The 57,671-nt window shown below is 39.7% G+C and carries 53 protein-coding genes (2 of these 53 cut by a window edge); 39 read left to right on the forward strand and 14 right to left on the reverse strand.

Annotation, left to right across the window (positions count from 1 at the left end):
* A protein-coding gene (locus IEO70_RS18390; protein ID WP_190999832.1) for an EAL domain-containing protein crosses the window boundary here: on the forward strand, nt 1-886 show its 3' end. The gene continues 2,033 nt to the left of window position 1, outside the view; only the last 886 of its 2,919 coding nucleotides appear in the window; its start codon lies beyond the left edge, outside the window; its stop codon occupies nt 884-886.
* Between the two features lie 87 nt (nt 887-973).
* Here IEO70_RS18390 and IEO70_RS18395 read toward each other — a convergent pair whose 3' ends face one another.
* Nucleotides 974-1,543 carry a DUF2777 family protein gene (locus IEO70_RS18395; protein WP_190999833.1) on the reverse strand — a complete coding sequence of 190 codons (570 nt, stop codon included), beginning with the start codon at nt 1,541-1,543 and terminating at the stop codon, nt 974-976.
* Nucleotides 1,544-1,718: 175 nt separating this feature from the next.
* Between IEO70_RS18395 and asnB the strand changes: the two genes are divergently transcribed.
* Nucleotides 1,719-3,566, forward strand: coding sequence for an asparagine synthase (glutamine-hydrolyzing) (asnB, locus tag IEO70_RS18400; RefSeq protein WP_190999834.1), 1,848 nt, complete (start codon nt 1,719-1,721; stop codon nt 3,564-3,566).
* 397 nt (nt 3,567-3,963) lie between these two features.
* Here asnB and IEO70_RS18405 read toward each other — a convergent pair whose 3' ends face one another.
* Nucleotides 3,964-5,340 carry an MATE family efflux transporter gene (locus IEO70_RS18405; RefSeq protein WP_190999835.1) on the reverse strand — a complete coding sequence of 459 codons (1,377 nt, stop codon included), beginning with the start codon at nt 5,338-5,340 and terminating at the stop codon, nt 3,964-3,966.
* 221 nt (nt 5,341-5,561) lie between these two features.
* On the opposite strand from IEO70_RS18405, the gene IEO70_RS18410 reads away from it, so the two are divergent.
* Together IEO70_RS18410 and IEO70_RS20095 are read left to right on the forward strand one after the other, a co-directional pair.
* On the forward strand, nt 5,562-7,013 hold the full coding sequence (locus IEO70_RS18410) for an alpha-amylase family glycosyl hydrolase (protein WP_206711655.1): 1,452 nt from the start codon (nt 5,562-5,564) through the stop codon (nt 7,011-7,013).
* A gap of 109 nt (nt 7,014-7,122) precedes the next feature.
* Nucleotides 7,123-7,332, forward strand: coding sequence for a group II intron maturase-specific domain-containing protein (locus IEO70_RS20095; RefSeq protein ID WP_328820975.1), 210 nt, complete (start codon nt 7,123-7,125; stop codon nt 7,330-7,332).
* A gap of 275 nt (nt 7,333-7,607) precedes the next feature.
* Here IEO70_RS20095 and IEO70_RS18420 read toward each other — a convergent pair whose 3' ends face one another.
* The gene (locus IEO70_RS18420; RefSeq protein ID WP_190999837.1) at nt 7,608-7,736 is read right to left on the reverse strand and encodes a DUF3941 domain-containing protein; all 129 of its coding nucleotides are present in this window, start codon (nt 7,734-7,736) and stop codon (nt 7,608-7,610) included.
* A 62-nt stretch (nt 7,737-7,798) separates the two neighbouring features.
* A complete protein-coding gene (locus IEO70_RS18425; RefSeq protein ID WP_190999838.1) occupies nt 7,799-8,659 on the reverse strand; it encodes a DegV family protein in 861 nt (286 codons plus the stop codon).
* 201 nt (nt 8,660-8,860) lie between these two features.
* On the opposite strand from IEO70_RS18425, the gene IEO70_RS18430 reads away from it, so the two are divergent.
* Nucleotides 8,861-9,706 (forward strand): YitT family protein, encoded by an 846-nt coding sequence (locus tag IEO70_RS18430; RefSeq protein WP_190999839.1) that lies wholly within the window; start codon nt 8,861-8,863, stop codon nt 9,704-9,706.
* Nucleotides 9,707-9,779: 73 nt separating this feature from the next.
* Here the strand turns inward: IEO70_RS18430 and IEO70_RS18435 are convergent, their stop codons facing one another.
* The 3 genes from IEO70_RS18435 to IEO70_RS18445 all read right to left on the reverse strand — a co-directional run bounded on the left by IEO70_RS18435 (nt 9,780) and on the right by IEO70_RS18445 (nt 11,031).
* Complete coding sequence (locus IEO70_RS18435) at nt 9,780-9,965, reverse strand: DUF3813 domain-containing protein (RefSeq protein WP_190999840.1); 186 nt, start codon at nt 9,963-9,965, stop codon at nt 9,780-9,782.
* Nucleotides 9,966-9,967: 2 nt separating this feature from the next.
* Nucleotides 9,968-10,120: a hypothetical protein gene (locus tag IEO70_RS18440; RefSeq protein ID WP_190999841.1), complete on the reverse strand. Its 153-nt coding sequence runs from the start codon at nt 10,118-10,120 to the stop codon at nt 9,968-9,970.
* 83 nt (nt 10,121-10,203) lie between these two features.
* Nucleotides 10,204-11,031, reverse strand: coding sequence for a Cof-type HAD-IIB family hydrolase (locus IEO70_RS18445; protein WP_190999842.1), 828 nt, complete (start codon nt 11,029-11,031; stop codon nt 10,204-10,206).
* A gap of 128 nt (nt 11,032-11,159) precedes the next feature.
* Here IEO70_RS18445 and IEO70_RS18450 point away from each other — a divergent pair, with 128 nt between their 5' ends.
* Both IEO70_RS18450 and IEO70_RS18455 read left to right on the forward strand, forming a co-directional pair.
* Entirely contained in the window at nt 11,160-11,918 is a 759-nt protein-coding gene (locus IEO70_RS18450) for a prolyl oligopeptidase family serine peptidase (RefSeq protein ID WP_190999843.1), read from the forward strand.
* 66 nt (nt 11,919-11,984) lie between these two features.
* Nucleotides 11,985-12,293, forward strand: a complete 309-nt coding sequence (locus IEO70_RS18455; protein WP_190999844.1) for a metal-sulfur cluster assembly factor — start codon at nt 11,985-11,987, stop codon at nt 12,291-12,293.
* A gap of 341 nt (nt 12,294-12,634) precedes the next feature.
* Here IEO70_RS18455 and IEO70_RS18460 read toward each other — a convergent pair whose 3' ends face one another.
* Nucleotides 12,635-13,084, reverse strand: a complete 450-nt coding sequence (locus IEO70_RS18460) for a DUF523 domain-containing protein (protein WP_190999845.1) — start codon at nt 13,082-13,084, stop codon at nt 12,635-12,637.
* 89 nt (nt 13,085-13,173) lie between these two features.
* Nucleotides 13,174-13,869 carry a Crp/Fnr family transcriptional regulator gene (locus IEO70_RS18465; RefSeq protein ID WP_407949737.1) on the reverse strand — a complete coding sequence of 232 codons (696 nt, stop codon included), beginning with the start codon at nt 13,867-13,869 and terminating at the stop codon, nt 13,174-13,176.
* Nucleotides 13,870-14,282: 413 nt separating this feature from the next.
* Here IEO70_RS18465 and argC point away from each other — a divergent pair, with 413 nt between their 5' ends.
* The 7 genes from argC to argF all read left to right on the forward strand — a co-directional run bounded on the left by argC (nt 14,283) and on the right by argF (nt 23,727).
* Entirely contained in the window at nt 14,283-15,317 is a 1,035-nt protein-coding gene (gene argC / locus IEO70_RS18470) for an N-acetyl-gamma-glutamyl-phosphate reductase (protein ID WP_190999847.1), read from the forward strand.
* A 17-nt stretch (nt 15,318-15,334) separates the two neighbouring features.
* Nucleotides 15,335-16,564: a bifunctional ornithine acetyltransferase/N-acetylglutamate synthase gene (gene argJ, locus IEO70_RS18475; RefSeq protein WP_190999884.1), complete on the forward strand. Its 1,230-nt coding sequence runs from the start codon at nt 15,335-15,337 to the stop codon at nt 16,562-16,564.
* Between the two features lie 11 nt (nt 16,565-16,575).
* Entirely contained in the window at nt 16,576-17,346 is a 771-nt protein-coding gene (argB, locus tag IEO70_RS18480) for an acetylglutamate kinase (RefSeq protein ID WP_190999848.1), read from the forward strand.
* Nucleotides 17,343-18,506, forward strand: a complete 1,164-nt coding sequence (locus IEO70_RS18485; protein WP_206711650.1) for an acetylornithine transaminase — start codon at nt 17,343-17,345, stop codon at nt 18,504-18,506. The genes argB and IEO70_RS18485 overlap by 4 nt, the downstream gene beginning before the upstream one ends.
* Nucleotides 18,507-18,579: 73 nt before the next feature.
* On the forward strand, nt 18,580-19,662 hold the full coding sequence (locus IEO70_RS18490) for a carbamoyl phosphate synthase small subunit (RefSeq protein WP_190999849.1): 1,083 nt from the start codon (nt 18,580-18,582) through the stop codon (nt 19,660-19,662).
* Entirely contained in the window at nt 19,655-22,774 is a 3,120-nt protein-coding gene (locus IEO70_RS18495) for a carbamoyl phosphate synthase large subunit (protein ID WP_190999850.1), read from the forward strand. The genes IEO70_RS18490 and IEO70_RS18495 overlap by 8 nt, the downstream gene beginning before the upstream one ends.
* A complete protein-coding gene (gene argF / locus IEO70_RS18500) occupies nt 22,771-23,727 on the forward strand; it encodes an ornithine carbamoyltransferase (protein WP_190999851.1) in 957 nt (318 codons plus the stop codon). Before IEO70_RS18495 ends, argF begins: the two co-directional genes overlap by 4 nt.
* 411 nt (nt 23,728-24,138) lie before the next feature.
* Here argF and IEO70_RS18505 read toward each other — a convergent pair whose 3' ends face one another.
* Nucleotides 24,139-24,951, reverse strand: a complete 813-nt coding sequence (locus IEO70_RS18505) for an undecaprenyl-diphosphate phosphatase (protein ID WP_190999852.1) — start codon at nt 24,949-24,951, stop codon at nt 24,139-24,141.
* Between the two features lie 325 nt (nt 24,952-25,276).
* On the opposite strand from IEO70_RS18505, the gene IEO70_RS18510 reads away from it, so the two are divergent.
* Together IEO70_RS18510 and clpB are read left to right on the forward strand one after the other, a co-directional pair.
* Nucleotides 25,277-25,456 (forward strand): YjzC family protein, encoded by a 180-nt coding sequence (locus IEO70_RS18510; RefSeq protein WP_190999853.1) that lies wholly within the window; start codon nt 25,277-25,279, stop codon nt 25,454-25,456.
* 229 nt (nt 25,457-25,685) lie between these two features.
* Complete coding sequence (gene clpB, locus IEO70_RS18515; protein ID WP_190999854.1) at nt 25,686-28,274, forward strand: ATP-dependent chaperone ClpB; 2,589 nt, start codon at nt 25,686-25,688, stop codon at nt 28,272-28,274.
* Between the two features lie 304 nt (nt 28,275-28,578).
* Here the strand turns inward: clpB and IEO70_RS18520 are convergent, their stop codons facing one another.
* Nucleotides 28,579-28,767, reverse strand: coding sequence for a YjzD family protein (locus tag IEO70_RS18520; protein ID WP_190999855.1), 189 nt, complete (start codon nt 28,765-28,767; stop codon nt 28,579-28,581).
* A gap of 340 nt (nt 28,768-29,107) precedes the next feature.
* Here IEO70_RS18520 and IEO70_RS18525 point away from each other — a divergent pair, with 340 nt between their 5' ends.
* The 13 genes from IEO70_RS18525 (at nt 29,108) to IEO70_RS18585 (ending at nt 42,753) form a co-directional block, all read left to right on the forward strand.
* The gene (locus tag IEO70_RS18525; RefSeq protein ID WP_190999856.1) at nt 29,108-29,806 is read left to right on the forward strand and encodes an alpha/beta fold hydrolase; all 699 of its coding nucleotides are present in this window, start codon (nt 29,108-29,110) and stop codon (nt 29,804-29,806) included.
* Between the two features lie 65 nt (nt 29,807-29,871).
* Nucleotides 29,872-30,651: a hypothetical protein gene (locus IEO70_RS18530; protein ID WP_190999857.1), complete on the forward strand. Its 780-nt coding sequence runs from the start codon at nt 29,872-29,874 to the stop codon at nt 30,649-30,651.
* 19 nt (nt 30,652-30,670) lie between these two features.
* Nucleotides 30,671-31,633 carry a BMP family ABC transporter substrate-binding protein gene (locus IEO70_RS18535; RefSeq protein ID WP_190999858.1) on the forward strand — a complete coding sequence of 321 codons (963 nt, stop codon included), beginning with the start codon at nt 30,671-30,673 and terminating at the stop codon, nt 31,631-31,633.
* A 28-nt stretch (nt 31,634-31,661) separates the two neighbouring features.
* Nucleotides 31,662-31,850, forward strand: coding sequence for a ComZ family protein (locus tag IEO70_RS18540; RefSeq protein WP_190999859.1), 189 nt, complete (start codon nt 31,662-31,664; stop codon nt 31,848-31,850).
* Nucleotides 31,851-32,374: 524 nt separating this feature from the next.
* Entirely contained in the window at nt 32,375-33,313 is a 939-nt protein-coding gene (locus IEO70_RS18545) for a beta-ketoacyl-ACP synthase III (RefSeq protein ID WP_190999860.1), read from the forward strand.
* Between the two features lie 65 nt (nt 33,314-33,378).
* On the forward strand, nt 33,379-34,617 hold the full coding sequence (gene fabF / locus IEO70_RS18550) for a beta-ketoacyl-ACP synthase II (RefSeq protein ID WP_190999861.1): 1,239 nt from the start codon (nt 33,379-33,381) through the stop codon (nt 34,615-34,617).
* 420 nt (nt 34,618-35,037) lie between these two features.
* Nucleotides 35,038-35,817: a DUF2268 domain-containing protein gene (locus IEO70_RS18555; RefSeq protein WP_190999862.1), complete on the forward strand. Its 780-nt coding sequence runs from the start codon at nt 35,038-35,040 to the stop codon at nt 35,815-35,817.
* 305 nt (nt 35,818-36,122) lie between these two features.
* Nucleotides 36,123-37,130 carry an ABC transporter ATP-binding protein gene (locus IEO70_RS18560; RefSeq protein WP_190999863.1) on the forward strand — a complete coding sequence of 336 codons (1,008 nt, stop codon included), beginning with the start codon at nt 36,123-36,125 and terminating at the stop codon, nt 37,128-37,130.
* Between the two features lie 2 nt (nt 37,131-37,132).
* Nucleotides 37,133-38,074 (forward strand): ATP-binding cassette domain-containing protein, encoded by a 942-nt coding sequence (locus tag IEO70_RS18565; protein WP_190999864.1) that lies wholly within the window; start codon nt 37,133-37,135, stop codon nt 38,072-38,074.
* Nucleotide 38,075: 1 nt separating this feature from the next.
* Nucleotides 38,076-39,038, forward strand: a complete 963-nt coding sequence (gene opp4B, locus IEO70_RS18570; RefSeq protein ID WP_190999865.1) for an oligopeptide ABC transporter permease — start codon at nt 38,076-38,078, stop codon at nt 39,036-39,038.
* A 32-nt stretch (nt 39,039-39,070) separates the two neighbouring features.
* Nucleotides 39,071-39,976: an ABC transporter permease gene (locus tag IEO70_RS18575; RefSeq protein ID WP_190999866.1), complete on the forward strand. Its 906-nt coding sequence runs from the start codon at nt 39,071-39,073 to the stop codon at nt 39,974-39,976.
* Between the two features lie 18 nt (nt 39,977-39,994).
* Nucleotides 39,995-41,809, forward strand: coding sequence for an oligopeptide ABC transporter substrate-binding protein (locus IEO70_RS18580; protein WP_190999867.1), 1,815 nt, complete (start codon nt 39,995-39,997; stop codon nt 41,807-41,809).
* Between the two features lie 188 nt (nt 41,810-41,997).
* Nucleotides 41,998-42,753 carry a YjbA family protein gene (locus tag IEO70_RS18585; protein WP_190999886.1) on the forward strand — a complete coding sequence of 252 codons (756 nt, stop codon included), beginning with the start codon at nt 41,998-42,000 and terminating at the stop codon, nt 42,751-42,753.
* A 698-nt stretch (nt 42,754-43,451) separates the two neighbouring features.
* Here IEO70_RS18585 and trpS read toward each other — a convergent pair.
* Both trpS and IEO70_RS18595 read right to left on the reverse strand, forming a co-directional pair.
* Nucleotides 43,452-44,438, reverse strand: a complete 987-nt coding sequence (gene trpS / locus IEO70_RS18590; RefSeq protein ID WP_190999868.1) for a tryptophan--tRNA ligase — start codon at nt 44,436-44,438, stop codon at nt 43,452-43,454.
* Nucleotides 44,439-44,571: 133 nt separating this feature from the next.
* A complete protein-coding gene (locus IEO70_RS18595) occupies nt 44,572-44,928 on the reverse strand; it encodes a DUF3899 domain-containing protein (RefSeq protein ID WP_190999869.1) in 357 nt (118 codons plus the stop codon).
* Between the two features lie 382 nt (nt 44,929-45,310).
* Between IEO70_RS18595 and IEO70_RS18600 the strand changes: the two genes are divergently transcribed.
* From IEO70_RS18600 to IEO70_RS18620, 5 genes are all read left to right on the forward strand, one after another.
* On the forward strand, nt 45,311-46,990 hold the full coding sequence (locus IEO70_RS18600) for a peptide ABC transporter substrate-binding protein (RefSeq protein ID WP_190999870.1): 1,680 nt from the start codon (nt 45,311-45,313) through the stop codon (nt 46,988-46,990).
* Between the two features lie 126 nt (nt 46,991-47,116).
* Nucleotides 47,117-48,046 carry an oligopeptide ABC transporter permease gene (opp3b, locus tag IEO70_RS18605; RefSeq protein ID WP_190999871.1) on the forward strand — a complete coding sequence of 310 codons (930 nt, stop codon included), beginning with the start codon at nt 47,117-47,119 and terminating at the stop codon, nt 48,044-48,046.
* Entirely contained in the window at nt 48,046-49,071 is a 1,026-nt protein-coding gene (gene opp3C / locus IEO70_RS18610) for an oligopeptide ABC transporter permease (protein ID WP_190999872.1), read from the forward strand. The genes opp3b and opp3C overlap by 1 nt, the downstream gene beginning before the upstream one ends.
* 15 nt (nt 49,072-49,086) lie before the next feature.
* Nucleotides 49,087-50,130 carry an ABC transporter ATP-binding protein gene (locus tag IEO70_RS18615; protein ID WP_190999873.1) on the forward strand — a complete coding sequence of 348 codons (1,044 nt, stop codon included), beginning with the start codon at nt 49,087-49,089 and terminating at the stop codon, nt 50,128-50,130.
* A 1-nt stretch (nt 50,131) separates the two neighbouring features.
* Complete coding sequence (locus IEO70_RS18620) at nt 50,132-51,079, forward strand: ABC transporter ATP-binding protein (protein WP_190999874.1); 948 nt, start codon at nt 50,132-50,134, stop codon at nt 51,077-51,079.
* A gap of 47 nt (nt 51,080-51,126) precedes the next feature.
* On the opposite strand, the gene IEO70_RS18625 is transcribed toward IEO70_RS18620, so the two are convergent.
* On the reverse strand, nt 51,127-51,312 hold the full coding sequence (locus IEO70_RS18625; RefSeq protein WP_190999875.1) for a hypothetical protein: 186 nt from the start codon (nt 51,310-51,312) through the stop codon (nt 51,127-51,129).
* A gap of 525 nt (nt 51,313-51,837) precedes the next feature.
* Between IEO70_RS18625 and spxA the strand changes: the two genes are divergently transcribed.
* The 5 genes from spxA to pepF all read left to right on the forward strand — a co-directional run.
* A complete protein-coding gene (gene spxA, locus IEO70_RS18630; RefSeq protein ID WP_190999876.1) occupies nt 51,838-52,233 on the forward strand; it encodes a transcriptional regulator SpxA in 396 nt (131 codons plus the stop codon).
* A gap of 592 nt (nt 52,234-52,825) precedes the next feature.
* Complete coding sequence (gene mecA, locus IEO70_RS18635) at nt 52,826-53,506, forward strand: adaptor protein MecA (RefSeq protein WP_190999877.1); 681 nt, start codon at nt 52,826-52,828, stop codon at nt 53,504-53,506.
* A 283-nt stretch (nt 53,507-53,789) separates the two neighbouring features.
* On the forward strand, nt 53,790-55,301 hold the full coding sequence (gene cls / locus IEO70_RS18640) for a cardiolipin synthase (RefSeq protein ID WP_190999878.1): 1,512 nt from the start codon (nt 53,790-53,792) through the stop codon (nt 55,299-55,301).
* Between the two features lie 123 nt (nt 55,302-55,424).
* Entirely contained in the window at nt 55,425-56,624 is a 1,200-nt protein-coding gene (locus IEO70_RS18645) for a competence protein CoiA (RefSeq protein ID WP_190999879.1), read from the forward strand.
* Nucleotides 56,625-56,738: 114 nt separating this feature from the next.
* Nucleotides 56,739-57,671 carry the 5' portion of an oligoendopeptidase F gene (gene pepF / locus IEO70_RS18650; protein WP_190999880.1) on the forward strand. Its footprint extends 885 nt past the window's final position, so only the first 933 of its 1,818 coding nucleotides appear in the window; it begins with the start codon at nt 56,739-56,741; the stop codon falls past the right edge of the window.

A 57,671-nucleotide genomic window follows, 5' to 3' on the forward strand; every position in this document is an offset into this window, starting at 1 on the left:
TTCACTTTTGAAAAACGCGGACATTGCAATGAACCGAGGCAAAGCTCAGGGCGGAGGACAACTTGTCTTTTATTCAGATGAAATGAATGAGCAGGCGCTGAAACGCTTCGAGCTGGAAAGCTATTTAAGAAGAGCGCTTGAAAAAGAGGAATTTTTTATTTGTTATCAGCCATTGATTGATTTGAATACAGGGGATGTTTATGGAAGTGAAGCACTTATTCGCTGGCAACATCCTGTCAAAGGACTTGTTTCGCCTGCTGACTTTATTCCGTTAGCGGAAGAAACCAGACTAATTGATGACATTGGCTATTGGGTGCTGAACACCGCTTGTGCTCAAAATAAGAAGTGGCAGGATTTGGGGTTTGGAAACTTACTGATTTCTGTCAATGTGTCCGCCTACCAGTTTCAGCAGCCGCATTTCCTTGAACGGGTGAAAAAGGTATTGGCTGATACGGGTCTTGATCCGAAATATTTGCAGCTAGAGTTGACGGAAAGCATGATGATGAATAAAGTCAATTACAGCATTTCCATCATGCAGGAGTTAAAGAGCATCGGGGTGAAGGTTTCTATTGATGACTTTGGAACGGGCTATTCATCTTTGAGTTATTTAAAAAATTTGCCGATAGATAGCTTAAAAATTGACCGTTCCTTTATTAACAATTTGAAGCAGGAAACATCGGATATGGCCATTGTTGAAGCAATCATTATGATGGGGCATGGCTTGTCCGTGAAAGTGGTGGCCGAAGGTGTGGAAAAAGAGGAACAAATGTCATTGTTAAAAGAAATGAAATGTCATTATGTGCAAGGATATTACATTGATCGGCCTTTAAAGACTGAAGATTTCGAACGTGGAATAGCAGAGAAATTAAAAGTGAATGTGAATTGATTTTTATACTTCAAAATAATTGAAAAAAGGACCGGTGCCGGTTTTTCTCATGACAAATAGTACACCTGATGAGGGGTGTACTATTTGTTATGAGACGGGATTCAGTTTTTCGATTACGATTCTTTTGCCGGTGTTTTGCGTGAATTCGAAACGGTCATGCTCCTTAGATGAATAGACGAAATGATGTTGTACAGAGCAGACAGACTGGCCGTTATCAAAAACGAAGAAATTAACTCCGCTGCAATTTTTTTTGTCGCGCAAAAAAGTTAGCTGATTATATCCGTAAATACAGTCATATACAGAGTAGTTGAGCGAGTTTAATGTCATGATGAATTGGAAAAAAGAATCGTTATTTAGCTCCTCAAGTAAACGCTCGAACGAATATTGGAGACTTTTTTTAATCCGTACTTTTTCTTGATGCAATAAAGACAAATTTTCTTTTCTCACAGTAATTGTTCCAAGTTCGGACAGATATCCCTTACGCCAGCGATTTCCTCTGAAGATTTCCATTTCTCTTTGCAAGTAGTCCTCGAGCGGGTAGGCCTCATCATTTTCATCATTAAAAAATATCCACTGATCATTTATATATTCGACAATGCCGGGTGTAAAGGACCGCAATTGCCGTTTTAGAAGTTCTTCTCTTTGCTGTTGATTCATTTTTTACCCTCCAGTTTCAATCAATAACCGAGTTTCTTTCTTTATCATTTTTCAATAAAGGCATTAACACATTTTTTCCATTTGCATAGGCTATTAGACATAATAACTGCTTTATTTGATTAGCTGTTTAATGGAGAACCAGTGAATCAATTTACTGTTGGAAAGGATGATGTATATGTGTGGAATCACTGGTTGGGTAGATTTTTCACGCAATATGGAAAATGAGAAAGAAGTCATCTCGTTAATGTCTGATAAGCTTTCATTAAGGGGGCCGGATGACAGCAATGTATGGGCTGTAACACATGCCGGTTTCGGACATAAGCGATTAACGGTTGTTGATCCGATTGGAGGAAAACAGCCGATGACGATTTCTTCTCATAAGGGCAGGTATACAATCAGCTATAATGGTGAGTTGTACAATACAGAAGATTTACGAAAAAACCTGCTAATAAAAGGATATTCTTTTAAAGGTCATTCTGACACTGAAGTTCTGCTAACTTCTTTTATAGAATGGCAAGAAAATGTAGTTGAATACTTAAATGGCATTTTTGCTTTCGCGATTTGGGACCATGAGAAGCAGTGTTTATTTGCTGCGAGAGATCGATTAGGAGTAAAGCCTTTCTTTTATCGTGAAGAAGGAAAGGGAATCTTGTTTGCTTCTGAATTAAAGGCGATACTAGCTCATCCGAATGTGAAGGCAGAGCTTGACCGCGAAGGAATGGCTGAAATATTTGGTTTGGGACCTTCGCATACACCGGGAAGCGGCGTATTTCGCGGCATAAACGAACTGCGTCCGGCGCATGCGCTCCGTCTTTCTAAAGAAGGATTGAAAGTATGGCGCTATTGGGATGTGAAAAGCGAACAACACCACGATTCGCTGGAGGAAACAACGGAAAAAGTGCGTAATCTTGTGAAGGATGCTATTAAAAGACAGTTAGTATCCGATGTGCCGCTCTGTACGTTCTTATCAGGAGGCATTGATTCAAGCATTATCACGGCTGTGGCAGCAGAGGAATATAAGCAGGAAAATATGCCGAATTTGCACACGTATTCCATCGATTATGAAGGCAACGAGCTTTATTTTAAAGGCAATACATTTCAGCCGAGTGCTGATGAGCCATGGATTCAAATGGTTTCACAGCATAGCGAAACCGTTCATCATCGTTCGATTGTGACACAAGAAGAATTGGTCAATGGTCTGCATGCGAGCATGATTGCGAAAGATTTGCCGGGCATGGCTGATATTGACTCTTCGCTGTATTGGTTTTGTAAAGAAGTGAAAAAGGATTTTGTCGTCAGTCTTTCCGGTGAGTGTGCGGATGAGATTTTTGGCGGTTATCCTTGGTTCCATAACCCGGACAGCAATGGAGATCTGTTCCCGTGGATTCGCTCCACTAAAGAGCGTACTAACTTTTTGAAAGACTATTATCAAGATAAGCTGCAAATTGAGCAATATGTGAAGAGCAAGTATGAGGCGACATTACAGGAAACGCCGGTGTTAGAAGGAGAGAGCGCAGAAGATATGAAACGCCGTCAACTGTTTTACAGCAATCTCCATTGGTTTATGACGACGCTGCTTGAAAGGAAAGACCGCATGAGTATGGCTGCGAGCCTTGAGGTGCGTGTACCATTCGCCGATCACCGATTGGTTGAGTACGTTTGGAATATACCGTGGGAAATGAAGATGACGGGCAATCGTGAAAAAGGCATCCTTCGCAAAGCGATGGCAGGGGTTTTGCCGCATGAAGTGCTGGAGAGAAAGAAAAGTCCGTATCCAAAAACGCACCATCCATTTTATACAGACAAAGTAACAGAGCTCTTACAACGTTTACTTGAGAAGCGGAGCAGCATGCTTCATGAATTTTTCAAGAAGGATCAGCTTAATGATTTAGTATCATCGAAGGGCGCAAGCTTCCATATCCCATGGTTCGGCCAATTAATGACCGGCCCACAGTTACTCGCCCATTTGGCGCAGATGGATATGTGGTTTGAGGAGTATAATGTAAATATTGTAGAGTCGTAGAAAAGCCGTCACCGGTCCTTTTTCATCATGGATATGCTCCATAGAATCACCTCGATGAAAAAGGAGCCATGCGGTAGGACTAAGATGAATCACACGAGAAACCCGGTTTTGGTTTCACGGGGGAGGCAGCTTAGGCCCGAGCATGGCAGGTGTAAGGTTAGACAATAGAAAAACGGTCACCGGTCCTTTTTCAAGTTTCTTCTTATGCCTAATTCCAGTGCAAAACCAGTAGACCAATCTGTTGTTTATAAAGCCCTCGGGTTTAATCGGTCCACTTTTTACGATAATCAATCCAGATTGGCAAGTAAATAGGTCCAGATTTCACATTAATCGGGCTGCTTTAGTAAATATTCAGTCCATCTGGCTCTTCGTAAGCATCGAAAAGAAACCAAGCCGCTCAGCTTACGGCTTGGTTTTTTATGTCGATATTTTCTTGTTTTTGAGTGAAGCTCTTCGTCATCCACACTCTTGATTTCCATCGTTTAAGCATCAGAATGCCTCGCAGCCATTCATCAAGTGCGAAGGCGATCCAGACACCGATTAACCCGAGACCAAGCTGGATACCGAGAATATAAGAAAAGAAGACGGCTATTCCCCACATTGATATAATGCCGACGATTACAGGGAATTTCACATCGCCTGTTGCCCGCAATGAATTAATAATGACAATATTAAAAGCACGGCCTGGCTCGATGATCACCGTAATCCAAAGCAGAAGTCCCCCTAATGCAATAATGTTTTCATTCGTAGTGAAAAGCGAAAATAGCTGTTCAGAAATTAGCGAGAATACTAGTGCGCAAACAAAGGAAACGATAATGCCGAAGCGTAAACTTTTCAAGCAGCGAGAGTAGGCTTCCTCAAATTTGCCGGCACCGATCAGATGGCCAATTAAGATTTGTGAGCCTTGACCGATAGCGATAGCAAATAAGTAAATGAACATCATCAGATTGGTTGTATACACTCTCGTCGTCAACGCTTCTGTGCCGAGCATCGTAATAAAGAATGTGATTGCCATTTGCGAAGCGTTGTATGATAACTGTTCACCGGCAGATGGCACGCCGATTGCCAGTAAATTTTTGAAATGCTGAAGCGGCATCTTGAAAACGCGAAGAAAGTGAAGTTTTTCCGGAATGCGTTTCACTAAAATGTACATAATGACGAATAATCCGACGAAACGGCTGATTGTTGTAGAAAGGGCTACACCTTCCACGCCTAGAACAGGAATGCCAAACGGCCCGAAAATAAATAAATAGTTTCCCAAAATGTTAAGTAAGTTCATACCGATTGTGACGTACATAGCATCTTTCGTAAAGCCGTAGCTTCGTAAAATCGCTCCTGCCGTCATAATTATTGCTTGAATGAAGGCGAAACCACCGACTACGCTCAAATACGAATGGGCTTCCCCCATTAATTCTTCAGGCAAATCCATAAGATCCAGCAATTGTTTGCTCATTAAAAAGACAAAGATACTTAAAATGAGACCGAAAACAAAGTTCGCGACAAGTGAGATGACGGAAACTTGATTAGCGGCAACCGAATTTTTGGCGCCCAAATTTTGCGCAACCAGAATTGCTGTTCCTGTTGCGATGAAACCGAACATCACGACAACAAGCGATAATATTTGGTTAGCTACCCCAACTGCCGCGACGGAATTATCGGAATAGAGGCTAAGCATTAATGTATCAGCGTTCCCCATCAAAATATGAAGAAACAATTCAATAAATAAAGGCCAAGTAATGGCGAATAATGTCAAGGTCTTCTTTTGATCTTGCATGCCAATCCTCCGTGTTATTTCTAGTTGTACAATTGGTCACATCCATTCATCATAGTATGTTGAAAAATGATTTGCAATGCCCATATATTGTTACTTTTAGTATACAGATTCACAAAGGTTTCGGTTAAATATATGGAAAGTTCTTTCATGTTTGACTAATATAGGAAGAGAAGGATAATCTAGAAGAATGGGAGATTATGAAATAGGGGGAGCGCAAGGTGATGAAAAGAGCGATATGCTTGTTACTCATGCCATTTCTTCTGATCGGCGGTCTGCATACGAGCGCATTAGAAAAAGAAGATAGATTATGGCAGGATGAAACAATCTATTATATTTTGGTAGACAGATTTCTGAATGGCGATGAAAGCAATGACTTTGAAGTCGATTTGCAAAATACAGAAGCCTATTACGGAGGCGACTTTGCAGGAATTATTGAAAAACTGGATTATTTGAAAGATATGGGCTTCACAACAATCGCGTTATCGTCGATTTTTGATAATGGAGGCAAAAGCTATCGTGGCGATCAAGTTATCAACTTTTACGAAACGGAAAAGCATTTTGGAACAATCGCAGAGCTTCAGCAATTAGTGAAGGAAGCGCATAAGCGAAATATGAAAGTAATGCTGGAGTTTGTTGCTGATACGGTCAGTTCAGAGCATGAATGGGCTGAAAAGAGTAGTTATTTTCATGGGAATTCATTTAAGCTGAATCATATGAATGAGCAACTGTCAGAAGAGCTGATTGCCGCTGCCGGATGGTGGGTGGAGAAAGCAGATATTGACGGTTATTATATTAATCATACACAGGCGGCTCCAAGTATATTTTGGGATGCTTTTTCTGAAGAAGTGAAAGATTTGAAATCAGATTTTTACATATTGGGAAGTGTGACAGAAGGGTCGGTTTTTGAAGAGAAGAGCTTTGACGGCATGGTTGATCTGCCCTTAATGGAAGAGCTGCGGTCAGCATTTGCCGATATTGATGTCAACTTGACTAAGACAATCGACGCAACTGAGAAAGCGTTGACGCAATATTCTCACCCGGAGCTAAACGGCACAGCTTTAGATACAATTAGCACGGCCCGTTTTACACATGATATTTTAGAAACCGACCTTTACCCGGGGACACGCTGGAATTTGGCTTTAGCTTATACATATACTACACCGGGAATTCCATTTGTTTTGTATGGTTCAGAAATTGCATTGGATGGGGGCGCGCCTCCGGATAATCAGCAGCTGATGGGTTTCCGTGCAGATAAGGAATTGATTAATTATATTACAAACTTAGGGCGCTTAAGACAAGAGTTGCCGGCATTAACACGCGGAACATTTGAGGTGATGCATCAAGACAGCGGTATGGTAGTTTTCAAGAGGATGTATAAAAGTGAAGTTCTTCTTGTAGCCATTAACAATACGTCGAAAACGCAAGAAGTAACGATTCCGAAAGACCAGCTGGAGAATGATAAGGAGCTTCGGGGGTTGCTGAATGGTGAAATCGTCAGACAGTTGAGCGATGGTGACTATAAAATCGTTTTGGATCGAGAAGCTGCAGAAATTTATGCTATGGCGGATAAAACTGGCTTGAATATCGGCTTTATTGCGGCATTGGCAATGGTATGGCTTGGCTTTGCTCTATTCATTTATTTGGTGATGAAGCGGTCGAAGCAAAAGAGGTAAAAGGACAGCAGGCTCGAAGGAGTCTGCTTTTTTTAGTGTGCCAGGCATGGCAACTATCTAGGTGGTGAAAGTCCACTGTGGGGTTAGACAGGAAAACAAGAAATATCAAGTGAAACCACACCTGACATCCATACAGAAATTCCAAAGAAAGCTCCGGAAACTGACAAAGCGAAATTGGAGTATTCCATTAGATTACCGAATAGTGAAACTAAAACAAGTGATATTCGGCTGGGTGAATTACTTCAAAATCGCTAACATGAAAAAAGCTATGGGACGCATAGATGAGAAGCTTCACTCAAGAATCCGAGTAATTATCTAGAAGTAATGGAAGAGACCTAACAAACAAATCAAATTGCTCATCCAACTAGGAATTCCGGAGGAAGAAGCTAAAGGACTAACATACTGCCGGAAAGGCTATCGATATTGGTGTTATAGAGCGCGAAACGAAATTATAGGGTGCGAGAAGTCGAAGATAGAGTTCGAAACATAATGATAGAGCGTAAGACCTAAATATAGAGCGTAAACTCCACTCCCACCATCTTAACAGCAAATCCACAAAAGAACAGCGAACCACATGAGTCCGCTGTTTTCTAATTACAAATGATCCGTTTTCTTCGAATAGCTGTGTTTTCCAGCTTGTTTGTTTTTCATATAATGCTCGTTTTTTTCGGCATTTAAGGCATTATTGTCTTTTGCCTTTTTGTTGTTGTCTTTTGTGGCCATAATGTATATAATCTCCTTTGCCTTTTGTGGCTATTATGCTCAGAAGGCAGGGAGTCTATGCGTTAGTTAGGCAGTTTGTTCAAGAAGAAAATTGCGATTGTTCCCGGTCCGGAATGCGCACCAATCACGGCGCCGACCATTTCGATTTCGAATGAAGTTGTTCCGAATTCTTCGGCGATTGCTTCTTTCCATTCGTTAGCAGACGCAATGTCATCCCCATGGCTGATGCCGATCGTTTGTTTATCTAAATCTACACCGCGTTCTCTCATAAGCTCTAAAGTACGTTTGAACAATTTCTTTTTGCCGCGAAGTTTTTCAAGAGGAATAAGTTTGCCGTCCTCAACATCAAGCAATGGTCGGATGTTCAAAAGATTGCCGACAACAGCAGATGTTTTAGAAATACGTCCGCCTCTTGCCAAGTATTCAAGTTTTTCAACTGTGAATAAGTGCTCCATATGTTGACAATGGAAAGTGACACCGTCTATAATGTCATTCTTTGAAGCGCCGGCATTAGCCAATTCAACTGCTCTTTTCACAACTAGACCATAACCTAACGAAGCACATTTGCTGTCGATGATATCTAAATCTAAGTCAGGATATTCTTCAAGAACCTGTTCTCTAATCATGCATGCAGTTTGATATGTCCCTGACAAGTTAGATGAGAATGCTACATAAACAGCAGATTGTTTCTTTTGAGCTAACTCGGTGAATATCTTTTGGAAACGTTCAGGAGAAACTTGAGATGTTTTCGGTGCTGCGCCATTTCTCATAGCTTGATAGACTGTCGTTCCTTGTATGTCGACTCCATCTGCATATTCTTTTCCTTCAAGATTCAATTCTAATGGAATAAAAGTAGCTCCATTTTCCTTAAAATAAGATAGCGGCAAATCACAAGCACTATCTGCAAGTATATGTATAGTCATATTAACACCTTCTTAAATTGATATTTTCACTATAAAGAAAATTAATAAAGTTCATTTTTAGTTTAACATTGCACATAATTTATGAAAAGTGTAGAGTGCAAAACAAAAATTCTTTTAATGCGTAATGGATTGATTTATATTATTATGAGTGACATTTGGTTATAATGGACGAATATTGTCCGATTGAAGGAGGCTCCTTAATTGAACGTAGCTGAATTAAAGAAAATCTGTATAGTCATCTTAGGTGCATTATTAAATGCGATTGCCCTGAATTTATTTTTAATACCGGCTAATGTATATTCGAGCGGTTTTGCCGGTTTGGCGCAGCTGCTCTCGAGCATTATTGATTTATTGGGACTGCCATTCTCTATTTCGACAGGGATTATTTTATTTATTTTGAACGTGCCAATTGCAATCATCGCGTGGAAAAAGGTAGGGAAATCATTTACCTTTTATAGTTTCTTGAGTGTTGCTTTATTGACCTTATTTATGGAGATTGTTCCGGTTAAGCAAGTGTCTCCTGATATTATCTTGAATGCTGTATTCGGGGGTGTCATCGGGGCTCTTGGTGTTGGTATTACATTGAAGTTCGGTGCTTCGACAGGAGGTATGGATGTAGTAGCGTTGCTTCTGTCTAAATCGAAAGACCGACCAGTTGGCGTATACTTATTTATCTTAAATGGATTGATTATTGTTGCGGCCGGTATACTGTACGGTCCGGAAAAATCTTTATATACATTAGTTGCGCTTTATGCGACAACACGTGTCGTCGATGCGATTCACACTCGTCATGAGAAGCTGACTGTTTTTATTGTCACGAATAAATCGCAGCAATTGAAGGAAGCGATTCATGCCAAACTTGTGCGCGGAATTACGCTTATTCCAGCTAAAGGTGCTTTCACAAATGAGAACAAAGATATGATGATGATTGTTATTACGCGTTATGAGCTGTATGACATTCAGCACATTATCAGTGATGTCGATCCTCATGCATTCACCAATATTGTGGAAACTTCAAGTGTACTAGGCGTCTTTAGAAAAGATTGACATGCAAAAGGGCTGACGAAACTCCCGATCGGGTGCTCGTCAGCCCTTTTTACTTTGATTGCTTAGTCTGTTCCTAAGTTAAAGATTCCAATTCCGCCTGCAAGTCTCTAAGTTGATGCTTTTCTGCTTCAGACGAGTTAGCGTATGCTGAAGAAAGCGCATTTTTGGCTTTTTCAATGGCGTCCTCCCGGTTGAGAGGATCAGTTCGCTTCGCGTCTTCGACGAAGTCTCTAGCTTGTTGGAAGAGTAGATTGCCCATCTTTACAAGCTCCCTGATTCGGTACTGCCATAGTTGCTCGTCTGTTGCGCTTCAGCCTCTGAGAGAGTCATTCGGTAAGGGAACCTTTCGGCATGCTTGGAAACAGAATCTTTACTTTGCTGGAAAAAACGTTTTGACTTGTTACGTTTGCCCATTCGTAAACCCCTCGCAATCTAAGCATTTGACACAATTGCTGTGTCAATAATTATTGTCACCGGCTATCGAGAAATCATACCTCTTAATTAATTTTTGGCTTCTTCAAATTAAAACGGTCTTCAAGAAATAGGGCAACACCGTCTTCTTCATTGCTTGCTGTCGTAACATTAGCTATATTTTTGACTGCGGAGATGCCATTGCCCATCGCTACACCGATATTGGCATATTCCAGCATTTCTAAATCGTTATCTTCGTCACCGAATGCAATGATACGGCTTTGCGGTATATTTAAGTAACCGGCTACTTTTTGAATTCCGACAGCTTTATGCATTCCTGATTTCACAATCTCTATAACGTGGAAAGGGTCTCCCCAGCGGCGATGGTCTATTAGCTCGGCATGTACCTCTGCAAGATGCGAGCGAATTGTCGTAACGTCTTCCGGCTCGGCATGAATAAGCAAACTTGTCGGTGAATCGGGTAAATAGCTGCGCAGGTCACCGATTGTAATTTTCGGATTGCCCATGTTGAATATATCGAGCAGATGTCCATTTTGATTATGCAAATAAACGTCATCTTGAATTTCCGCAATGATATTGTGGAATGAATAAGAATTGCACGCGTCTACGATGTCTCTCGCGATTCCGATATCAAGCGGCGTGTGGAAGGAACCCCAGTTTACTGAATGCGGGTGATGAACGAGCGCACCATTAAAATTAACGATTGGTGTTTTTAAGGCAAGCTCTTGATAAAATTGTGCACTGGAACGATAAGGTCTTCCGGTTGCAATCATGACATGATGTCCTTGCTCCATTAAAGTCTTCAAAGTACCTTTTGTACGATCGGATATTGTTTTGTCGTTACGGAGAAGTGTACCATCCAAATCTAATACGATTAAATGTTGATCAGCCATAATTCCTCCTAATTAAACAGTGGTTGCAATAAGTTAAAAGTTGCATGATGTCACTTAGTTTTCATTATAATGGTAGTATATAGTATTCATTAATCATATACTAAATAATTGAGCTAGGGGAGATTAAAATGGTCGTTATCGCAAAAGAAACAGTAGGAAATATCCCTTTATTGCATGCTGTTGATGAACATAAACAGTATGATAAGCTGCCGTTGATCATTTTTATTCACGGATATGAGAGTATAAAAGAAAGAAATGTACAATATGCTTATATGCTGGCGGAAAAAGGATATCGCGTATTATTGCCAGAAGTGATTGAGCATGGCGAGCGTGGGTCGGGTCAAGTCAATCCCGCAAACTTTTGGAAATTTGTTTTAACAACTATTAAAGAATTGCCTCTAATTATGGATGAGTATGCTTCAAAAGGTTTAGTAGATGAAAAGCGAATCGGACTGGCCGGTACTTCGATGGGAGCGATTATTACATTAGGCGCGATGACACAGTATGATTGGATTCGTGTAGGCGTTTCGCTGATGGGTTCGCCTGCTTATATGGACTTTGCCCGCTACCAATTGAAAGCGATGGAGCAACAAGGAGTGAAGCTCTCATTCACCGAGGAACAATTGGAGAAACAGCTGGATATGCTGCGACCATTTGATGCTACTGTTAACATTGAGCAATTTGAAACACGTCCATTGCTGTTTTGGCATGGAGCGAAGGATGTCATGGTACCTTACAAGCAGGGGTATACTTTTTATGAGCAACTGCATGAGCGTTATGAACGAGAAAATGTGGCTTTATCGTTTATATTAGATGAACAAGCTGGACATAATGTTCCTAATAGTGGAGTTGTCGAAGTGGTGAATTGGTTCGAAAAATATTTATAAAGTGCGTAAATATTTATAATGTTACATATATTTGTTAATATGTATGTGAATAGGAGTTGATAATGAATGGATCAAGATTTAAAAGATTTAATGATGGGATCTTTGGAGCAAGTTATTGACCCGGAGTTGGGGATTGATATTGTCAATTTGGGTTTAGTATATGACATAGATTTAGACGAGGAAGGCAAAGCGACTGTAACGATGACTTTGACATCAATGGGTTGTCCATTGGCAGGAACAATTGTTGACCAAGTTAAAACAGCAATGTCCGACTTGCCGGAAGTAAAGGAAACAGAAGTAAACATCGTCTGGAGTCCGCCGTGGTCCAAGGATCGCTTGTCCCGTTATGCAAAAATCGCTTTAGGGATTTCTTAAGTAAAGAAAAACCGTCACCGGTCCTTTTTTATTTTTGATTTTGCTCCTTGATTTCACTTCAATGAAAAAGGAGCCATGCGGGAGGACTAAGATGAATCACATGAAAAACCCGGTTTTGGTTTCTTGGGCGGGATGGGAAAAAGGAACATCGGCTAAAAGCGCCACGTCCTGTGGCAACGCCAATATGACCTACATCCTGTAGGCCTCCGAGCATGGCAGGTGTAAGGTTAGACAGCAATCTAAGTTCAAAAATATATACTTTCTTATCTTTTGAAAAAACGCATCTTTCTATATAGAAGGGTGCGTTTTTGGTTTTATAAAGTTAAACTGAGTTTTAGTTCCTAACGGGGTAAATCATCTTCTCCTATTACGGTAAATCCGTTTTTTCTTAGAAGTGCAGCGGTCACGCCTTCGCCGACTTTTTTGGCTCCGGTGAAGCTGCCGTCATAAATAGCTTTGCTTCCGCAGGATGGGCTGTTCTGTTTGAGTATAACAGTCTCTGCATTATGCTGTTTAGCTATTTTTAATGTTTGGTAAGCACCCTTCAAAAATTGCTCCGTAACATCTTCACCGTTTACTGTGATTACTCTTGCCTGGCCGGTCAATACATCTGCGCCTGTTCCTCCGACTATTTCTGCCGGGTCCCGTGGAGTGCTTAACCCGCCCATTACCTCCGGACATACTAAAACAGCTTCACTTTCCTTAGTCAGATGTGTGATTTTTGAATGAAAGCATGCAGTAGCATCATATCGGCATGCTTTACCTGCTAAACAGGAACTAACGAGAATCATAGATGCACTTCCTTCCTATTAATGTAACTATGTGCATTTTAGCATATGACGGACCGTTAATCAGCGCAAATGTTTTAAGCATTGGATAGTCATTCCATGCAGCAAATTTCAATAGGGCAATTTTCACAATGGATAGCTGTTTTCAAGTACAAAATGTTATGGATAGTAATAATCCCTTTTTCGATTGATAGAACCTTCTTGGTCTTTAAATCGTTTAACATGCGATTGATGACTTCTCTTGACGTTCCGCTGAGATTGGCAAGTTCTTGGTTAGTTAACGGCAAAGTCACGATGATGCCCGATTCCGTTTCAACTCCGTAACTATTGGCAAGCCGAATCAATGTCGAATAAAGTGCTCCTTTTTTTCCGTTCATAAGTAAATCGCGTATTTTTGTTTGCGTCCTTCTATATTGTATCGAGATCCATTTCATATATGCTAATGCCGAATCGGAATCGGATTCAAGATGTTTTTCCAATGAGAGCTTGGAAACTGTTAAAACCTCACTATCCTCCAAAGCTTTTGCATGAAACATATAGGTCGGATTTTGCGAAAAGAGCAAAAGCTCTCCGACTATGTCGTTGCGTGAGCAAATTCTGAGCGTCAATTCTCGTCCGTCTGACAACAGTTTAGAAACAGCAACCGTCCCTTTTCGTATCAAATAGAGCTCATCAGGCTCTGTGCCTTCGTAAAAAATATACGTTCCTTTGGGAAAATGTTTCAATTGCGGAGAAATCTCAAAAATTTGCTGTAACGAATTCGGTATTATACGAGTTGTATGCGTCATCATGCAACAACCACCTTTGCAATTTGATAGTGGAATGATGATATGCAAATCTAAGAATGTTTACTTTTGATTTAAAAGGAAAAAATGGGGAACGTCAACCAGAAACAAAGGAGTACCGGTAGTTGTTTCTATACTGCTTTATGCATAAATACTCACTGATAATTATGATTTCTTAGTGCAGAGGTTAAACTGGCGCTTCAATGAATTAACATGAACGCTATACATAGTCCGTACATTCACCTGGTTGGTCCTTCTGGTGCATAAATTATTTCTTTAAAAGTATCATATATTGGCTACGTTCCTATTTTTCAAAAATTGTATACAATTTATAAAAATTCAATTGCATTTATTTTTATTCATGCTTATAATAGTGTAAATAAAAAATTTAGAAAATTCAGGTGGTGTGAAGTTCAATGAACGTTTCAATAATAGGTGCGACTGGATATAGCGGTATAGAATTAATCAGGCTGTTGGAGAATCATCCTCATTTTCAAATAGCGGGATTACATTCTTCGTCCGCAGCTGGCCGTCATATCCATGAAGAAAACCCGCACTTATTGCATATAACGCAAATATTGAAGGAAATCGATCCTATTAAAATTGCGAAAGAGAGCTCGATTGTATTCCTGGCGACACCATCAGGGGTTTCTGCTAAATTGGCTCCGCAATTGGAGGATGCCGGTTTGACGGTCATCGATTTATCCGGAGATTTGCGCCTAAAAGATCCGGAATCCTATAAGACTTGGTATAAAAAAGAACCTGCACCAATCCAATCATTAGAGAAAGCTGTTTATGGGTTAAGCGAATGGAATGCTGAGTACATTAAATCAGCGAAAGTAATCGCAAATCCCGGATGCTTTCCGACAGCTGCTCTTCTTGGTCTGGCGCCTATGTGCGTACAGCAATGGTGTGACGGCAACAGCATCATTATCGATGCGAAATCAGGTGTATCGGGAGCTGGAAGGACACCGCTATCGACGACAATGTTCAGTGAAGTAAATGAGAACTTAAAAATATATAAGGTCCATCAACATCAGCATATTCCGGAAATTGAACAGCAACTGCAAAGCTGGCAAGGAGATATCGGCAACATTGAATTCAGCACACATTTAGTGCCGATGACACGAGGAATTATGGCAACGATGTATGTGCAGCTGACCGAACAAGTGACGACAAAACAATTGATAGACTTATATAAAACTAGTTATGAAATGCATCCGTTCATCCGTATTCAGCAGGAAGGACTGTTTCCTTCCACTAAGCAAGTAATGGGATCAAACTTTTGCGATATCTCAGTGGCAGTGAATGAAAGAACGGGAAGAGCGACAATCGTTTCCGTAATCGATAATTTGGTGAAAGGAGCGGCAGGGCAAGCGGTGCAAAATGCCAATATAATATGCGGCCTGGAAGAAACGACAGGGCTGAAGCAAGTACCGCTATTTCCATGATCCTGCTTGTGAATAAGATGAATACATTAACGAAAAGCAACATCCAAAAGGTTGTAAACGGCAATCTATTAAGTGCGATAGGTTTTAAGGCAGGCGGCTTTCACGCAGGTCTTCGCTACAATAAAAAAGATTTAGGCATCATCGTATCTGATGTGGAAGCAAATGCGGCGGCTGTTTATACGCAATCTCTTGTTCAAGCTGCTCCAATTAAAGTAACGAAAGAAAGCATCGGCAAAAGCGGGAAAATGAAGGCTGTCATCGTGAACAGTGCTTGCGCTAATGCCTGCACAGGCGAGCAAGGTTTGCTCGATGCTTATGAAATGAGAAATGAAACAGCTAAGAAGCTAGGTGTAGAAAATCATTTGGTGGCGGTTGCTTCAACAGGAGTAATCGGTGAATACATGAAAATGGATAAAATTAAAAAAGGTATTGAAGCAATCACTTTTTCAACATCTGCAGAAGATGCAAATGCATTTGAAACAAGTATATTGACGACAGATACGGGCGTAAAAAATTGCGCATATAGTGCGGAGATTGACGGCAAGGTTGTGACGGTCGGCGGAGCTGCGAAAGGCTCTGGCATGATCCACCCGAATATGGCAACAATGCTCGGTTTCCTGACAACAGATGCTGCAATTTCTTCTTCTAACTTACAGCTGGCTTTATCACAGGCAGTTGATGCGACATTCAACCAGATTACGGTTGACGGCGACACTTCAACGAACGATATGGTCATTGTAATGGCAAACGGCATGAGTGGAACAGAAGAATTATCGCCGGTACATCCAGAGTGGGTAACTTTCGTTGAGCTTGTTCGTTCAGCGAGCGAAGATTTGGCGAAGAAGATTGCCAAGGACGGCGAAGGGGCAACGAAGCTGATTGAAGTAACGGTTGAAGGAATGCCAACTAAGGAGAACGCAAGAGCAATCGCTAAAACAATCGTCGGTTCAAGCTTAGTGAAAACTGCCATTTATGGAGCAGATGCTAACTGGGGCCGAATTATTGCAGCGATGGGAAGAAGCGGCATATCATTCAATCCGAATGAGGTAGACATTTACTTGGGCGATATTTTAATGCTGAAGAATAGCAACCCGGTCTCATTCTCAGAAGAAGCAGCGAAACTATATTTGGAGAATGCTAATATTTGTATAAAAGCCGTACTGAATGAGGGAGAAGAAAAGGGAACGGCTTGGGGCTGCGACTTGACTTACGATTATGTCAAAATTAACGCCAGCTACCGTACGTGAGGAGGATTCAAATGAAAGTACTTCTTATTAAGCTGGGCGGAAGCATCGTCCATGAATTAGAGGAACCTTTCTTTGCGAGCATTAAGTACTTGCAGGATGAAGGATTTCACGTTGCATTTGTCCATGGCGGCGGACCTGATATTGATGAAATGCTTCATAAACTGCAAATCGAGCCATCCTTCCATAACGGATTGAGAAAGACAACAAAGGATGTGCTCTCAGTTGTTGAACTTGTACTTTCCGGTAAAACGAATCGTCATATTGTTTCTTTGCTGAAAAATCACGGACTGCCAGCAATTGGTCTTCACGGTAATGATGCCATTCTTGAGGGAGATTATATCGATCAGGATACTTTAGGCGAAGTCGGGGAGATTACAAGCGTAAACAGCGAATTAATTCAGCAAGTTATGTCACTTGGTTTTATACCTGTCCTGACGCCATTGGCTGTATCGAAAACCGGTCAGACATTGAATATCAATGCAGATATGGCAGCGGGAGCGGTAGCTAAAGCGCTAAATGCTGAGAGTTGTGTATTTGTGACGGATGTGAAGGGCGTTTTGAATAATGGTGTTTTATTAGAGCAAATGACGGCAGAAGCTGCCGAGCAATTAATAGAAGCAAATGTGATTTATGGCGGAATGATTCCGAAGGTGAAGACAGCTTTAAAGACAATGGAAACAGGAATTAAGCATGTTCGGATTGTTAGCGGCAAGGATCACTTTTTTAAAAATGGCCGTTGGGTCGGCACATCGTTTTTAGAGAAAGTAGGGATTGGATTATGAGTCATGTATTTCCGACATATGCAAGATGGAATATTGCACCTGATTATGGTAAAGGCAGTTGGCTGACAGCGACTGATGGAACGACATATTTAGATTTTACTTCTGGAATTGGCGTTACTGGTTTAGGGCATCGACATCCGAAAGTAGAAGCAGCAATTATAAAGCAACTACAAAAATACTATCATACTAGCAATCTGTTTCAGCAACCCAATCAGGAAGCATTGGCCGAGCAGTTGAGCAACGTGACAGGCTTGGGCGCAGCATTCTTTGCAAACAGTGGAGCAGAAGCGAATGAAGCGGCTATTAAACTGGCAAAGAAAGCAACAGGCAAAAGTAAAGTCATCACATGCAATGGCTCATTCCACGGCCGGACGTATGCGACGATGGGAGCGACAGGGCAAGAAAAGGTTCGAATCGGATATGGACCGATGTTAAGTTCATTTGCATATGTAGATTTCAATAATAGTGAACAATTGCAGGATGCTGTTGATGATCAAACAGCGGCAATCATGGTTGAAATTATTCAAGGCGAGGGCGGAATTAATTTAATAACAGAGGCCTTTGTTGCAACAATTAACGAAGTTGCAAAGAAAACAGGCGCTTTAATCATAATTGACGAGATTCAAACTGGAGTAGGCAGAACAGGTAAGCCATTTGCATATCAGCATTTTGATATTCAGCCTGACATTGTGACAGTTGCAAAAGGGTTAGGAAATGGATTGCCAATTGGAGCGATGCTTGGGAAACAGGAATTAATTCAATATTTTGGACCAGGAAGCCACGGCTCGACTTTTGGAGGCAACCCTGTCAGCACAGCAGCTGCATTAGCAGTAGTAGAAGAAGTATTTGAAGAAGCGTTTTTGCAGGAAGTTACTACAAAAGGAGAATTTTTGAAGAAACAGCTGATAGAAAAGCTTAAAGATCAAGTTACCGTTAAAGATGTGCGCGCAGTCGGATTGATGGTCGGAATTGATTTAGTAGATAAAGTGAAGGCAGCTTCCATTATCGCAGAGCTTCAGAATCAGGCGTTACTTGTTCTTCCGGCTGGTCAAAATGTCATTCGTTTATTGCCACCATTAAATGTTACAGAAGAGGAAATTACAATTGCAGTTGATAAACTGACTGCTATTATTAAGCAACAAGTTGAAACAGCCAAGTAGGCTGCATATTTTTGGTTATCATTGAATAAAAATTCTGTATTTTAAATAAATATTCATCGCGAGAGGTGAGAGTATGAAAAGCTATGTACATTTAGAAAATGGGGATGTTTTTACCGGGAAATGGCTAACGGAGCAACCAGAGGGGAACGTAACAGGCGAGATTGTCTTTTTTACAGGAATGACAGGTTACCAAGAAGTATTAACAGACCCTTCATATAAAAATCAAATCGTCGTATTCACCTATCCTTTAATCGGGAATTACGGCATCAACCATGAAGATTTTGAGAGCAGCAAGCCGCACGTAGCAGGTGTGATTGTGCATAGAGGAGATTTGCCTCACTCTCATTACAATGCGAATTCTTCGCTTGTTCAGTACTTGGATAAATGGAATATTCCAATGCTTGGAAATGTTGACACGCGTGCTATTGTCAAACGCATTCGGACAAATGGATCAATGCAGGCTTGTTTGACAAATCAAGCTGACTTGAAGTTAGCTGAAATAAATCATGCCAATGAGGCACCAGTACCGGTTGTTTCTCAAAAGGAAATTACCGTTCACGGAAACGGTAGCCACCATATTGTGTTAATGGACTTTGGCTATAAAAAATCAATTGTGAATTATTTGATTGAAAAAGGCTGTAAAGTGACAGTCGTTCCATATAATACGTCTTATGAAAAAATTGCATCACTGCAGCCGGATGGCATTCTTCTGTCTAATGGACCTGGAGATCCAGTTGAGCTGCTTCCTCAAATTGATAATATTAGTGCTGTCGCATCTGCATATCCGACATTGGGAATTTGTTTAGGACATCAGCTAGTGGCATTAGCGTTTGGAGGCAAAACGAAGAAGCTTTTGTTTGGCCATCGCGGTGCAAATCAGCCGGTAGCTGATCTTGTAAACAAAACTGTCTTTATGACATCGCAAAACCATAGTTATGTCGTTGATGAGAGCAGTTTGCAACAAACTGATTTGCAAGTTCGTTTTCTTCAAGTAAATGATGGTTCTGTAGAAGGACTGCAACATGCAAAATTACCAATTCTTACAGCCCAATTCCATCCGGAAGCGAATCCGGGTCCGGCTGAAAGCAGCGTGATTTTTGATGAGTTTCTACAGAACGTAAAAAGTAATAGCGGGAGAGAAAAAGTGTATGCCTAAAGATTCTACATTACAATCTATCTTAGTAATCGGCTCCGGTCCGATTGTCATCGGCCAGGCTGCCGAATTCGACTATGGTGGTACGCAAGCGTGTCTCGCATTGCGCGAAGAAGGCTATAAAGTCATTTTAGTCAACAATAATCCAGCCACAATTATGACAGATGAAAATAATGCGGATGTCGTTTATTTCGAGCCGCTTACGAAAGACACAATTGAAAAAATCATTGTGAAAGAACGTCCTGATGGCTTGCTGGCGACACTCGGCGGGCAAACAGGTTTAAACTTAGCGTATGAATTAGATGAAGCAGGTGTACTAGATAAGTACAATGTACAATTGCTTGGTACACCAATTGATTCCATCAAAAAAGGAGAAGACCGTGAACTGTTTCGTCAATTAATGTTTGATCTGAATGAACCAGTTCCAGAAAGCATGATTGTCCACACAATTGAAGAAGCGGTCGCTTTCTCCGAAAAAATCGGTTTCCCGATTATAGTCAGACCGGCTTATACATTAGGTGGAACAGGCGGTGGCATCGCGGAAAGTGCGGAAGTATTTTATGAGCTTGTCCGCGGCGGTCTTCAAGAAAGTCCGATCGGCCAATGCTTAATTGAAAGAAGCATTGCCGGATTCAAAGAAATTGAATATGAAGTGATGCGTGACAGCTCTGGTACTTGCATTACAGTGTGTAACATGGAAAATATCGATCCAGTTGGTATCCACACGGGCGACTCCATCGTTGTAGCGCCTTCGCAAACGTTGACTGATCAAGATTATCAAATGCTTAGAGGAGCGAGTATTAAAATTATTTCTGCTTTAGGTATTATCGGCGGCTGTAATATTCAGTTTGCACTAGATCCGAAGAGCAAGCAATATTATTTGATTGAAGTAAATCCGCGTGTGAGTCGATCTTCTGCATTGGCTTCTAAGGCAACGGGCTACCCGATTGCGAGAATTGCTGCTAAATTAGCGGTTGGCTTACAGCTTTCCGAAATCATCAATCCGGTAACGAAAAGCACATATGCTAGCTTTGAGCCGGCATTGGATTATGTGGTGGTCAAGTTTCCGCGCTGGCCATTTGATAAATTCAAATCAGCAAACCGAAAACTCGGCACACAAATGAAAGCAACCGGAGAAGTTATGGCAATAGACCGTAATCTTGAAAGTGCCATCCAAAAGGCGGTTGCTTCACTAGAAATTAAGATGAACGGTTTGAAATTGCCTCGTCTTGCAGAAGTGGCAACGGAGGATTTGCTTGAGCAAATGAAGGCTGGCAATGATGAAAGATTCTTCATCATTTTAGAGTTACTTAGAAGAAAGTATTCTATGCAAGCTATTCATGAGCTGACGAAGATTGATTATTTCTTCTTGAATGTGTTCCAGACACTAATTTCAGCTGAATATTCAATCAGTGAAGAAAAGCTGGAAACTGTATCGCAGGAAACTTTAGCAACATTAAAAGAAATGGGCTTCTCGGACCGTTTTTTAGCGAATGAATGGCAAGTAGAAGAGCATCAAGTTCGTACGAAACGAAAAGAGCTCGGCATCATTGCTTCTTATAAAATGGTTGATACATGCGCGGCTGAATTTTCTTCTTCAACGAGCTATTTTTACAGCTCCTATGAAGGAGAGAACGAGCAAACACCATCTAACCGTAAAAAGGTGCTTATTATCGGAAGCGGACCGATCCGAATCGGTCAAGGAATTGAATTCGATTATTGTTCCGTGCATAGCGTAAAAGCTTTGCAAGACGAAAATATTGAAAGCATTATGATTAATAATAACCCGGAGACAGTCAGCACAGATTTTGCTACAGCTGACAAATTATATTTCGAACCGTTAACGCTCGAATATGTGCTGAATGTCATTGAGGCAGAAGAAGTTCAAGATGTCATTGTGCAATTCGGTGGACAGACAGCAATCAATTTGGCAGACGGACTAGAAAAGGCTGGCGTGAATTTGCTTGGTACATCATTTGATATTGTCGATCAGCTTGAAGATCGTAAACGTTTCTATGAAGTATTAGAAGCTTTGGCTATTCCGCATGTACCTGGTGCGATTGCCAATAATGAGGAAGAGCTTGTAGCGTATGCTGAAGAAATCGGCTTTCCGGTGCTTGTTCGTCCTTCCTATGTCATCGGCGGCGCAGGAATGAGTATCTATAACAGCAAACAAGCGCTTGAAGCTGGCATTACAAACAGTGTATATCCGATTTTGATAGATAAATATTTGCCTGGCAAGGAAGCAGAGGTCGATTTGGCTGCTGACGGAACGAACATTTGCGTGCCAATCATTGCCGAACATATCGAAAAAGCCGGTGTCCACTCTGGAGACAGTATGGCCTATTTGCCATCACAGACACTTTCCGACTCCGTGAAAGAGAAGCTAATCGATTATGCAGGTAAAATTGTTGAATATTTAGACTATAAAGGTTTAATGAATATTCAATACGTTATTTCCGGAGAAGATGTGTATGTGCTTGAGGTAAATCCGCGAGCTAGCAGAACAATCCCTATTATTAGCAAGGTGGCAAATGTTCCGCTTGTGCAAATTGCGACAAAAATATTGCTCGGGAAATATTTATTGCCAGAACTTGTAGAAGAAACGGGATTAATGAAGGAAATACCGTATTATGTCGTAAAATATCCTGTCTTTTCGACATTTGCTCTTAGCGGTCTCGACAGCAAAATTGGTCCAGAAATGAAGTCGACCGGTGAAGGTATCGCCATCGGGCATACGAAAGAAGAAGCGCTGGCAAAAGCATTCTTGTTTTTAGAGCGAAGCCTTAAGCATAACGGCAAGGAAGTATTTGTGTCACCTTCCGTAAAATTAGATGAAGCTTTGCAAAAGCAACTGCAAGAGTCCGGTTTGAGCTTAGCTAATTTAAATGATTTTGAAGGTTACTTAAAAGACAAGCGAGGCAAGGTCTTACTTTCTATAGATGACGAAGAACAAGTTGACCGTATAAAAGCAGCAAAATACCGATTGTTGACATTTTCAAATGTGGAGACATTTAAAGCATATTTACAAGGGGCATCCATCGAAGAAGTGGGCGTAAATTCGCTGCAAGATTGGTTGCATCTGCAAAAGAAAGGTGTTGAAATTGCACAATGACAGTGAAGACTGCGGAATATAAGAAAATAAGTGATAAGAAGGACTTTTTGACGGTAACGGATGTGAACAGCCAACAATTGTATCAGCTGTTAGAGTTGGCGAAAGAGATTAAGCAGAAGCATGCGGAAGGTGTGCCGTATGCGCCGCTAAGGGGAAAAACATTAGCGATGATTTTTGAGAAATCGTCCACAAGAACTCGCGTTTCATTCGAGGTTGGTATGTTGCAACTTGGAGGCCACGCGCTTTTCCTGACAGATCGTGACTTGCAAATCGGACGTGGTGAAACGATCAGCGATACAGCAAAAGTGTTATCGGAATATGTAAATGGCATTATGATCCGTACGTTTGAACATGAGAAAGTAGAAGAGCTTGCTAAAGAAGGTTCGATTCCGGTCATCAATGGATTGACAGATTCTGTTCACCCATGCCAAGCTTTAGCTGATTTGCTGACCATTCAGGAAGTGAAAGGTGAATTAAAAGGATTAAAGCTTGCTTATATTGGTGACGGAAATAATGTCGCTCATTCATTGCTTCATGCGTGTGCATTGGCGGGAATGGATATCTCGGTCGCAACTCCTGAAGGTTACGAGCCATGTGATGAAATTGTTGCCGAAACATTGCAGATTGCTGCAGCTACAGGCAGCAAAGTTGAAATTGTGACCGACCCTCACTTGGCAGTTAAGGAAGCTGACGTAGTATACAGCGATGTTTGGACGAGTATGGGGCAAGAAAGTGAAAATGAGAAACGGTTAAATGACTTTGAAGGTTTCCAAGTGAACAGCGAACTTGTTAAAGCGGCAAAACCGGATTATTTGTTTATGCATTGCTTGCCTGCTCATCGTGAAGAGGAAGTATCGACTGAAGTGATTGATGGACCGAACTCCGTCGTTTTCCATCAAGCAGGAAACCGACTTCATGCACAGAAGGCTATTTTAGTAGACTTATTGTCATAAGAGATTGCTCGTTTTTATACCGCCTGAGAAAGTTCTTTCTCAGGCGGTAATTTTATTTTTTTGTTTGCAAAATTTAAAAAGCACATAGCTTGTGCGCGGTGAGTTGGACTGATTAATTATGAATGGGATCGATTATTTCGGAATCTGGACCGATTAATTGCAAATGTAGACCGATTATTTAAAAATGTAGATTGATTATTTTCGAATGTGGACGGATTCTGTAGAAATGTGGATTAATTGTGCGGGATAGAGAGGTAAATGAAGAGTCAGTTGGCATGAAAAAAGTAATGCGCACAAATTCAAAACGAGCAGCCTACCTCAGGCTGCTCGTTTTCTTTAAAATGTCTCCTTTTTCATTGAAGTGGTATCAAGGAGTGAAACCAAAAATGAAAAGGACCGGTAACGGTTTTTCTAATGGAATAACAGCACAAATCCGCCGACAATAAAGCAGTAAATGCTGAAATAAATTAAGTTTCCTTTTGCCATGATGTTCATGAACCAACGTAAAGAGAAATAAGACATAATCAATGAACCAAAGAACGCTAACGCATATGGCAATGCCAAAGTAGCAAGCTGAGGATCATTAAAGATATCAGTAAAGCTTAAAATCATTCCTCCTAAACTTACAGGGATGAACAGAAGGAATGAGAAACGAAGAGCTGTCTCTTGCTTTGTTCCTAAAGCCATTGCAGTTACGATTGTCGCTCCTGAACGGCTGATTCCCGGGATTAGTGCTACTGCTTGAGAAAGACCAATTATAAGGGCATCTTTAAATGATAAATCACTATCGTTTTTACGACCTTTTAAGTTTCGGATTGACCATAGTGCAATACCTGTAATAATTAGCGCGATTCCAATTGTGACAACGCCTTTCAATTTATCGGCAATGTAATCTTCAAACAATAGACCGATGATTGCAGCAGGAATCGTTGCAACGATTAAATACAGAATAAAACGGAAATCTGATTTATAACTTTGCTCTTTTTTCGTCACATAAAGAACGCCGTTATGAGCTAGACGCCAAATATCCTCGCGATAAATGAGCAGAACGGCGATTAATGAAGCTGAGTTAACAAGAAGTTCAAAGCTCATACCGGAAACTTCTATGCCTAAATAATGCTGAATTAAAACAAGATGTCCGCTAGAGGAAACCGGAATTGGTTCCGTAAAACCTTGCACAATTCCTAAAAATAAATATTTTAGTGCTAAAATAATTTCTTCCACAAAATACCCTCCAATTTTCAAAATAAACTAGTCTAATTTAGATTTGCTTTCTATTAAATGAATAGTTTAAACATAGTAAAACTAGGTGAAAGTGTATAAAACATTGTGTGAAAGTTCACTTAATCATTTAACACTAATATGACATAGGAAGTAAAGTTTATTTTGTGTAAAATTTATTTCAAAATAATTTATAACGGAATAATGGCATTAAAATAGAAAACGCTTATTGTTTAACCGACTGCACGAAGGGAAAAACATGTAGCGACACAATATTTCATCTTGCCTCTGGGAATAATAAAACTGTCTGAAGAAGGAGGTTAAGAATATGGGACAAAGTCGACATTTTAAAAGTGGACAAAAAGCGCCGAATAACGGTTATTACATTGAAATCGGAGAAACCGGCAGCAATGTTGTCAATCCGAAGATGATTCATTTGAAAGCGGGGGAACGTTTTCCCGAATCTTCTAACCACAATCGCATTTGGACCTATCAGCGCAAACCGTGATATGTGGCAGTAACTGACAAGTTTACAGCAAGCCTAACAAAAGGGTTGTGCCGCAAAAAAACGATGCGGCACAGCCTTTTGTGTAAATCGCAATTTTCTGTAAATATTGCGTAAAAGTACAAAGACTTTGCTTTACATAAATTGATTCCGTTGTATAATATCAATAAAGGTCAAAAAAGGTCAAACGAACTTTTACATAACAATCGATCTGTTAGAGGAGGAGTAAGGAATGGATCTTAATAAGGTGACCGAAAGAGTGCAACAAGTATTGATGGGCGGACAATCGTTGGCTCAAAGTAAGGAACAGCAGCAACTTAGAATTGCCCATCTTTTAGTTGCAATGATGGAGCAGGATGATTACATGCTATTTAGGGTACTGGAAGAGCAACAAATCGATGTACAAGCCTTTAAGCAAACGCTTGATGACTTTATCGATAAACAGCCGCAAGTATCGGGAAATACAAACCTTTATATGTCGCAATCGTTGCAGGCAGCTCTTGATGCAGCCCGAAAACTTGCGGAGAAATTTGAAGATGAATATTTATCTGTCGAGCATTTAATTTTAGCGTTCTTTTCCAGTTCATCGGAAGAAATTAAACTGTTAAAAAATAAATTTTCTATTAATGAAAAATCAATATTGGCAACCATTAATCAAATAAGGGGGAATCAAAAGGTGACTAGTCAAAATCCTGAGAATACATATGAAGCCTTGAAGAAATATGGTCGAGATCTAGTAGAAGAAGTAAAGAATGGAAAACTTGACCCGGTAATTGGACGTGACTCTGAAATTCGCAATGTCATTCGTATTTTATCGAGAAAAACGAAAAACAATCCGGTTTTAATCGGGGAACCTGGTGTCGGTAAAACAGCGATTGTAGAAGGATTGGCTCAACGGATTGTACGTAAGGATGTACCGGAAGGATTGAAAGATAAAACAATCTTTTCGCTTGATATGAGCTCGCTCATTGCCGGCGCAAAATTCCGCGGTGAGTTCGAGGAACGTCTGAAAGCTGTTTTAAGTGAAGTGAAAAAAAGTGAAGGGAAAATCCTGTTATTCATTGATGAGATTCATACGATTGTCGGTGCTGGACGAACAGACGGTGCGATGGATGCCGGCAATATGCTGAAACCGATGCTTGCACGAGGAGAGCTTCACTGTATCGGTGCGACAACTTTGGATGAATACCGCAAATATATAGAAAAGGATCCTGCTTTAGAAAGACGCTTCCAGCAAGTGCTTGTTCAGGAGCCGGATGTGGAAGATACAATTTCAATCCTGCGCGGTTTGCGTGAACGATTTGAAATCCATCATGGGGTCCGTATTCATGATCGTGCTTTAGTAGCGGCTGCTACCTTGTCTAACCGCTATATTACGGACCGTTTCTTGCCGGATAAGGCAATTGATTTAGTCGATGAAGCATGTGCGATGATTCGTACCGAAATTGATTCAATGCCGACAGAACTTGATGAGCTGACAAGAAAAGTAATGCAGCTGGAAATTGAAGAAGCAGCTTTGAAAAAAGAAAATGATGAACCAAGTAAAAAACGATTGGTGGCTCTTCAAGAAGAATTAGCGAACTTAAGAGAAAGTGCCAATAGCATGCGCTCACAATGGGAACTTGAAAAATCAGGATTGCAAAAAGTGCAAGAAAAACGTGAAGCTTTAGAAAAGCTGAAACGGGAAATTGAAGATGCAGAAAATAACTATGACTTAAATAAAGCGGCCGAGCTTAAGTACGGTAAACTTCCTCAACTGGAAAAAGAGCTGAAGGAGCTAGAAGAAAAAGTTGAAAATCAAAAGGATGAAGGCAAGCTGCTGCGCGAAGAAGTAACAGAAGAAGAAATTTCTTCAATTGTATCGCGCTGGACAGGAATTCCAGTTACACGGCTGGTAGAAGGAGAACGTGAAAAATTGCTTCGTCTTGAAGAAGTACTCCATAAACGAGTTGTCGGACAGGATGAAGCGGTGCAATTGGTGGCGGATGCGGTCATAAGAGCACGAGCTGGTATTAAAGATCCGAACAAGCCGATTGGTTCGTTCATCTTTATGGGACCGACCGGCGTCGGTAAAACAGAGCTCGTAAAAGCATTGGCAGAAGCGTTATTCGACAGTGAGGACCATATGATTCGAATTGATATGTCCGAGTATATGGAGAAACATTCTGTATCCAGATTGATTGGTGCTCCTCCGGGATATGTAGGATTTGAGGAAGGCGGTCAATTGACAGAAGCTGTTCGCAGACAGCCGTACTCTGTAATTTTGCTGGATGAAGTGGAAAAAGCGCATCGTGACGTCTTTAACTTGCTGCTGCAAATATTGGATGATGGGCGTATTACTGACTCGCACGGCAGAGTCGTCGACTTTAAAAACACAGTCATCATTATGACTTCGAATATTGGGTCTGCTCATTTGCTGGAGGGAATGGAGGATGACACGATTACAGAGGAAGCGAGAGAACGCGTCTTCAATGAATTGAAAATGCATTTCCGTCCGGAATTTTTAAATCGTGTCGATGATATTGTTCTTTTCAAGCCGTTATCATTGAATGAAGTCATTAAGATTGTGGATATTTTAGTAGGCGATCTGCAACGACGCCTTGAACAGCGTTCGATTACTGTTTCATTGAGCGAAGAAGCGAAACGATTTATCGCAAATGCGGCTTATGACCCGGTATTTGGTGCCCGTCCGCTGAAACGATACATTCAAAAACACGTTGAAACAGCGTTAGCAAGACAGCTGATTGCCGATGGTGTGTCTGAGAACAGAAAAGCATCCATTGATGTAAAAGACAACCAACTAGTCGTTTCTATTAGATAGAAAACCGTCACCGGTCCTTTTTCATTATAGGATCTGCCACTTGATTTCTCTTCAATGAAAAAGGAGACATGTGGGAACCGAAATGCGGAAGCAGCTTGTAAGTAAAGGAACAGCGAATAAGGACGCTACGTCCGCATATCTTCGCCGCCATGGCCGCATGTCTTTGCGGCTGTGACCTACATCCTGTAGGCCTCAAGCATGGCAGGTGTAAAGTTAGACAATAAGAAAAACCATTACCGCATGGAAATCAACAGTGACAAAAAAGAGGGTATGCTGAATTATTCAGCATACCCTCTTTTCCTGCTTAATGATGTCCATTATCCACTGGTTCATTTGGGATAAGCAAAGGAAGTAAACATATTAAGATTGTCACAGGAACGGCAGTAATTAACCCGATATTAAAATCATAAGCTGCTCCATTCATTGAGCTGACAACATATGTAACCATTTGCATTAAAAGGAACACCCAAACAAAGGTAACGATATAACGCATGATATTCACCTCGAATGTTCATCAATACTTTTAACATAGTATCATATTTTTTAGAAAGAAGGAAATATCTTTTCCTGGTTACAGCACATTCTTTCCTGAGTATTCTAACTATAAAAAATTTAGAATACTACATACGGAAACTCATGCTATATTTATTATAAGCTAACTGTACAGAACTATACGAGCGATAAGCAGTGCTGGCGTTAGGAAGCAATTTTAACATTTGCGAATTTGGACGCACATTTATAGACTTAATCACTGAACTTTTAAAAACAAAATCATATACATAATAGAAAAAATAGTAGCAATAATGTTGGACTAAAGAAAGGATTGTCTAAAGATGTTACGAAGCTTTCAATATGATGAGCAGTGGAATATCGTTTATTACCCGACGAAGCCTAGCGGATTTTCTGTTTTTATAATTGGCGACCATCACCATTATGTTCAAAACCAAGATAGTTACTGGCTGCATCATCCGAGCCGTTTCCAGTTGCTGAAGCAATTGCGCAAAAATGGGTATACATGCTTTTCCTCCAATCTGTACGGTGAGCACTGGGGGAATGAAAGAGCGGTTCAATTTGCGAAAGATTTGTATCATATTGTGATGAAGGCGGAAACGCTTAATGAAAAAATACATTTGTTTGCGGAAGGAAAAGGAGCTCTTGTGGCTTTGAAATTGCTTCCTCATTTGCAGGAGTATATTCGCTCTGTCGTATTGCTAAACCCTTGCTTATCATTGAAGGAAAAATGGGAGCATGAGAAAGATCATAAAATATACTTTAAACCGTTTATGAAAGAAATAACAAAAGCATTCGGAGAAAAAACTGAACAGTTTGAAGATGCTCAGACACCTCTTAATGTGCCGCTAAAAGTCATACATGTAATGGGAAATGATAAGAAAAAGCAATTTCTCCTTTATCAGGATCTTAGAAGAAGAAACAACTCTGAAACAGAGATAGTGTATTTATTTCCGGAAAAACGCTATAAAGTAACTTTTGAAACCACTCGATTTTTTAAACAGCATGAATCAGTCCTTTAAATGAAAAGTGTGCATACATTACTTATAATAAGTATTTAAGGTACACTAATGGGGGACGAATAACAATGAAGAATGTTGTTTATGGTGTGTATCGATTTTTAGGTTTTCATATTTGCAGCTATCTGCTTGAAAATGGTGAGGAGGTAGTGGGATATGATTGGGATCCGGAAGATATGCAGGCAGAAGAAAAACAGTTGATGATTGGAAGGAATGCAAATTTCTCGTATTGTGACGAACAATGGACGTCGGAATCTGAGGCGCAACTTTTGATATGTTTATTTGATTATCTGCAAAATCCTATTAATACAGAAAATCAGTTTCAGCAAATAATTGACGATCTTGACTTATTTTTAGAAAAGATACAAAAGGAGAGAACTGAAATTGTTGTTTTCCTTCCTGAACAAGTGCTGGACCATTTTCATTGCACTCTCAGTGAATGGAGGATTAAAATGAACCAAGATTATGCTGTTCGCTATGTGTATGTATCGGAGTTATATGGTCCGTGGCTCCCTTCTTTTAATGCAATGACGAAGATTATGAGGAAGGAAAAAACGGTACTAAAAGAGAATATGTCGAAATATATATATATAGATGATTTTTTGCGAAGTTGGAAAGATCTTATGGCGATTAATAAGAGTGAAATCATTGTGGCAGGGAAGCAAAATGAACAATGGCAGCAAGATCTGAAGTTATATGTTGCTGAACGAGGTTTAGTTTTTGCCGAGCAGGATTATTGTGAAATAGAGGCTGATTTATTAATAGAAGCAAAAACTAGTTTAGTAGAAGGCATAAAGTTGATGGAGGAGCATGAAGCAATGCTTAATATGCTCCGTAAACGGTTTTAGAAAGGAATCATTAATTTTTATGAAAGCAATATATTTAAAAGGCATTGCAACAATATTTTTAATTTTTATTTTGACAGGCTGCAACAATAATAACGAGGGCAACATTAGCAATGTGGGATTGTTAATGTCTGAAACGATCAATGATCAAGTTTGGGGGACAAAAGGATACAGAGGTCTGTTGCAAATAGCATCGGAATATGATGTCGATGTTCACTTTAAAGAAGATATTAAATCACTCATGGCAGTAAGGAATGCCGTAAAAGAATTCGATCAAGCAGGTGTCACATTATTATTTGGAAATGGGCATGAGTTTGCTGAGTATTTTTCTGAGATTGCCGATGAGTATCCGCACATCCAATTTGTCAGCATTAATGGAGAGGCGAGTGAAGAGAACACAACAAGCCTAAGTTTCGACGGTTATGCGATGGGCTACTTCGGAGGCATGGTTGCGGCTAAAATGACCGAGAGCGGTGAAATAGGTATTATACCGGCGTTCGATTGGCAACCGGAAGTGCAAGGATTTATTGATGGAGCAAAATGTCAAAATGAAAATGTCACCGTACACGTGTCGGCTGTAGGTAATTGGAATGATATTGACAGTGGTCTGCAAAAGTTTGAGGAACAGCGGGCAGATGGTGTTGATATATTTTATCCGGCAGGAGATGGATTCAACGTTCCGATTATTGAAAAAGTTAAAGAAAATGGTTTGTTTGTCATCGGTTATGTGTCCGATCAGCACGATTTAGGAGCTAAAACTGTGCTTACCAGCACTGTTCAGCATGTTGATCAGCTATTTTTACTTGCTGCTGAAAAATTTAACAATGGAACATTAGAGAGCGGCAACTATAACTTCGATTTCAAGGAAGGGGCCATCACACTAGGAGAATTCAGTTCAGTCGTGCCTGAAGATTTTGTAAAAGAAATGCAGACATATGTTCAATCGTATATTCAAACCGACAAGCTCCCTTCAAAAGGCAACTAGCGAATAGAACGAAAAGGGGGTATGTCATGTGAGTCGTAAGCGACAAATGGAATTTATGAATATTGCGATGAAGTACTTTCCGGAGGGGAAAGAAAGGCTTAAATCAGTCGGTATAGATGTATCTCTTAATCAACTGCCGATTTTTATGGATTTATTTACGAAAGTGATGGATGAAGCCTATGAAATGGGAAGAAGAGATGCTCTAAATAAGAAATAAACTGCTCCTCCCATACATAGGATATAAAGAAAAGGTCTCCATGAGCGTTGCAACGACTGCCTCGGGGGCCTTTTTCTTATTAAAGAAGAACTTATATAATATTTGAATTTGGATGGCTATCTAACTTTATACCTACCGTGCTCGGAGGCCTACAGGATGTAGGTCATATCGGCGAAGACATGCGGCCGTGGTGCCTTTAGTTGATATTCCCCTTCTGCTTCCCCGAAGAAACTAAAACCGGGTTTCTCGTGTGTGGCTCTCACGATGAGAGTCACAGCGACAAAAATATGCGGACGTAGCGCTCTTAGTTGCTGTTCCTTACTTGCGGGCCGCTTCCGCTTTTCGATTTCCGTATGTCTCCTTTTTCATCGAAGTGAATCTGAGTACATATTCACGATGAAAAAGGACCGGTAACGGTTTTTCTATTTAAAAATAGAGTTGCATAATGGATAATGATTCGATAGAATTGGTACCAAGTCATAATAATTACTTTTAAAGGTTGATATAGAGAAGGGGTGCGCATTTTGAATGCAGGCATTTTAGGGATTGGTCGTTATTTGCCGGAAAATATTGTAACAAACAAAGATTTTGAAGCAAAAATTGATACTTCTGATGAATGGATTAGAACGCGTACTGGAATTGAAGAAAGAAGATTAGCGAGCGATGAATTTGATAGTTCGCACATGGCTTATGAAGCAGCTTTACAGGCACTGGCTAACGCTGACGTCAAGGCTGAGGACTTAGATTTGATTCTTGTCGCAACTGTGACACCTGATCGGGCATTTCCATCGGTAGCTTGTATTATTCAAGAACAGCTTGGCGCCAAAAAAGCGGCCGCGATGGATATTAGTGCGGCATGTGCCGGTTTTATGTATGGAATGGTTACTGCTGAGCAATTTATTAAAAATAATGTCTATAAGAACATATTAGTAGTTGGTGTTGAAAAGCTTTCTAAAATCACTGATTTTAGTGATCGGAATACAGCTGTGCTATTTGGTGACGGTGCCGGTGCAGTGGTAATGGGACCTGTAACCGACGGTAAAGGAATTTTAGCATTTGAGCTAGGAGCGGACGGGACAGGAGGGAAGTATTTATATAATAATGATGAGCAACATATTGTTATGAATGGCCGTGAAGTATTTAAATTTGCTGTACGTCAAATGGGCGAGTCGTGTGTAAAGGTTCTTGAAAAGGCCGGACTGGACAAAGAGGATGTGAACTTTCTGATTCCACATCAGGCGAATATCCGCATCATGGAATCAGCAAGGGAGAGACTGGAGCTTCCAATTGAGAAGATGTCAAAGGTTGTTCATAAGTACGGAAACACATCTTCATCTTCAATCCCGATTGCACTTGTCGAAGAGCTTGAAGCGGGACGCATAAAGGATAATGATCTAATAGTCATGGTCGGCTTTGGCGGAGGTTTGACATGGGGTGCTATTGCGCTGAAATGGGGCAAATAGTGACTGGTGATTTTTCAATCTCATAAATTATAATTTTAAAAAAGACTGTATAGGAGTTGAAATAGATGAAGCGCCGCGTAGTAGTCACAGGAATTGGAGCTGTTACACCGCTTGGAAATGATGTGGAAACAACCTGGAAAGGCATTGTGCAAGGGCAATCAGGCATCGGACCTTTAACGAGAGTAAATGCCGATGAATATCCGGCGAAGGTGGCCGGCGAAGTGAAGGATTTTAATATTGGCCTTTATGTGGACCGAAAAGAAGCGAGAAAAATGGACCGCTTCACGCAATATGCTGTTGCTGCATCTAAGATGGCTGTTGATGATGCCAAGTTGCAGATTACTGATGAAAATGCTGACCGCATCGGCGTCTGGATCGGCTCAGGCATTGGTGGAATGGAGACATTTGAATCACAGTTCGAGACGTTCTTGAACAGAGGGTACCGCCGTGTCAGTCCTTTCTTCGTACCAATGATGATACCGGACATGGCAACAGGTCAAGTGTCAATTTATTTAGGAGCAAAGGGAGTTAACTCATGTACGGTAACAGCTTGCGCAACAGGCACTAACTCGATTGGTGATGCCTTTAAGGTCATCCAGCGCGGTGACGCCGATGCGATGATTACAGGCGGATCGGAAGCACCGATTACAAAAATGGCTGTAGCGGGCTTTTGCGCAAACACAGCTCTTTCAACGAACCCTGATCCTGCAACAGCAAGCCGTCCGTTTGACAGCAACAGAGACGGATTTGTCATCGGAGAAGGAGCGGGTATTGTCGTGCTCGAAGAATTAGAGCACGCCCTGGCTCGCGGAGCGAAAATATACGCTGAAATTGTCGGCTATGGCTCAACAGGAGATGCCTACCATATTACTGCTCCTGCACCGGGAGGAGAAGGAGGAGTCCGCTGTATGAAAATGGCGCTCAATGATGCGGCCCTCACTCCTGAAGACATTGATTATATTAATGCTCATGGTACAAGTACAGAGTATAACGATAAGTATGAGACAATGGCCATCAAAGAAGTGTTCGGTGAGCAAGCATATAAACTGGCTGTAAGCTCAACAAAATCGATGACAGGTCATTTATTGGGAGCAGCCGGCGGAGTGGAGGCAATCTTCACAGTGTTAGCCATAAAAGATTCAGTTCTTCCTCCGACAATCAATCTGGAAACTGCGGATTCTGAGTGTGATCTTGATTATGTGCCGAACGAAGCCCGCAAGCAGGAAATTAGAGCTGCTATAAGTAATTCATTAGGGTTTGGCGGTCATAATGCGACAATTGTATTTAAACGATATGAGTTATAAGAAAAACCGTCACCGGTCCTTTTTCATCAAGAATATGCTACTTAGATTCACCTCGATGAAAAAGAGCCATGCGACAGGACAAAGACGAACCGAACGAGAAACCCGGTTTTGGTTTCTTGGGCGGGATGGCTTAGGCTTAAGCATGGCAGGTGTAAGGTTAGACAATAAGAAAAACCGTCACCGGTCCTTTTGGGTTATATAACTATCCAAGTTCAAAAATTTTATAATTTCTTAAGAAATTAATAAGAGCCTGCAGAATGTCAGTTTGACTTTTCTTCAGGCTCTTTTAAATGCAGAATCGGTTCGAACAGTTCACTATTTATGCAAAAATTGGTCTTGTCGTTTCTCCACTTATGTATTCATCACTGACTTGTACAAATCATATGTTGATAAAGACTAAAATGAAAAGCAGGTGGGGAAATGGCGGTAATTCGTACAGATCAATGGCTTACAGAACATAATTACAATTCAAAAGAGGTATGCGGTGAATTACTTCCGTTTTTTGAAAATCCGAAAGAAAAAGAGCTGCTCTTTTATTTGCAGCAAAATGGAATGTACTATTCTCTCAGTCAAGGGAAGAGAGATTGTAAGTCCCTGATTAAAGAGGATGTATGGACAAAAGTTGAAAAGCTTTATAAAGAATACAAAAAAGAATGGAGAGGTCCGGATGTTCCTGTCTTTATTTTCCCTATGAAAAAACAAAAGTTATTTAAAAAAAGTCATTTTAAATCGGGACTGGCTTTCTCGGATAAATTATTTTTGTTCTTATCACCTAAAGTAAATCAACATCATCTGGAAGCATTATTTATTCATGAATACCATCATGTTTGCAGGCTTTTTAAACAAAAGAAGAGAATAGAAAAATATACACTTTCTGATGCCATTATTTTAGAAGGACTTGCCGAATATACAGTGCAAGTGGTCAAAGGGGAGGAGTACTTGGCTCCGTGGACGAAGCAATATTCCGTTGAGTTTCTGCAATCATGTTGGGATTCTTTGTTTGAAAAAAACCTAAAGGTTCTAAAGGGCGATAAAAAGCACGATGCCTTAATATTTGGAAGAGGGGACTATCCGGAAATGATTGGATACTGTCTAGGTTTTTATCTTGTCGAAAAGTATTTTGAAGACAGAATCTTCTCTGTTGAATCATCGTTCTCATTGCCATCAGGTAAGGTAATTAACAATTTTTTCAAAAAATAAGTATATGAATATACTACTTTAAAGCTTTAGTGTAGTGCAGTTTATTTGCTTTAATCGTGAAAAACTTCACTTTTATGTTATTCTAAAAATTTCAACTTAACTATATTCAAAAAATTTTAAATATTGACGAATTTTAAAGTCATGTGTAAAATATGTTAAAAGTATGTAAAATAAATATAAATGTTACAAAATTATTCATAATTGGTTCAAATAACATAAAGTGAATAATCATAAGGGATAATGTTATTTTATCTATTTTAAATATTTTGATTATTTTAATACTTCTGAAGAAGGGAGTCTCAAGTATGAATACAGCAAATAACTTACTGACTATAAATAACCTACATACAGGTTTCCGAATAAAAGATACATATTACAATGCGGTCGATGATGTATCAATTAAACTCAGAAAAAATGAGATTCTTGCTATTGTCGGGGAATCGGGCTGCGGAAAAAGTACATTGGCCACTTCAATAATAGGTCTGCATGATTTTAATAAAACAAAAGTTTCAGGAGAAATCATATTTAAGAATAAGAACTTGGTAGATTTTGATGAAGAACAACTCAATACGGTTCGTGGTGAAGGAATCGGAATGATCTTCCAAGACCCTTTATCAGCTCTTAATCCATTAATGCGGATTGGTGACCAGATTTCGGAGTCTTTGAAATATCATACGGACCTGAATAAAGAGGATCAGTATAGGCGAGTTTTGGAATTGTTAAATCAAGTAGGCATTCCGAATCCTGAACGTGTTGCCAATCAATTCCCTCACCAGCTTTCCGGTGGGATGCGCCAACGAGTCATTATTGCGATAGCGATTGCATGCAAGCCATCAGTTATTATTGCCGATGAGCCGACAACAGCATTGGATGTTACCATTCAAGCGCAAATTCTAGATTTGTTAAAAGAACTGCAAGAGGAAACAGAAGCAGGAATCATATTAATTACACATGATCTTGGTGTTGTTGCTGAAATGGCTGATCGAGTAGCGGTCATGTATGCAGGGCAAATAATTGAGGAAGCACCTGTACAGGAATTGTTCAGCAATCCGAAGCATCCGTATACGAGATCTTTATTCAACTCAATTCCCCAGATGAACAGCGAAAATGAGAAGCTTAAAGTAATCCAAGGGATGGTGCCATCTTTAATTAATTTACCGAGAAAAGGATGCCGGTTTGCATCGCGCATTCCATGGATTGAATCACACTTGCATGAAGAAGATCCGAAGCTGCACGAAATATCATCAGGTCATTTTGTCAGATGCACCTGCTGGAAACACTTTCAATTTGAAGGTGAAGAAGGGGGGAAATGAATATGAGTTTTATGCAAATAAATGATTTGCATGTGCATTATCCGATTCGTGGGGGATTTTTTAATAGAGTAATAGACCGCGTACATGCTGTTGATGGAGTTAGCATGGAGCTGGAAAAAGGGAAGACTTACGGACTTGTCGGTGAGTCGGGTTCCGGTAAATCGACAACAGGCAAAGCGATAATCGGACTTGAAAAAATCACTTCCGGAAGCATCATTTATGAAGGCGAAAACGTTACAAATCAGCGACGTAAGCGCAATTCAGCATATAATCGCGATATTCAAATGATCTTTCAGGATGCGAATTCCAGTTTGAACCCGCGGAAGCGAGTATTAGATATTATCGCTGAACCAATTCGTAACTTCCAAAAATTGAGTCCGGAAGAAGAGAATCGTCGCATCAATGAATTATTGGCGATTGTCGGGATGCCAGAGGATGCCAAACTGAAATATCCGCATGAATTTTCAGGAGGACAAAAGCAAAGGCTGGGGATTGCACGTGCGGTTGCATGTAATCCGAAGTTAATTATTGCCGATGAGCCGGTTTCAGCATTGGACTTATCTGTACAAGCCCAAGTGTTGAACTTCATGAAGGATATACAAGCGGAATATGGTTTAAGTTATTTGTTTATTTCGCATGATTTAGGTGTCGTAAAACATATGTGCGACCATATATCCATTATGTATAATGGCCGTTTTGTTGAAACGGGTACGCGCAAAGATATTTATGAATCTCCACAGCATATTTATACAAAGCGATTATTGTCTGCGATTCCGGATATTAATCCGATGAACCGCGAGCAACGAAAGCAAGAGCGTAAAGCGGTTGAGGCGCTATATGAGCAAGAGAAGAGCTTATATTATGATGAAAGCGGAAAAGTTTATAACTTAAAATCTATAACAGATACGCATCGAGTTGCACTTACAGAAAAGGGGGCCAATTAATATGTGGAAAACGATAATAAGACGAATATTAATAATGATCCCTCAGTTGTTTGTGTTAAGTGTATTTATTTTCATCGTAGCTAAGTTCATGCCCGGAGATCCGTTCACTGGGTTGATTACGCCGGAAACAGATCCGGCAAGAATAGAAGAGTTACGTATAAAAGCCGGTTTTTACGATCCTTGGCATATTCAGTACTACAATTGGATTACAAATGCTTTCAAAGGTGATTTTGGACAAAGCTATACCTATAAGGTTGCTGTTTCGTCATTAATCGGGGAAAAGGCGCTAAATACTTTTTGGCTTTCGTTATTGAGCGTTTTATTAGTTTACTTGATTGCGATTCCTCTGGGGATACTAGCAGGGCGCTATCAAAACTCTGTACTGGACAAAACAGTGGTTTTGTACAGCTTCATTAGTTATGCGATTCCGACATTTGTTTTGGCATTAATCTTTTTGTTCCTGTTTGCCTATCAAATTCCGATATTCCCTTCCAGCGGAACGGTTGATGTCAATTATGCGCCAGGGACATTCGGATACATTTGGAGTAAAGTTTATCACATGTTGCTTCCGGCGATTACATACGCTTTGCTTGGGACAACAGCGATTATCCAATATTTACGAACAGAAATCATTGATGCGAAGACACAAGATTATGTAAGAACAGCAAGAAGTAAAGGTATTCCGATTAATAAAGTGTATACAAAGCATATTTTCCGAAATTCATTATTGCCGATAGCAGCTTTCCTTGGTTTTACAATAACAGGATTGCTGGGTGGTTCAATTTACATCGAAACGATTTTCGGTTATCCAGGTATGGGACAGCTCTTTCTTCAATCGATTGTTACTCGTGACTATAGCGTTATAACAGCGCTTGTTATGCTATTTGGATTCTTGACGCTTTTAGGCAGCTTATTATCCGATATTATTATGAGCATTGTTGATCCGCGTATTCGGGTAGAGTGATGAAACGATTAGATTAAGAGAGGTGAAGAAAGATGGGACAGCAAATAGAAAGTGTAAAAATTATTGAATCGAGTTCTCCTCCTAGCGGCTTTCGGGTTGTAGCTAGAGAGTTCAAAAAAGATAAATTGGCTATGTTTTCGTTAGTGCTTATAACTGTAATGATTTTGGGTATTTTGATTGCTTCATTATTTGTTGATCAAAGTGAAGTAATGCGTGTCACTCTGAAAGGCAAATTTGCCGAACCGGGTGAAAACGGCTATATATTAGGAGCTGACCACGGCGGGCGTGATATATTAGGGCAACTGATCATCGGTGGGCGCAACTCGATTTTGATTGCGGTCGCAATTACGATCATTACAGCGATTATTGGGATTACAGTCGGTCTGGTGACTGGATATTATGGTGGCATAATCGATAATTTCTTTATGAGAATTATAGATTTCTTCATGACTTTGCCTATGCTGATGATGATCATTGTATTCGTGACATTGATTCCGAAATATGATGTGACATCATTTATCATAATATTAAGTATATTTCTTTGGGTAGGTACAGCCCGGCTTATAAGGAGTAAGGCTTTATCGGAAAGTCGCCGAGATTATGTTAATGCATCAAAGACAATGGGGACGAGAGATTCAGCGATTATATTCGGTGGCATTATGCCAAATATCAGTTCTTTAATTATTGTTGAGCTGACATTAAGCTTCGCAGGCAACATCGGCATTGAAACGGGTCTATCTTTCCTTGGCTTCGGTTTGCCTCCGGCAACACCAAGTTTAGGAACATTGGTAGCTTATGCGATCGACCCGGTTGTTTTATCCAGCAAGTGGTGGGTTTGGGTTCCGGCATCATTGCTTATATTAGTTCTGATGCTTGGCATAAATTACGTTGGACAGGCATTGCGCCGTTCAGCAGATGCAAGACAAAGATTAGGATAAAAAAAAGGAGGAAAAAGGATGAAAAACAAAAAATGGTCATTGCTTGCTTTAATGCTTGCAATCGGACTACTTTTAGCTGCTTGTTCATCAGACAAAAGCAGTAACGAGAAAGAAAAAGATAACGAGAAAGAAAAAGGTGCTGAACAAGTCGACAGAGAAGGATTCCCTACTGTTGTTGTGAATGAGGATGCTGCTATTGAAGGTGGAACGTTAAACGTTGCTCTAGTAAATAGTTCACCGTTCCAAGGGATTTTCTCTCTATCTTGGTATGAAGATGCGTATGATGCAGATATCATGGAATTCATGTCAAATAACATTTTCAAAACTGATGGAGATTTCCTAGTAACAGAAGGCGGGATTGCAACGCTTGATGTAGATACTGAAAATAACAAAGCAACTGTTAAAATTCGTGAAGGCGTTAAATGGTCTGATGGCGAGCCTTTAAAAATTGAAGATTTAATTCTTCCATATGAAATTATCGGCCACCCGGATTATGATGGAAAACGTTATGGTGCTGAACAAGAAAACGTCATCGGTATGACTGAATACCATGAAGGTAAAGCTGAAACAATTTCAGGTTTGAAAAAGGTAGATGAAACTACTTTAGAAATTTCGTTCAAACAACTTTCACCGGCAGTATTCACTGGTGTTGGTGATGGATTATTATACTATGCAGAACCAAGCCACTACTTAGCAGATGTAGAAGTGAAAGATATGCTTGCTTCTGAGAAAATTCGTAATAAACCGGTTACTTTAGGTGCATTTAAAGTAGATAGCGTAGTTAATGGAGAATCAGTAAAATTAGTAGCAAATGAGCATTATTGGCAAGGTAAACCGAAAATTGAAACTGTAATTATTAAAAATGTTCCTCCGACAACAATCGTAGCAGCTCTTAAAGCCGGTGAATATGATATAGCTCTAAGCATGCCAACAGATTCTTATATGGAATATAAAGAGCTTGATAATATTCAAATTCTTGGACGCGCTGAACTTTCATATTCATACCTAGGCTTTAACCTTGGTAAGTTTGATGCTGACAAAGGTGAAGCAGTAATGGATGAAAATGCGAAAATGTCTGATTTAGAACTACGTAAAGCAATGTCTTATGCAATGAACATTGAAGAAGTAAATGAATACTACTATAACGGTTTACGTACAAGAGGTAATTCATTAATTCCACCAGCATTCTCAACGTACTATGATGGCGAACTAGAAGGTTATACGTACGATGCTGACAAAGCAAATGAAATTTTAGACAAAGCTGGTTATGAAGATAAAGATGGCGATGGCTTCCGTGAAGACAAAGACGGAAATCCATTAGAAATTAAGTTTGCATTTATGGCTGGCGGCGACTCTGCAGAGCCAATGGCACAATTCTATATCCAAAACTGGGCTGATGTTGGCCTGAAAGTAGAATTGACAGATGGTCGTCTTCTTGAATTCCAAAACTTCTATGACAGAGTAGAAGCGAACGATGAAAATATCGACATTTACATGGCTGCTTGGGGTACTGGTACAAACCCTTCACCAATAGGATTATACGGACCTAAAGAAGCGTTTAACATGTCACGTTACAACACAGAAGAGCATACAAAACTGTTGACAGCGATTGATTCTCCTGAAGCGATGGATCCTAAATTCCGTGCGGATGCATTCAAAGCATGGCAAGAACACATGGCCGAGAACATTCCTGTAGTTCCAACACAATTCCGTACAGAGTTAGTTCCTGTTAATAACCGAGTTAAAGGTGTTGACATCTCTTACGGTACACACGGTTATATCTACCATGAGTGGGAATTAACTGCTGAAACAGCACCTAAATCAACTAAATAATAGTTAAAAAGGCAGGAGAGGTTTCTCTCCTGTTTTTTTCTATGTTTGGGCATTACATCTTGCACGTAGCCAAAAGAGTCTCGAGGACTGGTGGAGGTTTTTCATAAATTATGAGAGAAAGCGAATAATTATCATTGCCTCTGACTATACTTATGGACAAATAGTCTATCGTAAGTGAGGGGTAAATGATGCTATATCTCCATGATGTATGGGTTAATTGGTTTGAAGGCGAAGAAAACGGCTATAATATTTGTCACTTCCACGAATGGAGAAAAGAGGACGGGATTGAGCTGTTGGATCAAGTGCCTTTATTGAAAGTAACGAAATCTTTATTTATTATGATTGAGAATGATTTGAAAGAATTGCCTCCAGAATTACTTAAAGATGTCTACCAAAAAGCATATTGCCGTAAAAATCATGAAAGAACTCAACTAGAATATTGTTTTGTTATGACGGATGGAAGCGGGATTTTGGCTGTCGATACGATGGGGTATCAAATCCCAATTCGCAAGAGCAGGCTCATTCCGCGTCAAGAGCAGCTCGTTTATGATATGATCGCCAATGCGCCGACACAAGACTATCAATTGGCTGAGGAAGGAAAAGATGATAAAGGCTATCATATATTATCTCCGGACCCGATGATTATGTACGGTTTGACACGTAAGGAAAGACAGCTGAAGCAATTGCTGTTTATGGCGCTAGATCATTTGCGCTCTTCGAACAATCCGGCAGAAATCCGCTATTGGTATACAGAGTGGTCTCCGGATAAGTATTCGTACATACAGAACTTGGAATTTGATGAAGCATGGCTGGAACTGTTTGAAGAAGTTCAAAATGGCTGGACCTATAAGCATGAGCTTCTATGCGAGCGCCTGATTAAAGGACAACCTTTTTTTGAAAAACTATGGGAAATAGAAGCAAACGATAAACCGTCGATTTTGTAGTTAATCTAGGGAAATGAAAGTCTCAATTGTAAATGAATGAGAGGGCTGGATGAAATGATCTCTGTATTGAGCAGGGATCTTTTTTTTATTAGAAAATATATTTATTTAAGTTCACTGCTTACTACTATCAAATCGCGTTGACCTTCGCTGTGGGCGGCGACTCCTGCTCAGATCAAGCATGCAGGCCGATACACCGCAGGAGCGATGAGCGAGGAGTATTGGTAAAATGCCCTCGGAACAAATGCGTAAGCGCCCCGATTAGCACAGTATGAACTGGAGGACGCCGACTGAGATAAAGGAAACACGACGAACGACAGTGATTCGATGTGTCTAGTTGCATCGGCAAGCCCCTCGGGTCATAAGCCATCTCTCCTCCGGAAATCAAAACCGGATTTCCGGAGGAGAGATGGCTTATGCTTGTCGGGGCTAAGCGGGCCGATTCCACATTTCGCGTTGACTTATCGATGGGAGGTTGCCGAAGGGCAATAGGTGCTGGGCGCTGGAGCTAGACGTCGATAGACTATTTGCAATTATAACCAATGTAGATTTTTAGAATTTCGTAAAGTACGCGGAAAGCGTCCGTCCGCAGCGGAAATCAACAAACCCTATAATAATGCAATCATATAAAAAAGCACCCCATCAAGTTAACCTTTTTTAGTTACTACTTGATAGGATGCTTTCTTGCATTAATCAAGAAATTATCGCTTACGCCCTAATCCCATTGCATTTTCCATTTTTTTAAGCATTTTGCGAGCTGTTTTATTTGCTTTTTCAGCGCCTTGATCTAACAGAACATCAAGCTCTTCTGATTTAATTAGCTCGTAATAACGGTCTTGAAGCGGTTTTAACGCGCCGACAACCACTTGCGCTAAATCAGCTTTGAAGTCGCCATAGCCTTTGCCTTCATATTTCTTCTCGATATCTGCAATTGACATACCGCCAAGAATTGAATAAATAGATAGCAAGTTAGAAATGCCGGGCTTGTTTTCTACATCGTACTTAACTACGCCTTCAGAATCTGTTACCGCGCTCTTAATTTTCTTTTCAATCACTTTCGGATCATCCAATAAAGCGATGAAAGATTTGCTGTTAGGATCAGATTTACTCATTTTCTTCGTAGGATCCTGCAAGCTCATGATACGTGCTCCTACTTTCGGAATATGTGCTTCAGGGATTTTGAAAATATCATTATACTTCTTATTGAAGCGCTCCGCTAAATCACGTGTCAATTCAATATGTTGCTTTTGATCATCTCCTACAGGAACGATATCTGTATTATATAGAAGAATGTCGGCAACCATTAATGGTGGATATGTCAGAAGGCCGGCAGAAACAGCCTCTTTTCCTGCAGATTTATCTTTGAATTGCGTCATTCGTTCTAACTCGCCGATGTAAGAGATACATTGCATCATCCAACCTGCCTGAGCGTGAGCAGGTACTTCTGATTGGATAAAAATCGTAGCCTTGCTTGGATCGATTCCTGCGGCGATGTAAAGAGCTGCAAGACTTTTAATATTTTTGCGCAGTTCTAGTCGATCTTGGGGCACTGTAATTGCGTGTTGGTCAACAATGCAAAAATAGCAATCATATTCATTTTGCAAATCGACAAATTGCTTAAGGGCACCGATGTAATTGCCTAACGTTAAAGTACCGGAAGGCTGGATGCCTGAGAAAATCGTTTTCATGAATGTCACTCCTTGTAAAATAAAAGCCATATTTATCAATTATTTCATATTGTTCACTATTTAATCAACCATTCTTCAAAGCTGTGAAAGATTATTTATTGATTTTTGTATTCGTTTTGTTCCATTGGCGTAATCAATAGTAGATAACAAGGCCGATGCACATAATGAAGACGAGAATTATCCCGCTTTTTAAAAGCAGAGAATGGGGAATAGCAACAATCTCCGACAATGGAGTGATTTCTTCTTCTTCTTCTCTATTATTACGGCGCAACAATTTTCGGAAGCTATAGGAGATTCCGTCAAAAAAGCCGCTGTTGACAATAAACAGCAAGATTCCAATCGAAATGTAAGCATAGCAAAAATAGAAGGAAATATTGATGAAGTGCAGCAATGATATTTCCTTGTAAAAAAGAAGGGAGAGAATGATTGTCAACAGTAGTGTGGCTGTTGTTAGTGAAAATATCTTATTCCTTTTAAATTGCTCCAGCATGTAACTTTGCTCCTTCATATAGTTATGTTCAGTTTTCGTATTTACAATAGTATAGCAAAAAAATAAGAAGATAGGAGTGAATTTACCCTTGGTAGTCACAATAAACATTATTTTTATATAAAATTTTGTAATCTAAAGAATTTTTATGCATTATTGGAACATAGTTTGAATTGTGGAGATAAAACTTAGATAATATAATAATTTTAAAATTTATATGCAATTATAGCTATTTTGACGCTTTAATCTATATATTCGTTATATTTAGAGTTTTCTGAAATTATTATTTCCAAAAATTTTTATTAAAAGCTAATTTACAAATAGTCAAATAATTGTATAATAAATTCTGTAGCGATATAAAATTACATAAAAGGAGTGTACGAATTTGAAAAAGTCAAAATTTTCTTTGCTTTTAGCGACATCTCTTGCTACTAGCGTTTTTTTAGCGGCTTGTGGCAGTGATTCTAGCGATGATTCCTCAAGTAAATCTGGTTCTTCCAGTGCAACTCAAGAGCTTCGCGTATTAGAATCAGCTGAAATTCCTTCAATGGATAGCGTTATGGCAGAAGATACAGTTTCATTCACTATGTTAAATAACGTTAACGAAGGTTTATATCGACAAGATCAAGACAATAATTTAGTTGCGGGTGTAGCGGACGGCGAGCCGGAAGTTAACGAAAACGGAACTGAATTTACAGTAAAAATTAAAGAGGGCTTAAAATGGTCAAATGGCACTGAATTAACTGCTAATGACTTTGTATATGCTTGGCAACGCGCAATTGATCCTGAAAATGCATCACCATACGGTGCATACATGATGAACGGCAAAATTGTAGGTGCAACTGAAATCACTGATGCAGCTGCAGCAGGACAAGCATATGATGTGACTACTTTAGGTATCACTGCTAAAGATGATCATACTTTAGTAATCCAAACAGAAATTCCAATGACAAATGAGTTCTTTAAAGGTCTTATGGCATTCGGAACATTCTATCCTCAAAACGAAGCGTTCGTTGAAGAACAAGGCGATAAATACGCTACTTCAGCTGACACTGTTCTTTACAACGGTCCATTCGTAATGTCTGACTGGTCTGGTAGCACAGATTCTGAGTGGATTATGGAGAAAAATGAAGACTATTGGAACGCTGAAGAAGTAAGTTTAGAAAAAGTTACTTTCAACGTTTCTAAAGATCCACAAGCTGCAGTAAACGCATTTGAAGCTGGTGAAGTAGATGTAACTGGTAAACTATCATCTGATATCGTTCCTCAATATGAAGGCGACGAGCGTATGGTAAGCTGGTTAGATCCAAGTATCTTCTGGTTGAAATTTAACGAAGATAATGAAATTTTAGCAAATGAAAATATTCGTCGCGCATTAGCAATGTCTTTCAACAAAGAAGACTTAGTAACTGATATTTTAGCTAACGGTTCTGTTGAAGCAAACTATGTAGTTCCTAAAGATTTCGTTAAAGATGAAGACGGAAAAGACTTCCGTGAAGCAAATGGCGATCTATTAACTTATGACTTAGATGCTGCTAAAGAATATTGGGCTAAAGGTCTTGAAGAGCTTGGCTTAAAAGAAGTGACTCTATCTATCTTAGGTGGAGACACGGAATCTGCTAAGAAAATTGACCAATATGTTCAGCATCAATGGGAAACAAATCTTGAAGGTTTAAAAGTCGAATTAGAAAGCGTACCTTTCTCTATTCGTCTTGATCGTCAAACTAGCCAAGATTTTGACATCCTTGATTCTGGATGGGGTCCTGACTACTTAGATCCGATGACATTCTCTGATCTTTGGGTAACTGGCGGTTCAAACAACAATATGAGCTACTCTAACGCAGAATACGACGCGCTTATTGAAAAAGCTCAACAAACAGCTGATTTAGCTGAAAAATGGTCATTACTTGCAGATGCTGAAAAAATCGTCTTAGAAGAGGATGCAGCTCTTGCTCCAATGTATCAACGTGCATCTAACGTATTGGTTGCTGAAAACGTAGAAGGATTTACTTATCACTTAGTTGGTGCTGAGTACAGCTATCAATATATTACAATTACAGAATAATCTTTTAATGGTAGATACATTTTGATGTAATGTCTTTAAAAGAGAGTATATAACTATATATACTCTCTTTTTACCTATTAGAAATTTGTCGAATATTGTCTAAATAAAATATAGGAGGTGCGAAAAATGGGTAAGTATATTTTGAAACGAATTTTTTATATGCTACTGACATTGTGGTTAATTGCTTCGTTTACATTCTTCCTCATGAAAATTATTCCCGGTACTCCATTTAAAAGTGCTGAAAAGCTGTCAGAAACACAGCTTCAAATTATGTTAGATAAATATAATTTGAATGACCCTGTACCTGTTCAATATGCAAAATATATTGGAAATCTGCTGCAAGGTGATTTAGGTACATCATTCCAATACAATAATACGCCAGTAACAGATATCATTGGTGATTTAATCGGTCCTTCCGCTCAGCTCGGATTCCAGGCGATGGTATTAGGAACTATTTTAGGTATTGCGCTAGGTTTAATTTCTGCATTGAAACAAAATACATGGATCGACCATGGAGCAACCTTTATTGCAATTCTTGGTAAATCAATCCCAAGTTTCGTATTTGCTGGTCTACTTCAATATTGGATCGGTGTTAAATTAGGCTGGTTGCCTGTTGCGTTCTGGAGAGGTTGGGAGTATTCCATTCTACCGACCATTGCGCTTTCGATCTTCCCGATTTCGATTGCAGCACGCTTCATGAGAACGGAAATGATTGAAGTGTTAAGCTCTGATTATATTACATTAGCAAAAGCAAAGGGCGCTTCAGGTTTTGAAGTAGCTGTTAAACATGCAATGAGAAATGCATTGATTCCGGTTGTTACTGTATTAGGGCCTTTAATGGTTTCTTTAATGACAGGTTCACTAGTTATCGAGAAAATTTTCTCTGTACCTGGAATCGGAAGTCAGTTTGTTACATCGATACAAACGAATGACTACCCAGTTATTATGGGAACAACGATTTTATTTGCGGTACTATTTGTAATCGTTATTTTAATCGTGGATATTCTATACGGATTAATTGATCCGAGAATACGTGTGGCAGGAGGTAAGAAATAATGGCGAACTATCAATCAATACCTAAAGAAAAATTTCAACCTGCCGTTATTGACGCTTCCAAAAGTGAAGAAATCAGCAAACCGAGCTTGAACTTTTGGCAAGATTCATGGCTGCGTGTTCGAAAAAATAAAGCGGCTATCGTATCACTTGTTATTTTAGGAATAATCATTTTTATGGCGATTTTCGGTCCGATGATGAGCGGCAGAGATGGGGCTGCTCAAAATGTTAAGCATTCCAATCTACCAGCCAAAATCCAAGCTTTAGAAAACATTAGCTGGTTGCCGTTTGACGGTACAATGACGAATAAAGCTGGCGTTGAAGTTGATATGTATGAGAAAAAAGGCGTAGATGAGTACTACTGGTTTGGTACTGATTCTTTAGGACGTGATATTTTCACACGTTTATGGGAAGGTACTCGAATTTCGTTATATATTGCCTTAGCAGCAGCGGTTATTGATATGGTAATCGGGGTTGCTTATGGTGCGATTTCCGGTTATTTCGGCGGCCGACTTGATAATGTTATGCAACGTATAACCGAGATTTTAATGGGGATTCCAAACCTTGTAATTGTTGTATTGCTGATTCTTGTATTAGATCCTGGGATTATGTCGATTATCATAGCGCTTTCGATAACAGGATGGGTAAGTATGGCTCGTGTTGTACGTGCTCAAGTTATGAAAATGAAAGAGCAGGAATATGTATTGGCGGCTCGTACACTTGGAAGTTCTCACGGAAAGATCATTTTCAAGCATCTTATTCCGAACTTAGCAGGTGTCATAATCATTAATACAATGTTTACGATTCCGAGTGCAATTTTCTTCGAAGCATTCCTAAGCTTCATCGGTCTTGGATTACAAGCTCCTGCCGCATCATTAGGTACGTTAATTGATGAAGGTTTTAAATCGTTATTGACATATCCGCATATGCTGATGTTCCCGGCGATCGCAATCAGTGTGATTATGATTTGCTTCAACATGGTTGCGGACGGTCTTCGTGATGCTCTAGATCCAAAAATGCGTGATTAAGGTAGGTGAGTTTCTATGGAAAAAGTATTAGAAGTAAAAGATTTAAATATATCATTTCACACATTTGGCGGTGAAGTGCAAGCGATTCGCGGAGTCAGCTTCGATCTTTTTAAAGGAGAAACACTTGCGATTGTTGGAGAATCAGGTTCAGGAAAATCGGTAACGACAAAGTCGATTATGAGACTTCTTCCTCCTGGTAATTCAGAAATCAAGAGCGGTGAAATCCTTTTTGGAGATAAAGATATTGCCAAATTAAGTGAACGCGAGATGCAAAAGGTGCGTGGGAAAGAAATTTCGATGATTTTCCAAGATCCGATGACTTCATTGAACCCGACAATGAAAATTGGCAAACAAATTATGGAGCCAATTCTTAAGCACCATAAAATCAGTAAAACAGATGCGAAAGCAAGAGCTTTAGAACTGTTGGAACTTGTAGGAATTCCGAATCCGGAACAACGCTTTGAACAGTATCCGCATCAATTCTCAGGTGGTATGAGACAACGTGTTGTTATTGCGATTGCCTTGGCATGCGATCCGAAAATTCTGATTGCCGATGAGCCGACAACAGCATTGGATGTTACAATTCAATCACAAATTCTTGAATTGATGAAAGACCTTCAATCCAAGATCAATACAAGCATTATCTTTATCACGCATGATTTAGGTGTTGTTGCCAATGTTGCTGACCGTGTAGCAGTTATGTATGGCGGGAAAATTGTTGAGGTCGGTACGGTAGACGAAATTTTCTATAATCCTCAGCATCCTTACACGTGGGGTTTGTTAAGCTCAATGCCGGATTTAGATTCAAGAGGGAAAGAACTGTACGTTATTCCAGGGACTCCTCCAAATTTATTGAATCCGCCTAAAGGAGATGCATTCGCGGCACGTAACCAATATGCGATGCAAATTGACTTAGAAGAGCAGCCGCCGATGTTTAAAGTATCGGATACACATTATGCGGCTACTTGGCTGCTTCATCCGGATGCTCCAAAAGTTACACCACCGGAAGCAGTTGTAAAAAGACAACAGCAATTCCTTTCAATGAAAGGAGGAAAATGATATGTCAAAGAATGAAAAAAGTGTACTATTAGAAGTAAAACATTTAAAGCAATTTTTTAATGAAGGTAAAGAAAATGAAGTAAGAGCGATCAATGACGTATCATTTTCGATTTACGAAGGTGAAACACTTGGTCTTGTAGGTGAATCAGGTTGCGGTAAATCAACAACTGGCCGTACGATTATCCGCCTGTATGAAGCGACTGACGGAGAAGTGCTTTTCCGCGGAGAAAATGTACATGGCAAGAAAACAAAAGCGCAAATGAAGGAATTCAACCGTAAAATTCAAATGATCTTCCAAGATCCATACGCATCATTGAATCCTCGTATGAAGGTCAGTGACTTGATTGCGGAAGGTATCGATATCCATGGTCTTGCAAAGGACAAGGAAGACCGTATGAATCAAGTTTACCGCCTTCTTGAAACAGTAGGCTTGAACAGAGAGCATGCGAACCGTTATCCGCATGAATTCTCGGGCGGTCAACGTCAGCGTATCGGTATCGCTCGTGCACTTGCGGTTCAGCCAGACTTCATTATTGCCGATGAGCCAATTTCCGCATTGGACGTGTCAATTCAGGCACAGGTTGTTAACTTAATGAAGCAGCTGCAAGAGGAAAAAGGGTTAACTTACTTATTTATTGCCCATGATTTATCAATGGTTAAATATATAAGTGATCGAATTGGGGTAATGTATTTTGGTAAGCTTGTAGAGTTGGCTCCGAGTGAGGAGTTATATGAAAATCCGCTGCATCCTTACACACAATCACTGCTATCGGCTATTCCTCAGCCAGATCCGATTACTGAACGTAAACGTCAACGTAAACCGTATGATCCTGCTGTGCATCAATATGCAGAAGGTGAAGAAGTGAAAATGCGTGAAGTGAAGCCTGGACACTTTGTTTATTGCTCTGAGAAGGAATTCAAACAATACCAGGAACAAATGAAGAAATAAAAAATGGTCAGGTGCTCCCTGACCATTTTCTTATACAAAGAGAAAAGCTATTTCTTCTTGCCGCCTACTGACTTCCAACCGATTTGTGTATTTGTTGTTGCATCCGAAAATTTTGTCTTTTGCTTTCCGCCGAAAATACTGGTGCCAATGAAATTTGTTATAACCCCATTTAAGGCAGTGATGATGATGATTAATGACGCGACAATCATAAAATCAAAAATATATTCAGTCATGGCCACAACTCCTAAATAGTTGGTTTTATATAAATGTATTTTAAATAGATAAATTCTTGCTAAGAAGTTTATAGTCCTGCATTTAGAATGAAAAATTACTTAGGAATGTTCAATCCTTAACGCACAATAATGTGAAAATTAAAATATGTTAAAATCATCTGTTTTGAATGCTTGTACAGCGGGTACATTTTAGTAAGGGAAAATAGAAATTGTCTAAATAATATTATATTAGGATATGGATATTTGATGGTAATTGAGAATGAAGACTGTTTATTATCAGTGGAATTATGTCTGAATTGTGACGTAAAAATCATTTGGAATGCTGAAAAACAGCTGTTAGTGATGTAGAATTTAAGGATTTTTCAATATTTTTTAAAAAAGTTGTTCAATTTGTTACAATATAATGTATAATTAACTGTAGATATTACTTAATTAAAGTAATTTCAATGTAGAATGATTTGTGGATGGGGAATAGTTTTCTCAATAATAGATCTAAGATTCTATAAAGAGGAAGTGGTAAATTTAATGGTCACTTTATATACATCACCAAGCTGTACATCTTGCCGAAAAGCAAAAGCATGGCTTGAAGAGCATAATATACCTTATGTTGAACGAAATATCTTTTCGGAATCTCTTTCTATTGAAGAAATAAAAGAGATTTTACGTATGACTGAAGATGGAACGGACGAAATCATTTCAACAAGATCAAAAACATTCCAAAAGCTGAATGTGAATTTGGAAACGTTACCTTTGCAAAGATTGTACCGTCTTATTAAAGAAAATCCTGGTCTTTTAAGAAGACCGATTATTCTTGATGAGAAAAGATTGCAAGTTGGCTACAATGAAGATGAAATCCGTCGTTTCCTACCTAGGAAAGTACGCACATACCATTTGCGCGAGGCACAGAGATTAGTAAATTAATAAACCTGACTCCTTAGCATGATACTGAACTAAGGCTCTTTTTTGGGTGAACATAGGAAGTGTTTTCATAATCGGGTTTTTATGAGGACACTTTTTTTATTTTATAAAAAATCATCAAAACATTCCGTGAATTTAAGGCCAACACAGAAAATTTCATTATAATTATAGTTAACAGAAGGATGACGGTAACATCTTGCACAATAGCAAGATTTTATGTAAAATTATGTTCAATCTTTTGCTGCATCCAGTAAAGAAGGATCGGTGCCGGTTCCTTAAAACAAGACTGCTGTCTAACCTTACACCTGTCATGCTCGGTCCTAAGCCGCGTGTCTCCTTTTTCATTGATGTGAAATCAAGGCGAAAAGACAAAAATGAAAAAGGACCGGTGCCGGTTTTTCTCATTAGGCATTGGTGGGTTTTTATAATTTTACTGCATTTCATTTTCCTTCTTCACACTTTTATCATAAAATGAAGTAAGGAATTCTAGTGGTTATGTATGATGGATATAGGGTAAAATAAGATATAATGCTAAACTCATTTTTTGGGGGTAATTCCCTTCACACTATATTTGCATAGAAGGGAGAGGGGATTAATGGAAATAGAACGTATTAATGAAAATACGGTAAAATTCTATATTTCTTATTTGGATATTGAAGAAAGAGGTTTTGATCGCGATGAAATTTGGTATAACCGCGATCGTAGCGAAGAATTATTCTGGGAAATGATGGATGAAATTCACCATGAAGAAGAATTTGCTATTGAAGGACCCTTATGGATACAAGTCCAAGCATTGGATAAAGGCCTGGAGATTATGGTCACGAAAGCGCAGTTTGCAAAAGACGGGCAACGGCTTGAAATACCGTTGGGTCAAGACGGAATTCAGGAACTGCCGGTAGATGAAAATTTGGAATCTTTTTTAGATGAGCATTTTCAAGGCAAGACTGATGGTTCAGAAGTTGACGCAATCCATTACAATTTAGACATACTTGAATTTACAATTGTGTTTGATGATTTTGAAGATGTTATTTCCTTAAGCAAGCGAAATGGTTTATATGGGTTCCAATCATCCCTATACTATTTCGAGAAGAAGTACTATTTATATGTCGTATTTAATGAAGAAGAAATTGAAGCGGAAGAGAATGTCGATAATGTTCTAAGCTTGCTCTTGGAATACGGCAATGAATCTTCTGTAACTATTCACCGCCTTCAAGAATACGGGAAAGAAATAGTAAAGGAAGATGTCTTTGAAACTGTTCAAACTTATTTTGCATAAAACTTGCGATCGATTTCTGTTAATTTGGAATCGGTCTTTTTTATTTTATTGAGCCGATTTTTCTTAAAAGATAAAGTTTATATTTTTGAACTTAGATAGCTGTCTAACCTTACACCTGCCATGCTCGGTCCTAAGCCATCCCACTCAAGAAACCAAGACCGGGTTTCTTGGGCGGTTTGTCTTAGTCCTGCCGCATGTCTCCTTTTTCATCGAAGTGAGTCTAAGTAGTATATTCACGATGAAAAAGGATCGGTAACGGTTTTTCTATTTGGAGGGGGAAGGGATGAAAAATACGGTTAAGATCATTATGTTTGTTCTTTTATTGGGCGCAGTTGGATATTTTCTCAGAGACGAAATCCAGCAGAATTATATAAGTCTTTATAGTATTTTGATTACGATGTCCGCTATTATTATCGTATTTATTATATTTTTGGAAAATCGCACACCAAGCCAGACGTTGACGTGGCTTGTTGTATTCAGTGCGTTTCCTTTAATCGGCTTTTTCTTTTATTTTCTGTTCGGACGAAATTATTACAGAGAAAAGTTATACCGTAAGAAGTATTTTTTGGACAAGCAAGTCTTTATAGAAATGGATGCTCCGAGAAGTATGAATGAGAAGCTATGGACAGAAATGAAAGGGCATCAGGAAAATCTTTTTCGTTTAGCGTGGCGAATCGGCAATAGTCCGATATCGGCTGAAACAGAAACATCGATACTGACAAACGGGCAAGAGACTTTTTCGCAGTTGCTCAATCAGTTGAAACAAGCAAAGCATCATATTCATATGGAGTATTATATTATTCGAGATGATTCAATCAGCAATGAAATAAAAAGTATTTTAATTGAGCGGGCTAAGTCAGGCGTTAAAGTGCGTTTCCTTATTGATGCGGTCGGCTCAAGGAAGCTTCCGAAAAAGTATTTACGGGAATTGAAAGAGAATGGTGTTGAAGTGGCGATTTTTGGTCCGGTTAATTTGCCGTTCTTAAATAGTAAGTTGAATTTTCGTAATCATCGAAAGATTGTAGTTATCGATAGTCATGTTGGTTTTGTTGGCGGACTGAATATCGGAGATGAGTATTTAGGTCGTGTTGAAAGCTTCGGATTCTGGCGCGATACACACTTGCTCGTGAAAGGAGAGGCTGTACGGACATTGCAGCTGATTTTTTTACAAGATTGGTATTACAGTACGAATAAAAGTTTTTTATCGGACGATTATTTGCGGATACATGAGCAGGCCATTTCTCCATCTGGCGCTGTGCAAATGGTTGCCGGTGGACCTGATAATGAATATAGTGTCATAAAAAACATTTTCTTCAGCATGATTACATCCGCCCGAAAATCGGTTTGGATAGCCTCCCCATATTTCATTCCTGATGATGATATCTTTCAAGCTATTAAGCTCGCGGCATTAAGCGGCGTTGATGTCAGACTGCTCATCCCGCAAAATCCGGACAAGTGGTTTGTATGGTATGCTTCCCGTTCATACTTCCCGGATTTATTGGAGGCAGGGGTAAAAATTTATCAATACGAACGAGGGTTTATGCATAGCAAAGTTGTCATCGTCGATCATGAGCTTGCTTCCATCGGTACAGCTAATATGGATATGAGAAGCTTTCATTTGAATTTTGAAGTCAATGCCTTTCTGTATAAAACGAATAGCATTCAAAAGCTTGTCAGCGATTATCAAGAGGATTTGCAGTATTCGAATCTGTTATCGTTCGAAAGCTTTAATAAGCGTCACTTTGGCAATCGAGTTTTAGAGTCCACCTGTCGCTTGCTGTCGCCGATGCTTTAGCTTAGGCACAGAATTTCCGAATCGGCATTCTAATTTTTTAGATGCCGATTTTTTTGCTGTTAAAAGGAAAATAGAAGAAGTTGTCGAAATGAAAAAGTATTAAATGAAAGGAGGTTAAGACTTGTGTTAATAGCCAAAGATCAAAAGAATTGCTATGTATCATTGTTGACGTTATCCGATGGAGAGCTGCAGCGATACAGGGAAAAAATTTTATTCTGTCCGTGCTGCTCGGCGCGCGTGTTTTTAAAAGCCGGTAAAATTAAAATGCCGCATTTCGCTCATGTGCCCCATACGGTCTGTCATGCCGCATCAGAAGGAGAAACGGAGGAACATCTTTTAGGAAAGAAATTGCTCTATGAATGGCTAGAAAGACAAGGTTATCAACCTGAACTTGAAAAATATTTTCTGCAAATCAAGCAAAGGGCAGATATTTTTGTTCAGCATGACGGCAAGGATTATGCAATTGAATATCAATGCGCTGTTATTTCTCCTGAAGAAATAAAGAAGCGGACAAAGAGTTATATGTATCATGGCATCACGCCGATTTGGATTTTGAGCAACCGGCATTTGAAATGGAAAAAAAGAAACACCTTTATGCTGTCGGTTTTTCAATGGACAGCAAGCTTCGGAACTGATCTTTTACCTAAATTGATTGCCTTTTCCCCGGAAAAATCGCAAGTGACGATTCTTCATCAATTAACTCCTTTTAGCGAAAGAACTGTATCTGCCTATCCTCAAATTGTTTATCTTCACAAACTGTCTTTTTCAGAACTGATCAATGATCAAGCGGTATATCCGTTTCAAAAGTCTTTCTGGCTGCAAAAGAAACAATCGTGGCGAATGTTTGCAAATAACTATGCTACTGTCAATCAGCCTTTTTTTAGAGCCTTGTATACAGCCGGATTTTCACCTGCAACTATTCCGAATGAATGCGGCATACCTGTTCCTTATATGCACATGTATCAATCAAGTGCTGTACTATGGCAGTTTTTGCTGTTTGACTTGGTGCTCCGCGATAAATGTGTAGGGGATTTTGTCAGACTTAGCGAATGGCGTTCAGCGTTGATTCGTTGTCTGAAGGAAGAAAAAATAATTCTTCGACATCATGCTTGCATAAGGACGAATCCTTTTCTGCCGATGGAACAATATATATGTATGCTTGTTAAAATGAATGTTTTAAAGGTGGCAGAAGGAGGGCATATATATGCGAACCCCATTGAAAAATTCAATTCGGCCTCAACGGAAAAGGAAGAGGAGTTTTATGAAGATGTAAAACGGTTTTATGAGGAGCTGATGGAGAGAGCTAAAGAGAAATTAGATTAAAAACATTTTTTTGAAAAGAATGACAGAAAATTGTTTAACGTGAATAGGAATGTTACTATAATCTTAATCTTACATAAGAAAAGGCACAATATGAATAGAGATGGAGGACTGAGCATGTCTGAATTAAAAAAAACAAAAACGTTGCCTGCGCGCAGCGAAATAAAAGTAGAAGATACTTGGAACCTGGAGGATATTTTTGCGACTGATGAGGCATGGGAGCAGGAATATAATGAAGTGAAGGATTTATTAAAGGATGCGGCAGCGTTCCAAGGAACATTAGGTGAGAGCGCTGATCAGCTGTATCGTTTCCTTCAATATCAAGATAATCTTTCGGAGCGCTTCAGCAAAGTTAATGTGTATGCACATATGAAGCATGACCAAGATACATCGAATTCTTTTTATCAAGGCTTAGATGACCGCGCTAAATCATTGTATGCGCAATTGTTAGGAGCACTTTCTTTCGTGACGCCTGAGCTTCTAAGCATTAATGAAGAAACACTGCAATCTTATTTGGATGAGAATGAAGAATTGAAACTTTATCAGCACTATATCAATCAAATCAACTTGCAAAGACCGCATGTGCTTTCTGAGGCGGAAGAAGCGCTATTGGCGAAAGCATCTGAAGTATTCAATGCATCAAGCAATACATTCGGAATGCTGAACAATGCAGACTTGAAATTCCCGTCTATTATCGATGAGTCTGGTGAAGAAGTAGAAGTGACACACGGACGCTACAGCACATTCCTTGAAAGCAAAGACCGTAGAGTGCGCAAAGATGCATTTGAAGCCGTGTACAGCACATACGGACAGTTTTTAAATACATTCTCAAGTACGCTTGCCGGCACTGTGAAGAAACAAAACTTCAATGCTGACGTCCGACATTTTGACTCGGCAAGACAAGCGGCTTTAAGCGATAATAATATTCCTGAGCAAGTATATGACAACTTGGTGCAAACAGTGAATGATAACTTGCACCTGCTGCACCGCTACACAGACTTGCGTAAAAAAGTGTTAGGTGTCGATGAACTGCACATGTATGATATGTAT

It is taken from the genome of Peribacillus faecalis (assembly GCF_014712675.1).
Lineage (GTDB): Bacteria > Bacillota > Bacilli > Bacillales > DSM-1321 > Bacillus_AD > Bacillus_AD faecalis.

Bases quoted from the DNA above. Each gene is read 5' to 3' on its own strand.
- IEO70_RS18395 (WP_190999833.1), bottom strand. From the start codon at position 1,543: ATGAATCAACAGCAAAGAGAAGAACTTCTAAAACGGCAATTGCGGTCC.
- asnB (WP_190999834.1), top strand. From the start codon at position 1,719: ATGTGTGGAATCACTGGTTGGGTAGATTTTTCACGCAATATGGAAAAT.
- IEO70_RS18405 (WP_190999835.1), bottom strand. From the start codon at position 5,340: ATGCAAGATCAAAAGAAGACCTTGACATTATTCGCCATTACTTGGCCT.
- IEO70_RS18410 (WP_206711655.1), top strand. From the start codon at position 5,562: ATGAAAAGAGCGATATGCTTGTTACTCATGCCATTTCTTCTGATCGGC.
- IEO70_RS18420 (WP_190999837.1), bottom strand. From the start codon at position 7,736: ATGGCCACAAAAGACAACAACAAAAAGGCAAAAGACAATAATGCCTTA.
- IEO70_RS18425 (WP_190999838.1), bottom strand. From the start codon at position 8,659: ATGACTATACATATACTTGCAGATAGTGCTTGTGATTTGCCGCTATCT.
- IEO70_RS18435 (WP_190999840.1), bottom strand. From the start codon at position 9,965: ATGGGCAATCTACTCTTCCAACAAGCTAGAGACTTCGTCGAAGACGCG.
- IEO70_RS18440 (WP_190999841.1), bottom strand. From the start codon at position 10,120: ATGGGCAAACGTAACAAGTCAAAACGTTTTTTCCAGCAAAGTAAAGAT.
- IEO70_RS18445 (WP_190999842.1), bottom strand. From the start codon at position 11,031: ATGGCTGATCAACATTTAATCGTATTAGATTTGGATGGTACACTTCTC.
- IEO70_RS18450 (WP_190999843.1), top strand. From the start codon at position 11,160: ATGGTCGTTATCGCAAAAGAAACAGTAGGAAATATCCCTTTATTGCAT.
- IEO70_RS18455 (WP_190999844.1), top strand. From the start codon at position 11,985: ATGGATCAAGATTTAAAAGATTTAATGATGGGATCTTTGGAGCAAGTT.
- IEO70_RS18460 (WP_190999845.1), bottom strand. From the start codon at position 13,084: ATGATTCTCGTTAGTTCCTGTTTAGCAGGTAAAGCATGCCGATATGAT.
- IEO70_RS18465 (WP_407949737.1), bottom strand. From the start codon at position 13,869: ATGACGCATACAACTCGTATAATACCGAATTCGTTACAGCAAATTTTT.
- argC (WP_190999847.1), top strand. From the start codon at position 14,283: ATGAACGTTTCAATAATAGGTGCGACTGGATATAGCGGTATAGAATTA.
- argJ (WP_190999884.1), top strand. From the start codon at position 15,335: ATGAATACATTAACGAAAAGCAACATCCAAAAGGTTGTAAACGGCAAT.
- argB (WP_190999848.1), top strand. From the start codon at position 16,576: ATGAAAGTACTTCTTATTAAGCTGGGCGGAAGCATCGTCCATGAATTA.
- IEO70_RS18485 (WP_206711650.1), top strand. From the start codon at position 17,343: ATGAGTCATGTATTTCCGACATATGCAAGATGGAATATTGCACCTGAT.
- IEO70_RS18490 (WP_190999849.1), top strand. From the start codon at position 18,580: ATGAAAAGCTATGTACATTTAGAAAATGGGGATGTTTTTACCGGGAAA.
- IEO70_RS18495 (WP_190999850.1), top strand. From the start codon at position 19,655: ATGCCTAAAGATTCTACATTACAATCTATCTTAGTAATCGGCTCCGGT.
- argF (WP_190999851.1), top strand. From the start codon at position 22,771: ATGACAGTGAAGACTGCGGAATATAAGAAAATAAGTGATAAGAAGGAC.
- IEO70_RS18510 (WP_190999853.1), top strand. From the start codon at position 25,277: ATGGGACAAAGTCGACATTTTAAAAGTGGACAAAAAGCGCCGAATAAC.
- clpB (WP_190999854.1), top strand. From the start codon at position 25,686: ATGGATCTTAATAAGGTGACCGAAAGAGTGCAACAAGTATTGATGGGC.
- IEO70_RS18520 (WP_190999855.1), bottom strand. From the start codon at position 28,767: ATGCGTTATATCGTTACCTTTGTTTGGGTGTTCCTTTTAATGCAAATG.
- IEO70_RS18525 (WP_190999856.1), top strand. From the start codon at position 29,108: ATGTTACGAAGCTTTCAATATGATGAGCAGTGGAATATCGTTTATTAC.
- IEO70_RS18530 (WP_190999857.1), top strand. From the start codon at position 29,872: ATGAAGAATGTTGTTTATGGTGTGTATCGATTTTTAGGTTTTCATATT.
- IEO70_RS18535 (WP_190999858.1), top strand. From the start codon at position 30,671: ATGAAAGCAATATATTTAAAAGGCATTGCAACAATATTTTTAATTTTT.
- fabF (WP_190999861.1), top strand. From the start codon at position 33,379: ATGAAGCGCCGCGTAGTAGTCACAGGAATTGGAGCTGTTACACCGCTT.
- IEO70_RS18555 (WP_190999862.1), top strand. From the start codon at position 35,038: ATGGCGGTAATTCGTACAGATCAATGGCTTACAGAACATAATTACAAT.
- IEO70_RS18560 (WP_190999863.1), top strand. From the start codon at position 36,123: ATGAATACAGCAAATAACTTACTGACTATAAATAACCTACATACAGGT.
- IEO70_RS18565 (WP_190999864.1), top strand. From the start codon at position 37,133: ATGAGTTTTATGCAAATAAATGATTTGCATGTGCATTATCCGATTCGT.
- opp4B (WP_190999865.1), top strand. From the start codon at position 38,076: ATGTGGAAAACGATAATAAGACGAATATTAATAATGATCCCTCAGTTG.
- IEO70_RS18575 (WP_190999866.1), top strand. From the start codon at position 39,071: ATGGGACAGCAAATAGAAAGTGTAAAAATTATTGAATCGAGTTCTCCT.
- IEO70_RS18580 (WP_190999867.1), top strand. From the start codon at position 39,995: ATGAAAAACAAAAAATGGTCATTGCTTGCTTTAATGCTTGCAATCGGA.
- IEO70_RS18585 (WP_190999886.1), top strand. From the start codon at position 41,998: ATGCTATATCTCCATGATGTATGGGTTAATTGGTTTGAAGGCGAAGAA.
- trpS (WP_190999868.1), bottom strand. From the start codon at position 44,438: ATGAAAACGATTTTCTCAGGCATCCAGCCTTCCGGTACTTTAACGTTA.
- IEO70_RS18595 (WP_190999869.1), bottom strand. From the start codon at position 44,928: ATGCTGGAGCAATTTAAAAGGAATAAGATATTTTCACTAACAACAGCC.
- opp3b (WP_190999871.1), top strand. From the start codon at position 47,117: ATGGGTAAGTATATTTTGAAACGAATTTTTTATATGCTACTGACATTG.
- opp3C (WP_190999872.1), top strand. From the start codon at position 48,046: ATGGCGAACTATCAATCAATACCTAAAGAAAAATTTCAACCTGCCGTT.
- IEO70_RS18615 (WP_190999873.1), top strand. From the start codon at position 49,087: ATGGAAAAAGTATTAGAAGTAAAAGATTTAAATATATCATTTCACACA.
- IEO70_RS18620 (WP_190999874.1), top strand. From the start codon at position 50,132: ATGTCAAAGAATGAAAAAAGTGTACTATTAGAAGTAAAACATTTAAAG.
- IEO70_RS18625 (WP_190999875.1), bottom strand. From the start codon at position 51,312: ATGACTGAATATATTTTTGATTTTATGATTGTCGCGTCATTAATCATC.
- spxA (WP_190999876.1), top strand. From the start codon at position 51,838: ATGGTCACTTTATATACATCACCAAGCTGTACATCTTGCCGAAAAGCA.
- mecA (WP_190999877.1), top strand. From the start codon at position 52,826: ATGGAAATAGAACGTATTAATGAAAATACGGTAAAATTCTATATTTCT.
- cls (WP_190999878.1), top strand. From the start codon at position 53,790: ATGAAAAATACGGTTAAGATCATTATGTTTGTTCTTTTATTGGGCGCA.